Source organism: Chryseobacterium sp. 'Rf worker isolate 10' (genome assembly GCF_050753305.1).
Taxonomy (GTDB): Bacteria; Bacteroidota; Bacteroidia; order Flavobacteriales; family Weeksellaceae; genus Chryseobacterium.
This window is the reverse complement of the sequence record NZ_JBOZOF010000007.1, coordinates 86,718-143,564: the sequence shown is the minus strand read 5'-3', so window position 1 is coordinate 143,564 and position 56,847 is coordinate 86,718. Positions and strand designations below refer to the sequence as shown.

The 56,847-nt window shown below is 37.3% G+C and carries 61 protein-coding genes; 32 read left to right on the top strand and 29 right to left on the bottom strand.

Features of this window, described 5'->3' with window-relative positions:
* The first annotated feature begins 169 nt into the window (after positions 1-169).
* The gene (locus LKL37_RS22400) at positions 170-778 is read left to right on the top strand and encodes a master DNA invertase Mpi family serine-type recombinase (protein WP_098971484.1); all 609 of its coding nucleotides are present in this window, start codon (positions 170-172) and stop codon (positions 776-778) included.
* A gap of 44 nt (positions 779-822) precedes the next feature.
* Here the strand turns inward: LKL37_RS22400 and LKL37_RS22395 are convergent, their stop codons facing one another.
* Positions 823-1,230 carry a helix-turn-helix domain-containing protein gene (locus LKL37_RS22395; RefSeq protein WP_431612363.1) on the bottom strand — a complete coding sequence of 136 codons (408 nt, stop codon included), beginning with the start codon at positions 1,228-1,230 and terminating at the stop codon, positions 823-825.
* A 298-nt stretch (positions 1,231-1,528) separates the two neighbouring features.
* Between LKL37_RS22395 and LKL37_RS22390 the strand changes: the two genes are divergently transcribed.
* From LKL37_RS22390 to LKL37_RS22350, 9 genes are all read left to right on the top strand, one after another.
* Positions 1,529-2,026, top strand: a complete 498-nt coding sequence (locus LKL37_RS22390) for a hypothetical protein (protein ID WP_431612364.1) — start codon at positions 1,529-1,531, stop codon at positions 2,024-2,026.
* Positions 2,027-2,670: 644 nt separating this feature from the next.
* The gene (locus tag LKL37_RS22385; RefSeq protein ID WP_431612365.1) at positions 2,671-3,420 is read left to right on the top strand and encodes a hypothetical protein; all 750 of its coding nucleotides are present in this window, start codon (positions 2,671-2,673) and stop codon (positions 3,418-3,420) included.
* Positions 3,341-4,234: a T9SS type A sorting domain-containing protein gene (locus LKL37_RS22380; protein WP_431612366.1), complete on the top strand. Its 894-nt coding sequence runs from the start codon at positions 3,341-3,343 to the stop codon at positions 4,232-4,234. Before LKL37_RS22385 ends, LKL37_RS22380 begins: the two co-directional genes overlap by 80 nt.
* A gap of 4 nt (positions 4,235-4,238) precedes the next feature.
* Positions 4,239-7,205 carry a hypothetical protein gene (locus LKL37_RS22375; RefSeq protein WP_431612367.1) on the top strand — a complete coding sequence of 989 codons (2,967 nt, stop codon included), beginning with the start codon at positions 4,239-4,241 and terminating at the stop codon, positions 7,203-7,205.
* Between the two features lie 18 nt (positions 7,206-7,223).
* The gene (locus LKL37_RS22370; RefSeq protein ID WP_431612368.1) at positions 7,224-10,883 is read left to right on the top strand and encodes a DUF6443 domain-containing protein; all 3,660 of its coding nucleotides are present in this window, start codon (positions 7,224-7,226) and stop codon (positions 10,881-10,883) included.
* Between the two features lie 2 nt (positions 10,884-10,885).
* On the top strand, positions 10,886-11,218 hold the full coding sequence (locus LKL37_RS22365) for an SMI1/KNR4 family protein (RefSeq protein ID WP_431612369.1): 333 nt from the start codon (positions 10,886-10,888) through the stop codon (positions 11,216-11,218).
* 3 nt (positions 11,219-11,221) lie between these two features.
* Positions 11,222-11,638, top strand: coding sequence for a hypothetical protein (locus LKL37_RS22360; protein ID WP_431612370.1), 417 nt, complete (start codon positions 11,222-11,224; stop codon positions 11,636-11,638).
* A gap of 241 nt (positions 11,639-11,879) precedes the next feature.
* Positions 11,880-12,473, top strand: coding sequence for a suppressor of fused domain protein (locus LKL37_RS22355; RefSeq protein WP_431612371.1), 594 nt, complete (start codon positions 11,880-11,882; stop codon positions 12,471-12,473).
* Between the two features lie 93 nt (positions 12,474-12,566).
* A complete protein-coding gene (locus LKL37_RS22350; RefSeq protein ID WP_431612372.1) occupies positions 12,567-13,214 on the top strand; it encodes an immunity protein Imm33 domain-containing protein in 648 nt (215 codons plus the stop codon).
* A gap of 234 nt (positions 13,215-13,448) precedes the next feature.
* Here the strand turns inward: LKL37_RS22350 and LKL37_RS22345 are convergent, their stop codons facing one another.
* Positions 13,449-15,920 carry a TonB-dependent receptor domain-containing protein gene (locus LKL37_RS22345; RefSeq protein WP_431612373.1) on the bottom strand — a complete coding sequence of 824 codons (2,472 nt, stop codon included), beginning with the start codon at positions 15,918-15,920 and terminating at the stop codon, positions 13,449-13,451.
* 232 nt (positions 15,921-16,152) lie between these two features.
* Between LKL37_RS22345 and LKL37_RS22340 the strand changes: the two genes are divergently transcribed.
* Positions 16,153-17,292: a 1-acyl-sn-glycerol-3-phosphate acyltransferase gene (locus LKL37_RS22340; protein ID WP_431612374.1), complete on the top strand. Its 1,140-nt coding sequence runs from the start codon at positions 16,153-16,155 to the stop codon at positions 17,290-17,292.
* A gap of 69 nt (positions 17,293-17,361) precedes the next feature.
* On the opposite strand, the gene LKL37_RS22335 is transcribed toward LKL37_RS22340, so the two are convergent.
* Together LKL37_RS22335 and LKL37_RS22330 are read right to left on the bottom strand one after the other, a co-directional pair.
* Entirely contained in the window at positions 17,362-17,709 is a 348-nt protein-coding gene (locus LKL37_RS22335) for an NTF2 fold immunity protein (protein ID WP_431612375.1), read from the bottom strand.
* A gap of 110 nt (positions 17,710-17,819) precedes the next feature.
* Positions 17,820-18,869, bottom strand: a complete 1,050-nt coding sequence (locus tag LKL37_RS22330) for an alpha/beta fold hydrolase (protein ID WP_431612376.1) — start codon at positions 18,867-18,869, stop codon at positions 17,820-17,822.
* 215 nt (positions 18,870-19,084) lie between these two features.
* Between LKL37_RS22330 and LKL37_RS22325 the strand changes: the two genes are divergently transcribed.
* Complete coding sequence (locus LKL37_RS22325; RefSeq protein ID WP_431612377.1) at positions 19,085-19,630, top strand: hypothetical protein; 546 nt, start codon at positions 19,085-19,087, stop codon at positions 19,628-19,630.
* A gap of 18 nt (positions 19,631-19,648) precedes the next feature.
* Here LKL37_RS22325 and LKL37_RS22320 read toward each other — a convergent pair whose 3' ends face one another.
* From LKL37_RS22320 to LKL37_RS22310, 3 genes are all read right to left on the bottom strand, one after another.
* Positions 19,649-20,077, bottom strand: a complete 429-nt coding sequence (locus tag LKL37_RS22320; RefSeq protein ID WP_431612378.1) for a DUF3592 domain-containing protein — start codon at positions 20,075-20,077, stop codon at positions 19,649-19,651.
* Positions 20,078-20,189: 112 nt separating this feature from the next.
* Positions 20,190-21,677, bottom strand: coding sequence for a serine hydrolase (locus LKL37_RS22315; protein WP_431612379.1), 1,488 nt, complete (start codon positions 21,675-21,677; stop codon positions 20,190-20,192).
* An 87-nt stretch (positions 21,678-21,764) separates the two neighbouring features.
* Positions 21,765-22,340, bottom strand: coding sequence for a helix-turn-helix domain-containing protein (locus LKL37_RS22310; RefSeq protein WP_431612380.1), 576 nt, complete (start codon positions 22,338-22,340; stop codon positions 21,765-21,767).
* Positions 22,341-22,520: 180 nt separating this feature from the next.
* On the opposite strand from LKL37_RS22310, the gene LKL37_RS22305 reads away from it, so the two are divergent.
* On the top strand, positions 22,521-23,399 hold the full coding sequence (locus LKL37_RS22305; protein WP_431612381.1) for a CPBP family glutamic-type intramembrane protease: 879 nt from the start codon (positions 22,521-22,523) through the stop codon (positions 23,397-23,399).
* An 82-nt stretch (positions 23,400-23,481) separates the two neighbouring features.
* On the opposite strand, the gene LKL37_RS22300 is transcribed toward LKL37_RS22305, so the two are convergent.
* Positions 23,482-24,924, bottom strand: coding sequence for a hypothetical protein (locus tag LKL37_RS22300; protein ID WP_431612382.1), 1,443 nt, complete (start codon positions 24,922-24,924; stop codon positions 23,482-23,484).
* A gap of 424 nt (positions 24,925-25,348) precedes the next feature.
* Here LKL37_RS22300 and LKL37_RS22295 point away from each other — a divergent pair, with 424 nt between their 5' ends.
* From LKL37_RS22295 to LKL37_RS22245, 11 genes are all read left to right on the top strand, one after another.
* A complete protein-coding gene (locus LKL37_RS22295; RefSeq protein WP_047433885.1) occupies positions 25,349-25,564 on the top strand; it encodes a RebB family R body protein in 216 nt (71 codons plus the stop codon).
* Positions 25,565-25,581: 17 nt separating this feature from the next.
* The gene (locus LKL37_RS22290) at positions 25,582-26,097 is read left to right on the top strand and encodes a hypothetical protein (RefSeq protein ID WP_431612383.1); all 516 of its coding nucleotides are present in this window, start codon (positions 25,582-25,584) and stop codon (positions 26,095-26,097) included.
* A gap of 38 nt (positions 26,098-26,135) precedes the next feature.
* Positions 26,136-26,324, top strand: coding sequence for a hypothetical protein (locus LKL37_RS22285; RefSeq protein WP_431612384.1), 189 nt, complete (start codon positions 26,136-26,138; stop codon positions 26,322-26,324).
* On the top strand, positions 26,321-27,151 hold the full coding sequence (locus tag LKL37_RS22280) for a hypothetical protein (protein WP_105703707.1): 831 nt from the start codon (positions 26,321-26,323) through the stop codon (positions 27,149-27,151). The genes LKL37_RS22285 and LKL37_RS22280 overlap by 4 nt, the downstream gene beginning before the upstream one ends.
* 29 nt (positions 27,152-27,180) lie before the next feature.
* Positions 27,181-27,564 carry a hypothetical protein gene (locus LKL37_RS22275; protein ID WP_431612385.1) on the top strand — a complete coding sequence of 128 codons (384 nt, stop codon included), beginning with the start codon at positions 27,181-27,183 and terminating at the stop codon, positions 27,562-27,564.
* Positions 27,565-27,586: 22 nt separating this feature from the next.
* The gene (locus tag LKL37_RS22270) at positions 27,587-27,814 is read left to right on the top strand and encodes a hypothetical protein (protein WP_426479392.1); all 228 of its coding nucleotides are present in this window, start codon (positions 27,587-27,589) and stop codon (positions 27,812-27,814) included.
* A 461-nt stretch (positions 27,815-28,275) separates the two neighbouring features.
* Positions 28,276-28,533, top strand: a complete 258-nt coding sequence (locus LKL37_RS22265; protein WP_047378383.1) for a RebB family R body protein — start codon at positions 28,276-28,278, stop codon at positions 28,531-28,533.
* An 80-nt stretch (positions 28,534-28,613) separates the two neighbouring features.
* Positions 28,614-28,871, top strand: a complete 258-nt coding sequence (locus tag LKL37_RS22260) for a RebB family R body protein (protein WP_164976728.1) — start codon at positions 28,614-28,616, stop codon at positions 28,869-28,871.
* Between the two features lie 80 nt (positions 28,872-28,951).
* Positions 28,952-29,209 (top strand): RebB family R body protein, encoded by a 258-nt coding sequence (locus LKL37_RS22255; protein ID WP_047378385.1) that lies wholly within the window; start codon positions 28,952-28,954, stop codon positions 29,207-29,209.
* Positions 29,210-29,294: 85 nt separating this feature from the next.
* Positions 29,295-29,552, top strand: a complete 258-nt coding sequence (locus LKL37_RS22250; protein WP_105703711.1) for a RebB family R body protein — start codon at positions 29,295-29,297, stop codon at positions 29,550-29,552.
* An 82-nt stretch (positions 29,553-29,634) separates the two neighbouring features.
* Complete coding sequence (locus tag LKL37_RS22245; protein ID WP_047378387.1) at positions 29,635-29,898, top strand: RebB family R body protein; 264 nt, start codon at positions 29,635-29,637, stop codon at positions 29,896-29,898.
* Between the two features lie 67 nt (positions 29,899-29,965).
* Here the strand turns inward: LKL37_RS22245 and LKL37_RS22240 are convergent, their stop codons facing one another.
* From LKL37_RS22240 to LKL37_RS22225, 4 genes are read right to left on the bottom strand one after another with little or no spacing between them, the layout of a single operon-like run.
* Positions 29,966-30,646 (bottom strand): response regulator transcription factor, encoded by a 681-nt coding sequence (locus LKL37_RS22240; RefSeq protein ID WP_431612386.1) that lies wholly within the window; start codon positions 30,644-30,646, stop codon positions 29,966-29,968.
* A gap of 8 nt (positions 30,647-30,654) precedes the next feature.
* Positions 30,655-31,404: a sensor histidine kinase gene (locus LKL37_RS22235; RefSeq protein ID WP_431612387.1), complete on the bottom strand. Its 750-nt coding sequence runs from the start codon at positions 31,402-31,404 to the stop codon at positions 30,655-30,657.
* Positions 31,374-32,018: a hypothetical protein gene (locus tag LKL37_RS22230; protein WP_431612388.1), complete on the bottom strand. Its 645-nt coding sequence runs from the start codon at positions 32,016-32,018 to the stop codon at positions 31,374-31,376. Before LKL37_RS22230 ends, LKL37_RS22235 begins: the two co-directional genes overlap by 31 nt.
* Positions 32,005-32,718: a hypothetical protein gene (locus LKL37_RS22225; RefSeq protein WP_431612389.1), complete on the bottom strand. Its 714-nt coding sequence runs from the start codon at positions 32,716-32,718 to the stop codon at positions 32,005-32,007. Before LKL37_RS22225 ends, LKL37_RS22230 begins: the two co-directional genes overlap by 14 nt.
* A 205-nt stretch (positions 32,719-32,923) precedes the next feature.
* Between LKL37_RS22225 and LKL37_RS22220 the strand changes: the two genes are divergently transcribed.
* The 3 genes from LKL37_RS22220 (at position 32,924) to LKL37_RS22210 (ending at position 35,411) form a co-directional block, all read left to right on the top strand.
* The gene (locus LKL37_RS22220; protein WP_431612390.1) at positions 32,924-33,559 is read left to right on the top strand and encodes a LysE family translocator; all 636 of its coding nucleotides are present in this window, start codon (positions 32,924-32,926) and stop codon (positions 33,557-33,559) included.
* Between the two features lie 176 nt (positions 33,560-33,735).
* Complete coding sequence (locus LKL37_RS22215) at positions 33,736-34,599, top strand: helix-turn-helix domain-containing protein (RefSeq protein WP_431612391.1); 864 nt, start codon at positions 33,736-33,738, stop codon at positions 34,597-34,599.
* 89 nt (positions 34,600-34,688) lie between these two features.
* Entirely contained in the window at positions 34,689-35,411 is a 723-nt protein-coding gene (locus LKL37_RS22210) for a siderophore-interacting protein (protein ID WP_431612392.1), read from the top strand.
* A gap of 112 nt (positions 35,412-35,523) precedes the next feature.
* Here the strand turns inward: LKL37_RS22210 and LKL37_RS22205 are convergent, their stop codons facing one another.
* The 4 genes from LKL37_RS22205 to LKL37_RS22190 form a co-directional block, all read right to left on the bottom strand.
* Positions 35,524-36,102, bottom strand: a complete 579-nt coding sequence (locus tag LKL37_RS22205; RefSeq protein WP_431612393.1) for an NAD(P)H-dependent oxidoreductase — start codon at positions 36,100-36,102, stop codon at positions 35,524-35,526.
* A complete protein-coding gene (locus LKL37_RS22200; RefSeq protein ID WP_431612394.1) occupies positions 36,099-37,121 on the bottom strand; it encodes a saccharopine dehydrogenase in 1,023 nt (340 codons plus the stop codon). Before LKL37_RS22200 ends, LKL37_RS22205 begins: the two co-directional genes overlap by 4 nt.
* 53 nt (positions 37,122-37,174) lie before the next feature.
* Complete coding sequence (locus LKL37_RS22195) at positions 37,175-37,741, bottom strand: Crp/Fnr family transcriptional regulator (protein WP_431612395.1); 567 nt, start codon at positions 37,739-37,741, stop codon at positions 37,175-37,177.
* A gap of 533 nt (positions 37,742-38,274) precedes the next feature.
* The gene (locus tag LKL37_RS22190; protein WP_431612396.1) at positions 38,275-40,044 is read right to left on the bottom strand and encodes an aminopeptidase P family N-terminal domain-containing protein; all 1,770 of its coding nucleotides are present in this window, start codon (positions 40,042-40,044) and stop codon (positions 38,275-38,277) included.
* Positions 40,045-40,259: 215 nt separating this feature from the next.
* Between LKL37_RS22190 and LKL37_RS22185 the strand changes: the two genes are divergently transcribed.
* The 3 genes from LKL37_RS22185 to LKL37_RS22175 are packed head-to-tail and all read left to right on the top strand — an operon-like array spanning position 40,260 to position 42,002.
* Entirely contained in the window at positions 40,260-40,697 is a 438-nt protein-coding gene (locus LKL37_RS22185) for a DUF6526 family protein (protein WP_431612397.1), read from the top strand.
* 22 nt (positions 40,698-40,719) lie between these two features.
* Entirely contained in the window at positions 40,720-40,887 is a 168-nt protein-coding gene (locus LKL37_RS22180; protein ID WP_105703723.1) for a phosphatidate cytidylyltransferase, read from the top strand.
* Between the two features lie 8 nt (positions 40,888-40,895).
* Complete coding sequence (locus LKL37_RS22175; protein WP_431612398.1) at positions 40,896-42,002, top strand: DNA topoisomerase IB; 1,107 nt, start codon at positions 40,896-40,898, stop codon at positions 42,000-42,002.
* 123 nt (positions 42,003-42,125) lie between these two features.
* Here LKL37_RS22175 and LKL37_RS22170 read toward each other — a convergent pair whose 3' ends face one another.
* The 13 genes from LKL37_RS22170 to LKL37_RS22110 all read right to left on the bottom strand — a co-directional run bounded on the left by LKL37_RS22170 (position 42,126) and on the right by LKL37_RS22110 (position 54,000).
* The gene (locus tag LKL37_RS22170) at positions 42,126-43,016 is read right to left on the bottom strand and encodes a helix-turn-helix domain-containing protein (protein WP_431612399.1); all 891 of its coding nucleotides are present in this window, start codon (positions 43,014-43,016) and stop codon (positions 42,126-42,128) included.
* Between the two features lie 158 nt (positions 43,017-43,174).
* On the bottom strand, positions 43,175-45,421 hold the full coding sequence (locus LKL37_RS22165; RefSeq protein WP_431612400.1) for a TonB-dependent receptor: 2,247 nt from the start codon (positions 45,419-45,421) through the stop codon (positions 43,175-43,177).
* Positions 45,422-45,565: 144 nt separating this feature from the next.
* The gene (locus LKL37_RS22160) at positions 45,566-46,453 is read right to left on the bottom strand and encodes an urea transporter (RefSeq protein ID WP_431612401.1); all 888 of its coding nucleotides are present in this window, start codon (positions 46,451-46,453) and stop codon (positions 45,566-45,568) included.
* A 205-nt stretch (positions 46,454-46,658) separates the two neighbouring features.
* Positions 46,659-47,360: a hypothetical protein gene (locus LKL37_RS22155; protein WP_431612402.1), complete on the bottom strand. Its 702-nt coding sequence runs from the start codon at positions 47,358-47,360 to the stop codon at positions 46,659-46,661.
* 135 nt (positions 47,361-47,495) lie between these two features.
* Positions 47,496-48,284 (bottom strand): urease accessory protein UreD, encoded by a 789-nt coding sequence (locus LKL37_RS22150; RefSeq protein WP_431612403.1) that lies wholly within the window; start codon positions 48,282-48,284, stop codon positions 47,496-47,498.
* Positions 48,285-48,923, bottom strand: a complete 639-nt coding sequence (gene ureG / locus LKL37_RS22145) for an urease accessory protein UreG (protein WP_047094673.1) — start codon at positions 48,921-48,923, stop codon at positions 48,285-48,287. It lies immediately after the preceding gene.
* A 202-nt stretch (positions 48,924-49,125) separates the two neighbouring features.
* On the bottom strand, positions 49,126-49,815 hold the full coding sequence (locus tag LKL37_RS22140; protein ID WP_431612404.1) for an urease accessory protein UreF: 690 nt from the start codon (positions 49,813-49,815) through the stop codon (positions 49,126-49,128).
* A gap of 1 nt (position 49,816) precedes the next feature.
* Complete coding sequence (gene ureE, locus LKL37_RS22135; RefSeq protein ID WP_431612405.1) at positions 49,817-50,326, bottom strand: urease accessory protein UreE; 510 nt, start codon at positions 50,324-50,326, stop codon at positions 49,817-49,819.
* Positions 50,316-50,963, bottom strand: a complete 648-nt coding sequence (locus LKL37_RS22130; RefSeq protein WP_431612406.1) for a hypothetical protein — start codon at positions 50,961-50,963, stop codon at positions 50,316-50,318. The genes ureE and LKL37_RS22130 overlap by 11 nt, the downstream gene beginning before the upstream one ends.
* Before the next feature lie 110 nt (positions 50,964-51,073).
* Positions 51,074-52,795, bottom strand: a complete 1,722-nt coding sequence (gene ureC / locus LKL37_RS22125; RefSeq protein ID WP_431612407.1) for an urease subunit alpha — start codon at positions 52,793-52,795, stop codon at positions 51,074-51,076.
* Position 52,796: 1 nt separating this feature from the next.
* Positions 52,797-53,165, bottom strand: a complete 369-nt coding sequence (gene ureB / locus LKL37_RS22120; protein WP_431612408.1) for an urease subunit beta — start codon at positions 53,163-53,165, stop codon at positions 52,797-52,799.
* A gap of 12 nt (positions 53,166-53,177) precedes the next feature.
* Positions 53,178-53,480, bottom strand: coding sequence for an urease subunit gamma (gene ureA / locus LKL37_RS22115; RefSeq protein WP_065398656.1), 303 nt, complete (start codon positions 53,478-53,480; stop codon positions 53,178-53,180).
* Between the two features lie 154 nt (positions 53,481-53,634).
* Positions 53,635-54,000 carry a hypothetical protein gene (locus tag LKL37_RS22110; RefSeq protein WP_431612409.1) on the bottom strand — a complete coding sequence of 122 codons (366 nt, stop codon included), beginning with the start codon at positions 53,998-54,000 and terminating at the stop codon, positions 53,635-53,637.
* Between the two features lie 407 nt (positions 54,001-54,407).
* On the opposite strand from LKL37_RS22110, the gene pruA reads away from it, so the two are divergent.
* Entirely contained in the window at positions 54,408-56,033 is a 1,626-nt protein-coding gene (gene pruA / locus LKL37_RS22105) for an L-glutamate gamma-semialdehyde dehydrogenase (RefSeq protein WP_431612410.1), read from the top strand.
* A gap of 294 nt (positions 56,034-56,327) precedes the next feature.
* Entirely contained in the window at positions 56,328-56,549 is a 222-nt protein-coding gene (locus LKL37_RS22100) for a cytochrome C551 (protein ID WP_431612411.1), read from the top strand.
* Positions 56,550-56,847 lie beyond the last annotated feature (298 nt).

Sequence of the window (56,847 nt, the reverse complement as noted above, 5' to 3'; positions counted from 1 at the left end):
AATAGAGGATAAAACCACCCAGCTTTCTGAGGAACTGAAATCTGTAAGAACAACAAATTGTCTAAAATAATCGCTCATTTCCTTGTTATTATTATTGCATAGAATTATTTTAGACAGTATAGGTATAAATTAAATCAAAATAGCATAATAATTTTTAACAACAAATACAATGATTTACGGATACATCAGAGTAAGTACAGACAAACAAACAGTAGAGAACCAACGTTTTGAAATCAATCAATTTTGCCAACATCAAGAAACGATAGTAGACAAATGGATTGAAGAAACTATCTCTGGTGCAAAGAATGTGGATGACAGAAAACTTGGTAAGCTCTTAAAAAAGATGAAAAAAGGAGATATCCTTATCTGCTCTGAGCTTTCAAGATTAGGAAGGAATTTATTAATGATTATGGGAATCCTTAATGAATGCATGAATCGGGATATCCAAGTTTGGACGATCAAAGATAATTACCGGTTAGGAAGTGATATCAGCTCTAAGGTGCTAGCCTTTGCTTTCGGACTTTCTGCTGAGATCGAAAGAAATTTAATTTCCCAACGAACTAAAGAAGCTTTAGCAAGAAAACGGGCGGAAGGAGTTATTTTAGGAAGGCCTAAAGGAAGTAAATCTTCAAAAACTAAACTTACAGGTCATGAAAAGAAAATTCAGGAGTTACTTGATAAAAAAGTATCCTATTCTGCAATTGGAAGAATCCTAGGGGTACACAGATTGACTGTAAGCAGCTTTGTAAGCAGACAAGAAAGTCTCCATTTAAATTAAAAATGAAAAGGTTCAGCGTGTGCTGAACCTTTTTTTATCTTAAATTATCTCTTCTCAATCAACCTCTCCAGCCTTCCCATCATCTCATCCTTCTCCTTCAGCATTCTCTCATAAAGTTCCATTTTTTCTTCATGTAACTTCTTTATTTCATCAATTGGACTAAAATTGAAAGTTGAATTTGGATTTCCAACACAAGCATTATCACCAAACGTATTAGAAATAATATTCACCGCCTGCTCCTCATCAAAATTCTGAAACGCTTCCACCGGGATTTTCAATACTTCAGAAATTCTTTTCAGTAGAGGGTCTTCAATAATTTCTTTCTGTTCCAGCAGAGAAACTTTCTTCTGGTTCCAGTCTTCTCCAAGGTCAAGAGCTAATGCCTCCTGCTTGATGCCCAGCATTTCTCTGAATCGTTTTACATTGCGTCCCTGATGTATTGTATGTTCCATGATAAATCAACATTTATGAAGTTTTAAATATAGAAAAATATTTATAAAAACTGTCCTTTAGAAACAGTATAATTACAATGTATATTCATTCTGTTTTTCTTTAGAAACAGAGAATCTACTCTCTTTCACAATTTTCTTTTTTTCACCCTCTTTTTTTCTTCAAAAACCAAGAAAAAATAAACCCCATTATGCCGTTTTCATTTTCTGATGAACACGCCTTAAAAATCTTATAACACCCTATTTTTCTATGATTTACACTCCTTATATTTGATCATACAAACCCAAAAAGCACAATATTATGGCACTAGACAATTTAATCAGTATCAGCTTTACTGCTGAAGAACTTACTCAACTGGATCAGGCATTGCAAACTATTGAAACAGTGTTATCAGGAAAAACCATCAACCTTACTCCGGAAGAAAGACAACAATACGGAAGTATTGCAGAACAGAACAAACTCTTCGTCAACAAAGCTAAAATCTACATGGAGCAATATCCCCAGTATGTTCCAAACTTTTTAGATAAGGTAGAATTCGATAAGGATTATCTGGGAAGAGAACAGGTAGAACAGCGCCTGCAAATCATGGGCTCATTAACAGAACAGCTGTCTGATACTAAAGTTTTACTGGATCACGATAACTATCACAACGCCATCACCTTCTATAGAAACATGAAATTCCTTTCAGGAGAAAATGTTCCGGGAACGAATGTTATTTATGAAGATCTGAAACAGTTTTTCGTAACTACAGCCCCTTCTACCCCTCCGATAACTCCCCCTGATGATGTAAAGAACTAACAACAATTGGTTACACAAGTATCAACAGGTGGTTATAAAGTTCAAACACCTATTTCCATAAGTATCAATACCCCCTTCCCTAAGGGGGTATTATTATTTAAAAACTGCCTGTAGGTATTAAGTGAAATGCCTCCGGCTTATTCTGAAATACCTACCGACACTTAACCAACTTGTTGCAGTTATTTCAAGACCGGTTTTTGATATATTGATAACCTGTTTCAGGGGCTTATCTATCCGGCTGTTGATACTTAAGAAATACTGACTACCACTTTTATACATGTTTAGAGTAATTGTACAAAATTGTGGATTTATCATATCCCAGGTTTTATATATAGCTCAATTTTGGAAGCTTTGTGTTGTATTTTACGGAGTTTCTTTATGTCTCTATGCATGTGATAAATTTTACATGCCTCAAAAAAATAAAATACCTTTTGATTATAATGTGACATGTTCTGTCGCTGTTCTGAGATAGTTTTGCAATATGATAGATTAAGATAATTTAATATAAAAACAAAACATATGAAAAAGGATATTCTATTGAGATAAAATAATATATCATAAAAATCATAGTTGAAATATGGGGTTTTTACGGAGTATATATTTCCCATATTAATAATATTTTTACACGTCAACAACACAAGCCTATGAAGAAAAATTATTTCTGTGCATTTACTTTATGCACAATCTTGAGTTTATCTGCTCAGGAAACGGATGTAATATGGCAAAAAGACATCAAATCCTCTACTCAGGATTTTTTAAGCCAGGTTACCACTACAATAGATCAGCAGTATCTGATCACGGGAAGCTCAATTCAGAGCGACCCTTCGACAGGCTCAGGATTAGCAGGCCAAAAACAAAACAATGGTTATGATTTTCACCTTGTAAAACTCAATCAGCAGGGAGAAGAAGTCTGGGAAAAATATTTCTCGGGGCAAAATCATGATTATTTATCTGCAACAGTTACCACACAGGATGGTGGATTTTTGTTAGCTGGAACCTCTTATTCAGGAAAAGGTCTGGATAAAAGGGATAATTCTAATGGCGGCTCAGACATTTGGTTAATCCGTATCAATGAATTTGGGGATGAATTATGGCAAAAAACGTTGGGAAGTTCTTCAGATGAAGAAGCAAGAGCCGTGATTCAAACAACAGATTTTGGGTTCTTTGTTTCAGGTAATGTACAAAATGCTGCAAAAGGTCACGGCTCAAAAGATATCTTCATTACCAAATTAGATAAAGACGGAAAAGAATCGTCGCAATTGATTTTAGGTGGAAAAGGTTTGGATGAGGTGGAAAAGATGATTCCAACCCGTGATGGAGGTGCACTACTTGGAGCATATTCCCGAAGCAATTGCAGGAGGTACAAAGAATACAGAAAATTATGGAGAAGGTGATTTTTGGGTAGTAAAGCTTTCCAAGGAAAACAAAGTGGAATGGGAAAAGAACTTTGGAGGAAAAGCAGATGATCATATCAGAACCCTGGCTTTGACTTCAAACGGATTCATCATCGGAGGAGAATCCAGATCAGAAAGATCAGGAAATAAAACAGTAGGCATTGAAGAAGGAACAGATCTTTGGCTGATTTCTTTAAATGAAAGAGGGGAAGAGCAATGGCAGAAGTCCTACAATTTTGGGAATCGTGATGTACTTATGGGTATGAATATTCTTCATTCAGCAGATGACAAATCTACAAAAGGAATTCTACTAGGTGGTTATACACAAGCTGAGGGAAGAATAGAACAGGATGATGAAACGTTTTGGCTGCTTTACACTGACCAGCAAGGGAATGAATCCTGGAGAAAATATATCAAGGGAGAATCCAGACAAAAAGAAGAAAGACTTTCAGATTTGAAACTGAACAGAGATGGTTCAATTGTACTAGCCGGAACCAGTGCTACGGAATTAGGAAAAGAAAACTGGAAGATTGTGAAACTGGGTGACAAGCAAGTTGATCAGTTAATTGAAAAATATGACATCAAAATCTACCCCAACCCTGTTTCTGATCATGCCTACGTAGAAATAGGATTCAACGACTTCAAAGAGGCAGATATTGTTTTGTATGATATGAGCGGAAGACAGCTTCAGAATCTGAAAACCAAAAACAAAGTCACAAAAATTAATACTCAGGCTTTAGTGCAAGGAGCTTATCTGGTGGCGATAAAAACTGATACTAATATAACAGCAAATGCTAAGCTTATCAAAAAATAATGTCATGAAAAAAAATATAAAATACAAGCTGTTACACTTTACAGGAATATTGATCGGAATTATAATCTCCAATATGGTAAGAGCTCAAACCCCAGAAATTAATTTTGGGGACTTTGCCCATCCTGTGGCATCTGTATCCAACTTGGCAGCTTATAATAATACCCCAGCTTCAATAGCCAGTGGTACATCAAATATATCTATTCCTTTGCTTGAGATTCCTAGCCGTTCCAAGAATATTTCATTGCCACTGGCACTGGCTTATAATTCTAAGAATGTAAAACCGCTGGAACCTGCCGGAGAAGTTGGTACAGGATGGTCTCTCTTAGCAGGAGGAGTTATTTCGAGAGAAATTATAGGCTCATTAAATGAAGTCCAATACAGTAATAATCCTTCGAGTAATTCCCCGGAAATTTTTAATGATATTTATTATTATAATTTACCGGGAGTTTCAGGAAAATTCAAATTTAACAAAAATGCAACGACTGGTAACATTGATATTCAAAGCCTTTCGCCAAATAAAGTAAAAATAACATATATCAAGGATACTGTAGAAACGCTTTATTTTACAGTATCAAGTTTTACCATTACAAATGAAAGCGGGTATCAGTATATTTTTAAAGATTATAGTGAGAGTAGTAATTCTGATGCTATTACAACTTACAGATCAGCCTTCTTTTTAAGCCAGATCAAATTGCCGGATAATACAATTATTGCAAGTTTTGAGTATAGAAAGGACAGCAAGCATGCTACCGAGGAGTGGACTTCTCCCATTGCATATCGGAGTTGTAAACTTTCAAAGATAAATACTGATGGCTTAGGCTCGGTGAGTATAGATTATCAGTATGATACAACGAAGGAAAAGACAATGAATGATCCCTACAGTATTTCACAAATTCTTTTGAAAGATGTCTGGGGAAGCTTGATTTCTGGATATAAATTCGTTTACAGCTGGACTCAGCTTTATCCATCTACTCCTTCAGATAATACCGAGGAGAAAGGAAAAAGACTGCTTACAAAACTGATAAAGATTGACAAAGACCAAATAGAGTCTGAAAAAACAAGTTTTGTATACAACCCTTATCAGGATGCTCTTAATGAGAAGTTTATTTATCCTTGTTATCCTGAGCCTGTTTCCACACCGGGTAATTTCGAATATTACCAGATGCCTGGACTATTAAAAAAAATTGTTTATCCTATGGGTGGAGTCGTGGAATATGCTTATGAAGCTCATGATTACTTTTTCAATAGAAATACGCCACAATATCTGGAAAATGTATTGGGTTCAGGAATAATAGGTGATCCATATGTCCAGGATTGGGAGCCGGTAGTTCCTGTACTCAATGTAGATACTAATCAAAGCTTAACATATACTTTAACAGTGACAGGAACTCCAGGAGTAACAAAATCAGTAGCATTACAATTTCTTGTCAGTGAATATTATCCGCCGGGAATCTGGGTTCCAGACACCCCTGATCCTAATGATCAGCCTGACCCGGGAGGTGATCCTCAACCCGGAGGACATTATCATTTTGACTTGACCTATACACTGAAAAAAAATAATGAAGTGATGAGTACATTTTGTATTTCCAATCAAGCGTCTATTTATCAATTATTACCAGGTACTTATACGATAAGTGTTTCCGGAACAGGAGGTAAAGCGCAGCTTCTAATGTCTCAGATAAAACTGAAAAACGGTCCTTATCCTAATAAGATCAGTACTTATAAGTATGGTCCGAGACTCAAAAATATCAAATATTACAGCAGCAGTACCGAAACTGTTCCATCGAAAATAGAGCAGTATAATTACGCCTCATTCAGTGACCCTATTAGCTCTAGCGGTTATATTTTCAGAAATGAAGCCGAAAGCACTAATAATTTTTTCCCTGGCTATGTATTGTATAAAAATGTATCGGTAAGTGATGGAGAGAATGGTTTTATACGTTATTATTTCAAAAATCCTGATGATTATTCAAAGACTTCATATACAGTGGAGGGAAACCCTACCAGCTTTTGGCAATACTATCCTATTACAAAATCCGGTGTATTAGAAAAGAAGGAGATATACAATGCCCAAAACCTTTTATTATCCTCTTTAGAATATGAGACAGAATATGAGACCCTTCAAAATCTTCCTGATCTGAAAATAAATGCATATGATGGGAATGCAGAAATCTATACTAAGCCTGCTTACATCAAGAATACAAAAATTATTACAAAAAATTTTTCAGGGAATGTCTTTGCAAAGACTACAAGTGAAACAAGTTTTAATCCTGACAACTTTAAAGCAGGATTTATGAAAGGAATATCTTCTGACGGCATCACAACAGAAAGCTGGATCAGGTATGCAGCAGATAAAAACAAAACACAGATGATGGATGCAAATATTTTTTCTGTACCACTGGAAACAGAGACCAAGATAGATGGAAAAATTTCAGCTAAAACAGAAAATTTCTATACTGACTCGGGAAGATTTGATCCAATATCATTAAAGGTCAGCACTACAGATAACGGAAGTAGTAAAACAGCTATAAAATATGAGGTATATGATACCTATGGGAATTTACGTCAATACATGGTAAATGTTGAGGAGAATTCAGGAAATGGATTTCCTATTGTCTTAATCTGGGGATATAACCAAACCATGCCTATTGCAAAAATAGAAGGTGCCAGACTCACAGATATAGGAACCTTAGCAGATGATATTGTTTTAAAATCCAATGCTGACAAAGATGCCCCATCTGAAACAGAACTTGTTAAAGCATTAGACCTGTTTAGGAGTAATGCTGTTTTGAAAAATTTTCAGATTACAACCTATACCTATGATCCTTTAGTAGGTGTTACCACTACCACTCCTCCTAATGGTATTCGTGAGATCTATCAATATGACAGAAGCGGAAGATTGAAAACAGTGGCCGATGTAAATGGAAATATTCTAAAGGAATATAAATACAATAACAAGCCACAACCTTAACACTTTAAATCTAATAGTATGAAAAATATTATATTGTTTCTCTCTCTGTTTCTTTCTGTTCTGGGAAAAGCACAGAGTTTAACGCAGAGTGAGAACTACGTCTACAGCAGAAACTATATGGAAGCTGTTACCACAGAACAGGCTGGTGCTGCCCAGATCCAGACTGTACAGTATATGGACGGATTGGGAAGACCCATTCAGAATATTGCAATAAAAGGATCCCCATCATCAAAAGACATTGTAGTTCCTATTACTTATGATTCTTCAGGAAGACAGACTAAAACTTATCTCCCACTACCCGCAGATTCACAAAATGGAGCTTATTTACCAGCAACGAATGGAAATACAGTAAACACCTATTATGGTGTTCCCAATGCCTATTCGGAAGCAGCTTATGAAAAATCTCCATTGGGAAGACTGGAGAAACAGGCAATGCCTGGAACAGAATGGCAGATAAACGGAACACACGTTCAAAAAATGGAATATGCCCTTAATACAGATGGGCAGGTAAAAAGATTTCGGGCTGTAACAGTGTGGAATCCGACAACAGGTATCTATGATGTTTCTCTACTATCGGGAACAGATGATGCTTATACTTCCGGAGCCTATTATAAGGCAGGTACATTGTTTAAAACCGTTTCAAAAGATGAGGATGGAAATGAAAGCCAAATATTTACCAATTCACGAGGAGCGAAAATATTGCTCCGCCAGATTAATACTAAAATAGATGGTTCTTCTGAGAATCTTGATACCTACTATGTATATAATGACACTGGAAATATAGCATTTATAATTCCACCCAAGGCAGCCGTATCCAGTACTATAACTCAAGTTCAGGCAGTGTTGAATATATTATGTTACCAATACAAATACGATCAATACAATAGGCTTGCTGAGAAAAAAGTTCCAGGGAAGGACTGGGAATATTTTGTATTTGATAAACAGAATAGGCAGGTACTGGGACAGGATGGAAATTTAAGAACCACTACGAACAATTTCGGACAAAAGGGATGGATGTTTACAAAGTATGATGCATTTGGAAGGTCTTTATACTATGGTTTCTTTCCCTCCACTGCTTCAAGAGCGGATATTCAGACGACATTGAATAATACTTCAGTTAATGTACTTAACAATGAAAAGCCCAGCAGTTCATCATTTACCCAAAATAATCTTAACATATACTACACTCAGGAAGCCTTTCCTGTTGGAAGTGTGACTGTTTTAGGAGTCAACTATTATGATGAATATCCTGTAGGGGTACCAGATAGACCTCAACAAATACAAGGGAACAGTACCCTTGCTCCTACCCCATCCTCTATTACCGTCAATGGTTTATCATCTGTAAGAAGTACTAAAATGCTTCCTACGGCATCCATTACAAGAAATATCGAAAATGAAAAATGGACTTCATCGGTATTGTGGTATGATACTTTGGGAAGGGTAATCGGGACCTATGAAGGTAATCATCTAGGTGGTTTTACCCGTACAGAAGCTTTACTGGATTTTTCAGGGAAAACAAAAGAATCCTATACTTTCCATTCAAAAAACACATCAAATACTGAAATTACAGTAAAAGACAGGTTTGTATATAATTCTCAAAATTTCCTGCTGAAACATTACCAGCAGATTGGATCCAATCCAGAAGAACTTCTTTCTGACTATACTTATAATGATTTGGGACAGATCACCAACAAGAAAACAGGAAGTACACTTCAGAGCATCGATTATTCTTATAACATCCATGGATGGCTTACCGGGATTAATGGTTCCGATATAAACAGCATGGGAACTAAGTTATTTGCCTACAGGGTAAAATATAATACTGTAGAGGGAGCAGAAGTACCAAACAACTCTTTTGACCGCCACAAAGTGAAACAGAAATACAATGGAAGTATTTCAGAAACAGACTGGAAAACAGCTTCCGGTGCTAATGAGCCATTAAGAAGATATGGTTATGTATATGATGGGGCATCAAGATTATTGGCGGGATTCTTCCAAGCTGCAACCAGTCCTTATTCTAAAGAATATAGTGAGGTGATAGGTTATGATACTGGGGGAAATATCATTTCACTGAATAGAACGGGAAGTGCTGTCAATGGAACAGCGGAAGTGATGGATGACCTTACCTATAATTATCTTAGTGGCGGAAACCAACTGGAATATGTGTCAGAGTCAGGAAAAGGAAATGCTTTGAGTGGGTATCCACTTGCCCGTGGAAAAGGAGCTTTAATGAAATATGATGCCAATGGAAATCTCACACAGCATCTGGATAAGAAACTGGAAAAAATTTCTTATAATTTTCTGAATCTTCCTTCCATAATTCCTTCTACATCTCAGACAGAAACGCTGAAATATGTTTATTCTTCTGATGGTACCAAAGTACAGATGACAAGGAATGTGGAGGTTACAGATTATCTTGGAGCTTTTCAGTACACTGCCAACATCTCTACAGGAGCACAGACTTCCTTTGTGCTGGCTAATGAGGAAGGATACTATGACTTTGTGAACAGCAGGTATGTATACCAATATAAAGATCATCTTGGAAATATAAGATTATCTTATACAAAAGGAAACATTGGACAGCCTGTAATTCTGGAGGAAAATAATTATTATCCATTTGGATTAAAACATGCTGGTTACAATACAGGAGATACAAATAATAATAAATTTAAATATCTTTACAATGGTAAAGAGTTGCAGGGTACCGGAAATCTGGATTATGGTTGGAGACAGTACATGCCAGATCTGGGAAGATGGAATGGTATAGATCAGCTGGCAGAAACTTATCACTCCACTAATCCATATGCATATGTAATAAATAATCCTGTATCTTTCACAGATCCTGACGGCCGAGAAATAGAAAGAACTACAGACGGATGGTCTTTTTCGGGAGATGATATTGGATGGGCAATGAGCTATTTCCAGAATGGAGGCAGTGTAAAAGGATTGGACAATGCTCTAGATTCATGGCATACAGGAGGAGGAACTTTTGGTAGCAATAATGATAATTTTTGGGCCAAATTTGAGGGTTTAAGTATAGCATTACCACCAGTAGCGCTTACTGGAAAATTGGGAGTAGTTTGGGCATTACAGCTCCACAATCATGTAAATACATACATGGAGCAATGGAATGAGCAAAATAACTTTTACGGTAGTAGAATTGGTAATAAGGTATTGGATGCCAAAGAATCTATTTTAGGGAAAATATGGTCTTTTATAAATCCTCGTATATGGAAAGGAGGTAATGGACTCTCATATCAGGTAAATGCCGACGGAATAGCAACCAATGTTGCGCCATTGATGGGTGATCTTCCCATAGGGGGGCCAGGAATGAAAGGGCTTATACAAGCAGAATTGGCTACGGAAAAAGGAGCGTTCTCAGTTGCTGACTGGACAAATTATCCATCTGCCATACCGAAACCTACAGGTCCTTTTAGAATACTTGAGGGAGCCGAGTATGAAGCTGCTAGAAAAGCAGCAAATAAAGCTAACCAGGCAATGAGAAAAGCAGATCCTGAGGCATATAAAGGATTGGAGATTCATGAGATTCATCCTGTTAAATATGGAGGAAGTGCTACAGATCCAATGAATAAAATAGCTATACCAAGGGATTATCATAGAAAAATAGTTACACCTTGGTGGAATGATAATATGAGATCAATTAAAAAAATACCTTAATTATGAATAGTAAATTTGAATTTCCAGAAGACTATATTTCTTTTATGAGTAATTTAAATGACAATGAAATTAACTCTGAAAATGGATATATTGAATTGTTTCCAATTGATGAATTAGAAATAATCAATAATGAATATGAAACAAATGAATTAGTTCCAAATTTTATAGCTATTGGAACTAATGGAGGAGGAGTTGGTATATTCATTAATAAAAATAATAATAGTATATATTCAATTCCATTTGTAGGAATGGAGGAAAAAGATGCTGTTTTATTAGCTAATTCATTTTCAGAATTTCTATATCTGTTTGAAAATGACGAATTAGAAATATATTAATTTATGTATAAACTTATAGAACCAGAAGTGGCAGGCAGCTTAGGAGATCAAACACAGTTAGATAATTCTTTTTTCCCTCCCCTTATTAAAAATCTTCATTATGAATTTGAGGGTTGGTTAGGAGATGATATTTTAGAATCTTTTCCATGTTATATAGTAACAGAGAGATTGAGAAAAGGTATAGAATCTGAACAGCTTTCAGGTATTAGTTTTGATCAGGTTTTAGTTTCTAAATCTGAAACTTTTTTAGAACTTTATCCTGATAGAGAACTTCCAAACTTCTTTTGGGCTAAAATAAATGGAGAATCAAATAGAGATGACTTTTTTATTACTGAAAAGAATGGTTTGGCAATATCTGAAAGAGCTTACTCGTTATTGAAGAATTATAATATAAGCCAAGCTGATGTTGACGATTTATAATAAATACTTTTTATAATCGACTCAACAAAAACTTTCTTTATAAAAAATATATGAAGTTTTATATAAAAAGGTTAAGGTAACAATGAAACAGAGCATTAAATTTAATGCTCTGTTTTAAATAAATCACAAAATAGAATTACCAAAGGATATGAAAAAAATGTTAATATGATTGGTTTCTTTTCAATTCTAATGATTTTCAGCGTGGATTAATACAAAATATAAGAATATTTTTTAAAAAAACATGTCTCAACAAGCTTCTGAAGAAAATAAAAAACTTTCTAACTATATAACAAATATTGTTGGTATTAATAAAATGATTGATCGTCATTATGACAAAGACGAAAAGATTTTTTTCGATATTTTCACCTGTGATGACCCTCTCTATCCTAGAATAAAAATTTGTGGTACGATAGGAGTGTCTGATCACCCCAATAAAATTGAAATGAATGATAATAGCTTTAAAAACATTCCAATAGAACTTTTAATTGGTGGTTACAGAGAATTCAGAATGTTGGCTAATATTCTTTCCACATCTGGGTTTTATATTGCTAATAATGGGTGGGAATGTCAACCAGGCTCAGTATTTATGAGAATCGTTGAAATGTACTTTGAAACTTCTGAAATGAAACATATTATGTTTATATCACCATTTTTGTGGGAGGATAAATTACAACCACTAAAACTTGAAACAAAAACTGTACATTGGCTTTTATGCATTCCTATTTCTGATAAAGAACTCGAATATAAAATGGAAAATGGTACATCAGCATTAGAAGACATATTTCAAAAAAAAGATATTGACATCTTTGATTTTAATAGAAAATCGGCTATTTAAGGACTTTATTTTAATAGCAAAATCCCAGCTGCCACACGAATATTTTTGTGTGGCATTTTCCTGAGCTTAGTGACTAAATAATTAACTAAAAATATGATACTATATAAAGAAATTGAAGTAAATGTAAATGATAATATTTATGTGGAAACCAAAGGGTTAAATTCTTATATATCTAAAGAAATTAGAGTTATTATTGGTAATAATCAACCTGAAAATTATATAGAGGTTATTAAGTACATTATAGATTATATTATAGATTATATTGTAGATAGTAAACCAATTATTTCTGAAAACCAAAATATTGGCTATTATTCATGGCTTTTACAATTTAGATTGGATGAAGAGAACTACTATGAGGTATATGAAGCAAACTCTGACGGTAGTGACTTTAATAAAGGTTGTGATACGGCAATTTCAGTTGTTAGAGAGCAAAGTGAAATATGTTGGCAACAAAATCTTATTCCTCTTTTTCCAAACTTCAATCAGTCCGTTGTTATTTCAGATGGCGTTTACGAAGGAAAAGATATCGAAGGAATTAGATATGACTCACCTCATGATGAGAGCGGATGGTACCTTATCACAGATGATTATGATGACAATATTAAGTCATTAAAAATGGTACATTTTTATCATGTTGCCTTTGCTCGGCCTGATATTTTAAAATATTTAGCAATACCTTTTGGCTATAGATTTATTATGAAAGAAGGAAATATTGAAATACATCAGGATGAAGAAGAATAGCCCAGTCATATTTCAGGCATGTTGTTTTCTGAATTTTAAAGCTAAAAATAGAATTTCAACCTCTTCAATCATTTAAACTTTAATCAGTCTGGGAAATCCAATTGAGGCTAAAGACGTCATTGGAAAGTTAGATGGTGTTTAATATTTTACCTGTCTAACAAAATAAAAAACACCTCTTTCATTTTATAAAGAGGTGTTTTTATATCTAATCCAACAGGCAATTATTGCTTTAATCTAACTCCCAGTGCCCGGCCCGTTCAAATATTCATTGCTGATATCTTTCTCCTTTTTAAAATCCATCTTCCCGAATTTATAGCTAAAGCTGATTCCGAAAGAGCGGTATGGCAGATCTCTTACAGAATAGGACTGATAATCTCCCGTATCTACGGTAGTAACCTGTCGGATATACTTATTGAACGGATTCGTAATGGTAAAGCCTATGCTTGCTTTTTTGTTCCAGAACTCTTTTCTGCCTGCTAAGGTGTAGGTAATGGATTGTGGATTTTTACCCTGTATATTTTTAGCCGCTGAGTTGTAATTTCCGAATACTTCCAGTACAAAATTCTTTGGAAACTGGTAATTAAGATTCAGATTGGCACGGTAACGCATTCCCATATCCAGATTACCCACATACGTATGGCTTACAATATACCGGTGAAATACCATGATATTACTTCTCAGGTTCATGGCATTATGAAAAAACGGCAAAGAAAGAGAGATGATTCCTCCGGAATTGTATTCCTTACCGATATTATCCCTTGCAGTAACCGATACATTGGTGTATTCTGTTCCATTAGCTGTGAATGTGGGATAAAATGTAGTAATCTGTTTTAAATCCTGACTGTTGATCCGCTCAACCAATGATAGGGAAATATTCCCACCATTCATAAAATTCTTTGTGTAGCCCAGTTCCATATTATCTCCTATTTCCGGCTTCAATACGGGATTTCCTGTGGTAATATTATGAGGATCATTAAAGTTCAGGAAAGGATTAAGCTCTGTATATTCAGGACGCTCTACCCTTCTTGTATAGGAGAGTTTCAGCGTTTCTCCGCTATCAAATTTATGGGATAAAATGAATGACGGAACCAATAAACCGTATGACGGGATATTGGTATTGGGAAAATCTATTTTAAGAGAGGTATATTCATATCTCAGCCCTGCTCTTACATCCAGCCAGTTTAATAATTTAAGCTTCGAAGAGAAGTAAGCAGCATAGATTCCCATATCATAATTCAAATGGTAAGACTGCAGCGGATCTGTTTCATACTGACCCGATAAAGCGTTCAGAACATGTACATCTGTGGCATTGGTAATATGCTGCTGCACGGTTTTAGCACCCATTTCAAAGGTAACATTGTCATTCAGAGGATGCACATAGTCAATTGACAGGTTATGACTGTTATCTGTTCCGGGGTTGTTCCCTGAAATTCCATTATAAGGAGAAGCGGCTCCGGACAAACTCTGTGTCTGGAAATAGCTGGTGGTAGGAGAACCATAACTGAACACATAGTCTGCTGTAAGCTCCTGCCCTTCTTTTTTAAAGGTTTTTCTGAAGCTCAGACTTCCATCGATGGAACTAACAGAAGACTGATTATCAGATGTTCTGGACCCTATGATGGATTGTACATTGGAAGTGTTATAATCCGTTATATATTGCTGCTGGCCGATCAGCCCGGTACTTTTATTGGAAAAGCTGTTAAAGGATAAAGAGCCACTTAAAGCAGATGATGTACTCATCGACCAGTCAAATCCCAATCCAGTTCTGTATCCATGTCTCTCAAAATCAGTATACCCATCCTGTAATAGATGAGTCCCTGTATTGGAGGCTGCATCTTTGGAAGTTCTGTCCTGAGAAAATGGAGTTTTTGCTTTCAATTGGGCATTTCCGCTGAAAAAGGCATTCATGCTGAAATTGTTGTTTTTATAACTCAGATTCAATGATCCGGTTTCGAATAAAGTTCCGCCAGTTGCGTTCACTATTCCATTAATTCCCTTTATTTTATTATCCTTTAAAACAATATTAATAATTCCTCCCGTACCCTGTGCATCATATTTTGCTCCCGGGCTGGAAACCACTTCAATACTTTTAATCTGACTCGCAGGAATAGATGCCAGGGCATCTGCCAGACTGTTTCCAAATATACCTGAAGGTTTCCCGTTGATCAAAAACCGGATATTTGAATTCCCCTGAAGTTCCACATTTCCATCCGCATCTACGGTTACCTGGGGAACTTTTCTCAAGACATCAATGGCTGCTCCATTCTGAGAAGTCACATCATTGGCAGCATTAAATACAATTTTATCAACTTTATTTTCAATCACTGCTTTTTTACCCACAATTGTTACTCCCTCCAGTGCTGTTTCCCCGTTGATCAATTGAATATCACCCAATGAAACAGTCATATTACCGTTACCGATCTGAATATCAGAGGTTGTTTTGTTTTTGTACCCCGCATAAAAAACAGCTATTTTGTAGGTTCCCAAAGCAATATGATCTATGGAGAATTCTCCTTTTTCATTAGAGGTAGCTCCGTTCACTTCTTTGTTATCCTGATTCAGCAGGCCAATACTGGCATGATCTATTGTATTTCCTGTTTTGGAATCTACAATTCTTCCGCTTATTTTCCCCTGATCATCCGCTTGTTGTGCATTGGCCATTCCTACAGAAAAAAATAGAGCCAATAAAATTGATACTTGTTTCACTATGATTATAGAATTATTACGGTGCAATAATGGGGATCAATTTAGTATAAATTCTGAATTTTCAATTAAAAGGGTTTAAATAAAATATAAGAGATTCCTACAACTGGCTAAGATAAAAGAGAGCTATTAAGCCTGAACTCCTACGCCCTTCATAATACTTTAACACCCATTATGCCCATTCCCCAGATAAATTTTCGTTCTTTTGCAAAAAGTTTTAATTTTAAATAATTGCATGTCGAAGTTTGATGAAATCCGGTATTTCTATGATCAGGAAGTGAATGAAAAATTAGAGAGCATTGCCCGCGATCCTATGATGAAAGCGCTGATGAGCTTTACTTTTCCTGATACTGATGAGCAGGTATGGCTGGAACAGTTTAAAGATGTTCACTCCATCAGTGATTTTCAGCATCAGTTTGTAGCTTATGCTGTACGTCAGATTCTTGCAAAAAGTTCTGAAGGATTAACGACTTCAGGCTTCGATAAATTGGATAAAAATACCTCTTACCTTTTCATATCGAACCACAGGGATATCGTTTTAGATACTTCCCTGCTTAATCTGGTATTGCTGGAAAGTGGTCTTATCATGACCGCTTCTGCCATTGGTGATAATCTGGTGCGCAAAAACTTTCTAAATGTTCTGGCTAAACTAAACCGTAATTTTCTGGTACAAAGAGGTTTGTCTCTGCGTGATCAGCTTACCAGTTCACAGAGCATGTCCGAATACATCAAAGAACAATTACTTCAGGATAACCGTTCTGTCTGGATTGCCCAGCGTGAAGGCCGTACCAAAAACGGAAATGATGCTACCCAGCAGGGTGTTTTGAAAATGCTTGCTATGGCTGCCGGAGACCACCAGTCTCTGACCGATTATTTTAAAGCATTAAAGATTGTTCCTATTTCTATATCATACGAATACGATCCTACCGATTCTTTAAAAATGCCTCAACTGCTTGCCCAGCATAGAGATGAGGAATATATTAAAGGAAAAAATGAAGATTTTACCACAATGCTCAGCGGAATACTGGGACAAAAGAAACGTATTCATCTGCATGCCGGTGACGTTATTGATGCGGAACTGGATGATATCGCAGCCACTATTGACAATAAAAATAAACAGCTGCAGGCGATTGCACAGGTGATTGACCGCTCAATCATCAGCAACTACAAGCTTTGGCCTACTAAGTATATCGCTTACGATCTCCTTCACAATACCGATACCTACGCCTCCGAATATACGGAACAGGAAAAACAGTTATTCATCCGCAGACTTGAAATGCGTATTGATCCGTCTGATCCTGTTTCCAAAGAGTATTTCTTAGCCATGTATGCCAATCCTTTGGTGAATAAGCTGAAGCTGGAAGAAGGTTTATAAGAAGAATTGACTACCAAATAATAAAAAACCACTGCTGCTGAGTAGTGGTTTTTTATTATTTAAAGGGTTTTATTCTCCATGGGTATACTCAATCACTTTTTCTGTTTTTACATTTACTTCGGCATAAGCAACACCTCCAATTGCCGGTGGTGTTGGAGAGTTTCCATGCACAAGCCAAATACTATCATTTTTCTTTTCTGCAACGAATGGCTTTTGCTTATTTATTGTTGATTTACCATACACTTCGTTCCATTTTTTTTCAGCTATGGAAATTGCAATTTCTTTATCGGTTTTACTCTTTTCACAACTTAAAAGTGAAGCTAATAATATGAAGATAAAATATTTCATTTTAAATAAATTATGAGTGATGTCTAAAGCTTCTTCATCATTTTTTATAAAACTTACTCTAGTACTCAAATATAATTATTTTAAGAATACAACCGAAACGATTACGCTGGCAGGGAAATGGAAAAATACTTAAATTTTACTTTTCAACATCCAGATCATCTATTTGATTTGGAAGATTTTTATTTGGTTTGTGACATAGAATCTACCTCTATAATCGCATCTGCAAAAGCTTTGGGAGCTTCCTGTGGTAAATTGTGTCCAATTCCGCCTGTAATCGTATGGTGTACATATTTGCCTGTATATTTGGACGCATAATTTTCAGGGGCAGGAAATGCCGCTCCGTTGGCATCACCTTCCAGGGTAACTGTAGGAACTGTAATAGCAGGAGATTTTGCCAATTTGGCTTCAAGCACATCGTATTGTTTTTCTCCTTTAGCTAATCCTAAACGCCAACGGTAATTGTGAATCACGATATCAACATGATCAGGATTATCAAATGATTGGGCAGAGCGTTCGTAAGTCTGGTCATCAAAAGCCCATTTGGGTGAAGCATTTTTCCATATTAATTTATTAAATGCTGCGGTGTTGGCTTGATACCCCTTATACCCTCTTTCCGTGGAAAAATAATACTGATACCACCATAAAAACTCAGCAGTGGGTGACAGAGGTTTTTCATTGGCCTTCGGACTTCCTATTAAATATCCGCTTACCGCAACCAGGCCAGTGCAACGCTCAGGCCACAGTGCTGCCATAATATCTGCTGTTCTTGCACCCCAGTCGAAACCGCCAATAATGGCTTTATTAATTTTCAAGGCATCCATAAATGCAATAATATCCAACGCCACAACACTCTGCTGACCATTACGTTTTGTATTGGGCGACACGAAAGTAGTTGTTCCATACCCTCTTAAATAAGGGACTAAAATGCGGTAACCTTTTTCTGCAAGTATAGCAGAGGACTGTTCAAAACTATGGATATCATAAGGCCATCCATGAAGAAGAATGACAGGTTTTCCGTTTTCAGGTCCTATTTCTGCGTAACCTACCTCCAACAATCCGGCTTTGATTTTCTTTGTATTCTGGAAAGCTGATCTTACAGCTGCGTTTTCCAGCTCTTTTTCGCCAGTGGCATAAGTCTGTGCTTTTAGAGACCATAATCCCATTCCCATAAAAATGATGAAGAATATAATGGATGATAATTTTTTACTGAAATTCAATGGAATATTCATAATGATGATGTTTTGTTAGGGTAAAATTATTTCAAAACAGAAACCCAGGTAAGGGGAAATAGTTCGAACAGGTCATATTGAACGGCGAAAGCTTATTTTCGGACGTTAAACCAGACAGAAGAATACAATAAAATGACTCAAATTATGCAAAACAGCATTCATTATCTATCAGTTTTTCCAAAAGCATTATCTTCGTAATTGAAAAAATTGACAAAATGAAAAAAATAGTATTGCTGGCTTCGGTTGTTCTCGTTCTCAACTCATGTGTGGTAAGAACTGCTACAAAAGTAGTATCAGGAGCAGTAAGCTTAAGTTATAAAGCGGTAAAAGGAACCGTAAACGGTATCAGCTGGGCTGTAAGCAAAGCCAAAGGGAAGATAGACGAAGACCGTCTGGACGGAACCTGGAAGGTGGTAGGTGTTTATCGTGGTTCTTTCGAGGATTTTTCAAAAGATCAGAATCCGGATGGCACTTTTACCTCAGAATGTACGGAAGGTTTTGATCAGATCGTTTTCAAAGCTAAAAAATCTAAATTCAAGCCGGTACACTGCAGTTCTCAGGATGAAGACTGGGTGAAATATTCTATGGAGTTCGGAAAGAATCCTTCAACAAAAGAAAAAGAGAATTATATAGAGTACAATTCCAACAATTATATTTCTGTGGTTGATGTGAATAATAAGACGATGGTTCTGGAAGGAAATCTGATGCCTAAGCTGGCATTTTCCGGTGCTAAATTATATCTTCTTGAAAAGGTAAAATAGAAATATAGCGGGAGCAGGTTATTTTAAAAACTTGTTGGCAATAAAATAACCTCCTCCTATCACCAGCAATGGCAAAGCTATAGAAATCAGGATTAAAGGCCATGCAAAGATCCTGAAATAAGTATACAACGTTACAGAAGACGGGTCTGCAGGGTCATAAATAACCGTTTCAGTTTCACCTACAGACCGGGCTGAAGGATTGGTGCCTTCCGGCAGTTCATAAGTATATTCAATATTATTCCGGGTACGGAAGGTAAAGAGAGGACTAAATACTTCTCCGTCCGATTCAAACACCCGTAGAGAGGTAACGGTAGCTGTTGTTTTTTCTGCATTTTTTAAGAAAAAAAGAGTGTTTTTAAGGCTCAGCAATGCTGCTACAAACAGAATTACTCCTGCTCCAAGGATGATATAATATTGCCACATCGTTTTGTTTTTATTTCCGTTCATAACCTTTCATCCTGAAAACAGATCTTTCGACTATCTCACTTATTTCCAGATTGATACCCTAAATATACAAAGATTTATCATTTCATCATTAAAGCCTGAAAAAGTCTTCTTTCTATTTGCTTTCTATATCAACTATTTTCTGCCCCTCTTTGCCCAGATAATGGAGAACCAGTTTTTCATATACCTTGTAACCATCATCAATATTGGTAAAAATTATAATTCCTTTGCCGGATTCCGGCACTACTAAAGCAATACATCTTGTTCCCTGATCTGCCCCACCATGAGATAATACATATTCACCATTTCCCAGGTCGTAGATTTCAAAACCCAGCCCGAAATACTTATTCTCTTTAACCTTCACCTGCTTTTTTATCATTTCCCGGAATACTTCAGGCTTCAGATTTTTTCCTTTCATGACACTGACCATAAAATTTCCGTAATCTTCTACCGTAGTATGCAGATCATCGGCAGCATTAGCTGTTTTAATTTTCTCTATTGGATAAGCAACTCCTTTTTCATTGTAACCTGTTACAAATCTTGATTCATCCACGTTCTGATCCCAGATATAATTTGTATTGTTCATTTTGAAAGGTTTAAAAATCAATTCTGTGGCAAGTTCATCAAGCGTTTTTTCAAACTTTTTTTCCAGTGCTTTTCGTAAGTATTCAAACCCTTCTCCTGAATATTGATATTTTGTACCGGGATCAAACTGAAAGTTCAGCTTTTTATCCGTATTCATCCATCTCCAGTTGGGAAAACCGCTCTGATGGCTCAGAATAATCCTTGTCGTCAGTTTTTGATGTCTTGGATCATTGATGATATCAGGATCTGTCCAGTAAGCATCTAAAGGCTCATCCAGCTTCCATTTTCCAAGACTCACCAAACGCAGGGCTACCATTGCTGTCACAGGTTTGGTGAGAGATGCTACATTAAAACAGGCATTAAGTGGGGCTGAAACTCCTTTCTTAACCTCTCCAAAAACTTTTACCTGCTGTAGCTTTCCTCCTTCGATAATTCCTAATCCAAGGGTAGGAATGTTATTTTCTTTCAGCCAGCTTTGCATTGACTGATCGTTATCAAACATTGTTTCACTATCGGTGGTTTGCTTCGGATAGTGGTTAAAACTCAATGAATTCTTAAGTTTCCACTCCGCATTGTCCAGTATCCAAAGGTGGGTAAACTTTGCTTCCCCGACTAATTTCTCAGCCTGATCTCCTGCTTTTTCATAAAAAAGATGGTCACCATTCTGAATGGCAGCATATATTTTTCCATCTTTATACATGGGATAAATCTCAGTACTTTTCTTCACCAGAACTCTTTTTAACTGATAGGTTTCCGGAGATTTACACAATCCGTTTTTAAAATCAATGATGAATTTTTCTTTATTCTCAAAACCGCCTTTATCGTGATAAAATTCAAATGTATCACTTAACATGCTTTCCATCTTTCCGATGTTGCAGGTATTATAGCCTGCAGAAAAAAACAGACTGTCTTTGGACATAATTGTTTTGTAAAGCGGATCTGTATTTTTGACTTGTGCCTGTGTTATGCTAAAGAATAAGGAGCAAAAAGAAAGGAGAAGCTGTGAAGATTTTGTCATTGTTATTTTTTTGACAAAGATTATCATTCCATCAGATTTTTTATTAAAAATGAACCCGACAAAAACCCGACAAAGCTGTGACAGGTTTTATATCATACTGAATTTCAGCCTGAAATACAACTTTTTATTACGGTCTATTTCAGAGGCATTTCGAAGGATGATAAAGATATTGGAGAGGACAATAATGATCATAAGGATCAGGGTAAACTGTTTTCCAAGCTTTAAAAAGATCCCGAGCATGAATATAACAGGTGCCATCACCGTCCACATGATCTGAACTGAAATAATTTGTTTTACGAGACTATTTCGCTGTTTCATCGTAAACATCAACAACAATGGAACGAGAATATTCAATGGAGGTAAAAGGGTAAATAATAATGATGAAAGATTAATGATTTTAATATAAGAATAATTGACCGGAATTGGAATTGGTTCTTCTACTCTTGTTTCCACCTCATCTGCTTCTGGAATTTCCTGAGGGGTGTCCTGCAACAATGCAGATTCTTCTATTTCCAAAGCCTGCGCAAGAGTTCTGAGGGTATATCCTTTAGGTTCTGTTCCAGCTTCTATCCTTTGAATGGTTCTTACAGAAATCTTTGATTTTTCTGATAATTCTTCCTGAGTCAGATTTTTTTGTTCTCTTATGGCTTTTAGCTTGGACATGTTGTAGGATTCGAAAAGTATGTTTTGCTTGGGCTAATTTACATTTTTCCATCATTAAAAAACAAAAGAGCACTTTTTAAAATTCAGGATGAGATCAAAATAATTCTTTGTATAAAAAATAAGTGTATTTTTAATATTCTATTTTTCAACAGTTTATAAACTTCAACACCAGATCAGTTTATGGAAAATACCATCTCTAAATCCGAAATCAGGAAGAATATTGCCACTTACCTGAGTCTTACCTTACTTTTTTGCCTTCCGGTTTATTATATGTGCATTGTTACCGGGAAGCTCGGTGGCGGCATTATATCATATGCCACGATTGTCATGTGGTGTCCCGCTATTGCTGCTCTTCTTACCTGCCGTATTCGGAAAATTCCTATTTATTCCCTCGGCTGGAAATGGGGACTTACGAAATACCAGATCATGGCTTACTGTATTCCTATTCTTTACAGTTTGGTTCCTTATCTCATCATTTGGATCAGTGGAGCCGGTGGTTTCTATAATCATGAGTTTGTAGCAGAAGCAGGCAAAGGAATGGGATGGAATCTTCCTGATGGTCTAACCATTATTCTGTATATTATTCTGATGAGCAGTTTTGGGATGGTACGCTCAGTAGGATCTGCATTGGGTGAGGAAATAGGCTGGCGCGGTCTTCTTACTCCGCAATTGGCTAAAATCAATTCTTACACGGGCACTTCTCTGTGGATGGGCGTCATATGGTCTATCTATCATTATCCTCTTTTACTTTTTTCCAATTACAATACCGGAGGTCCCAAATGGCTGGCTCTTCTATGCTTTACGATGATGATATTTGCATCTTGTTTCATCTTTACATGGCTAAGGTTAAAATCCGGGAGTTTATGGACAGGGGCCATCTTACATGCCAGTCATAATCTATTTATCCAGTCTATTTTCACACCGCTTACTGTAGATACGGGGAATACGAATTATTATATTGATGAGTTTGGGATCGCTTTACCTATCGCGACAGCTGTTGTTGCTTATTTCTTCTGGAGAAAAAGAAAAGAACTGCCGGAAGATGAAAGTAAGGTTTAAAACTTTTTATATTTGAATGAAACAAAAACAGCATTCTGAATCATGTCAGAATGCTGTTTTTTTGGAGTATCATATGTTTATTTTAACCTGTTTTTTCAGAGCTCTCCAATAGTCTTTCATAACTTTTATTTCGTTGCCCGATAATCCGTTGATATCCTGTTTCTCTTTCTACCCAGTCTGAAGGTTGTAAATAGCTGAGAATAGTATCCATATCACGTTCGCTAAATCCTTCTGAAAAACTTTCTTTGCCTTTTCTCGGGATGGGAGTCGGAGAAATTTGATCTTTACGGGAAGGAGCCATTTCGGGACCTGCAAATATTTTCTTTCTGACCTCACCCTCATCCTCTATTGCTTTTATCTCTTTTTCAATTTTTTTTACATCCAGATTCCCTGAACTCTCATAACTCTCTTTCAATCTTTTAATGCTGTCCTGGGTTTCTCTGTTTATTTCCTGAATCCGATACTGAATAAACTTACCGGATCTTGTAGGTGGTTCTGCCAATATAAGCCTTTCATATCCAGTTGCTCTCCCCCCTAGCGCTGTTTCACCACTTCCCGTTTCAAACCATGTGGTCATTCTGCCTCCACTTTCACTTCCTTTTTCTTCCATATACCGAACCTTATATCCCAGCATAGCCATCACTTCCAGATTACCGCTTCTGAAGCCAAGGTGTTTTACATTCTTAAAGTGTGTATCAAAATACTCGTAGAGCTTAAACTGTCCCATACGGGTGTTTCCTCCCCATGCTTTCAGTGCGGGAGAGTTTCCTTTCCAGAATTCTGTAATATTGAATACTTTTTTGGATTGATAGTGTACATTAATCTCATTGGCTGTTTCATCATATTTCTTTGCTCTTTCTTTCACATATCCTTTATCTCCGGTAATGATGACGGCATCATACATATCCGCCACTCTGTGTACAATCTGTTTGATTCCCCAATAACTGGTATCATGTTCTATATGAATATCTCCGCCTTTTCCGCTGAAACGGGACCATAAAATCAGTAGATTATTTCCACTTGTGGGTATGCCTTGTTCTTCCAGCCATATTTTTATCGCATCATTCTGGCTTCCATTGATTTCCCATGCAACTTTTAATTGATTCCTCATTTCCTCAGAAAAATTTTTGGCGATGTATTGGGTTCCCTCTCCTACAGGCTTGTAGTATTTATTTTCAAATGCTCTTTTTGATAAATCATTTTTATATTGCTCTCTTATGATATTGAATGCTTCCATTTTCAGCTGACTTGCCAACCCGGGAGCTCTCACTTCATTCACATTATGAGTATGTATCCTGTATTCTTCTATTCCTGAGCTTCTGTAGAACTCTCTAATTGATTTACTGTTGTCATATGGATCTCTCACATTTTCATGTTCATCCATCGTTGTAGATATTAATACATGATATTGTTGATTGTTGATCAATGTTGCAGCAATAGCAAACATGTCTCCTGTGGCGTACCCAGGCTGCACTATTATAAAGGGAATTACCTCCTCCGAATTTGTGTTGTTCTGATTATTCATATTATGATTTTAAAGGTTAGAATAGGTTATCAGACAAATTTCAAGGTAAAGCAGTGGCTGGTATGGAGGGGATTTACCCATTTTCAGAAACTAGGGGTTTACCCGTATTCACTGATAAGATATTGGTGTATTCATGTATTTGATTCAATAAGCTTATGAATTATTTTCTGACTTTTATTATTCTAAAACAGAACTCATGCTTTCAAAATTTCACTCATGAGAGAATTCCCTTATTTTTTAAAATTCAGTTTTTTCCCTTAATAAAGATTTATTCCGTTTGATGAAATTTGTATCAGACAAAAGAGATCAACAATCTCACAGTGAAGACTTAATCAAAAAATAATAGTAAGGTTGAGTTGAAAGAAAAGTCTTTGAAAAAAGAGGCTTGAAAATAAAAATAATAGTAACCCATTAAAACCAGAATATGGCAGATACAGTAAACACCCAGACTACAGATGCAGTAACGCAGACCAATGTTACCGTACTTGGTGAGTCTCCCGCACAGGCTATGAGTATGCTTTACCAGATGGCCACGCATGCCAGTGGAATTTCCATTCAGAATTCTGTGACAAACCAGCAGAACTTGAACCAGCTCAACCCTGCGATTGTTGCAGATGCCATTAAAATTTTAAAAGGATAATCTAAAACCTTCCCATCATGAGTGAAAACAACAGTGAAACCCAACAATCCCAGGCAGCCAATGCTACCACTCCGGCGGAGAAAGCTGTAGTATTTGTGAACAGTGAGGTATTGGCTCCGCCTAAGGCTTCTCCAATGACCGGAGTAACGAAAGTAATGATAGAACAGTCTACAGGAATGATGGTTCAGGATTTACAGTCTTTTTTAAAAGGATTCGAGCAGGTAGGTCTTATTGCATTAAGCAGATTAGCCAATAATTTATTGACGTATGGAACCACTTTCGGACCCGCTCCGGGAAGTAAAGAAACCTCTGTTCAGATGGCCGAGAACCTTCAGGGTCAGGATGCAGGAAAAGGAAATGAAATGATGAAAGACTTATTCAAAATGGTAAGTGAATATGCTGAAGTAAAGGCGAAGATTTCCAATACTATTTATAATGTCAACACGCTTCCTGTCTCAGAAGCACCTCCTTCTCCCCCATCTTATACGGAAGTAATTCCTGAGACTGAAGATCCTGAAAAAAAAAACGAGTAGATCCGGTTCCGGAAGAAGTCTCATCAGAAAACGAAGGTATGAGAAAGAGCTTTATCACGGCTGATCATGGGGGAAAATTAGTATTAAAGTCAGTAAAACTGGCACAGCCACTCGTAAAACCAGAGATTAAAGAAGCAGTAATCCCTTCAGAAGAATCTGAAGTATATCCAAAGAGAAAAACAATAATCGCCCAACTCATTGAAAAAATTAAAATAAATAAGAGATGAATTATTCCTCAGTAACCAAACCCGCCAAAATTTTAAATCTGGAAAGTTTAAATGATTTAAATGAACGACTTTATCTGATCAAAAACAGTGAAATCAATTATCTGGACACCAAAAGTGCAGAACCTAAAAAGACGGAACACAATTCGGAACGTTTTGTATTTAATCTTCAGACCTCTGATATTAATATTCAGCCGTCGATAAGACTGGTGAACTGCCTCAACAGAGGAGGTAAAAGATACAATCACTTCCAGTCTTTTGTAGTGGAACCTAAAGATAAATCCACAGGAATTGCCGTGATCATGGTCAAGCTGGATGATCCAAAAGTTTTTTACTGTAATGTAAGAATCCTGCCTCTTACCACTCTGAACGAAATTGCCGTCCCGGATTATGATTCAAAGCTTCTTACAATCAATCTTGAAAAATCGAAATGGACGCTGAAGACAGATATTACGATTACTCCGTCAGACACCGGGGAAGCCCAATATTCTGTACATGATGTGGATGTAAGTGCTATTTCAGAACTGGTCACTCAGGATGAAGTCGTCGCATTAAAAAGAGAACTGGAGTTTCAGGCCTCAAAGCTGATTGCCCATTATTTTCAGGAAATCCTGAGTATTGTCGTGAATGAAACTCCACCATCCGGCACCAAGTCGCTTATTATTCCGGATGATTATATCCTTACTCTTCCTCCGCATCAGTTAAAAGAAATGTTGTCTGCCAGTGCGATTTCAGCATGTATCGCTTTGGAGATTACGGGATATAATGTGGTTAAAGATCTCAACCGGGACTGGAAATCTGCGTCTGCATTTATCAATTATCTGCTGTAATCGTTGTATAATATTCTAAAACAAGATGTATGCGCAGAAGAATCCGCAAGAAAGCTCCCGTTCCTAAAACTCCGGTACCCGTAACGGAACCAGAAATGGTAGAAAAAGAAATCATGCCTTTTGTGTTAAGACATGAAGATGAAATCGTGAACTATATCAAAGAAAAAGCTGTTAAAGAGACGATGAAGTCGCTTGCTCCTCTCCTTGAAAAACTGGAAGAAGCCGTAAAGCAGCAGGAATCTGCCCAGATTCAGGTTGCTGCACCAGCTCCTCCTGATACTCCTGTAATGAACTATGAAGAACAGCTGAAAAAGCTTCAGGAAGCCTCATCAGCAAAGGTAAAAGAGAAGGAGCTCAAGATCATGGACCGAATGAATAAGCTGAATGCCAGGTTCGGCAATATCCGACCTTAGAACCATAAAAACAAAAATTAATATGAACGAAATTGATGTAATCATTACAGGAATGTCTACGGCTGTACCTCAGGCTATTTCCACACAGGTAAGTGCCCATTCTACCGGACAAATGCAGATCAATTCTGCACTGAATCAACAACGGAATACGATGACCGGCATCAGCAACTATGTCATGGGCTTAAAAAAGATGAGTCCAAAAAATATAAAGCTCAGGCAACTCGAGACATTTAAAAAAGAACGTTTTTAACCCAAGTCTCTAAAAACTACGGATGCGGTTTTAGTTCTCTGCAAAGATGAAATCCGGAGCCCTCAACATATACAATCAGGTCAACATTTATTTTGCACCGCTTTTCAGATGCTGCCAATGTACAAAAGCAATTATTCAGAATCCATATTTAGCCCAAAGGAATCCGACATTGCCAGCATACCTGCAGGAATTTATTTTTAAGACAGATATTAAAAATAGAAACCGCATCCTTTTACAAAAAAAAATATGCTTTAAACTCGCGCAGATTTTACAGATAGGGTTTCAACCATTGTATTCAGAGCCACCCTTCAAGTCTAATTTATTCATAACCTGTCAATACCAATGTCTTTGAAATTTTTTCATCTGGAGGATCTGTGGTGAGTTTAAAAAATACAACATAAAACTAGTTTACCTTAAATAATTATTAACCGAGATCAAATCTCAAAAAAACAATTACAATTATGCCAGTTAATGAACAAATCACAGATGCAGTAACGCAATCTAACGTGAAAGTAGTAGGAGAATCTCCTGCAATGGCTCTAGCCAACGTGTACCAGTCTGCTGCACATTCTACAGGAATTATGTTTGAAAATGCAGTGAATGCACAAAACCAACAGAACATTTTAGGTCAGGCAGCTACCACTCAGGGTATTCTGCAGATCTACAGCCTGGATACGGTAGCAGATGCGGTTTCTATCGCTAAGATTCTTAAGCCGTAATTTTTTAATTTCTTTGAGAAAAAGTCATTTCTCCGCCGGAAAATCCGGTCGTTTTTTAACCTTAATAAACAATAATCATTATGCCAGTTAACGAACAAATCACAGATGCAGTAACGCAGTCGAATGTAAAGGTAGTAGCAGAATCTCCAGCAATGGCGATAGCTAACGTTTACCAATCTGCTGCACATTCTACGGGAATCATGTTTGAAAATGCGATGAACAATCAAAATCAGCACAACATCGTGACACAAGCAGCAACCACGCAGGGTATCACTCAAATTTACAGTAAAGATACCATTGCTGATGCCATCTCAATTGCTAAAATTCTTAAACCTTAATCCATTTTGCATAACGCAGAATATAACCAATTTTAGAGCCGGAACCCCGGTTATTTTAACCCCAATAAACAATAATCATTATGCCAGTAAACGAAAAAATCACAGACGCAGTAACACAATCCAACGTAAAAGTAGTAGCAGAATCGCCTGCAATGGCTTTAGCTAACGTGTATCAATCTGCTGCACATTCTACAGGAATCATGTTTGAAAATGCAGTGAATACACAAAACCAACAGAATATTGTCTCTCAGGCAGCTACTACACAGGGTATCACTCAGATCTACAGTCTGGATACCATTGCTGATGCTGTTTCTATGGCGAAAATCCTTAATCCGTAATTCATTTTTGCGAACAGCTTAAATTCCTTATCCAAACAACCGGAAAATCCGGTTGTTTTTTAAACCTAAATAAACAATAATCATTATGCCAGTAAACGAACAAATCACAGACGCGGTAACACAGTCGAACGTAAAAGTAGTTGCAGAATCTCCTGCAATGGCTATAGCCAACGTATATCAGACAGCAGCCCATTCTACAGGAATCATGTTTGAAAACGCAGTGAGCGCACAAAACCAACAGAACGTTGTCACTCAGGCAGCTACTACACAGGGTATCGCACAGATCTACAGTCTGGATACCATTGCAGATGCTGTTTCTATGGCTAAAATCCTTAATCCATAATCCATTTGCGGACCTCTTTAAAACTATTATCCAAACCGCCGGAAAATCCGGTTAACCTTTAACCCAATAAACAATAATCATTATGCCAGTAAACGAACAAATCACAGACGCAGTAACGCAATCGAACGTAAAAGTAGTAGCAGAATCTCCTGCAATGGCTTTAAGTAACGTATATCAATCTGCTGCACATTCTACAGGAATCATGTTTGAAAATGCAGTGAATGCACAAAACCAGCAAAACATTCTGGGTCAGGCAGCAACTACTCAGGGTATTCTGCAGATCTATAGCCTGGACACTGTAGCAGATGCAGTTTCTATTGCTAAAGTATTGAATCCTAAATTATAGTGTGTTTTTAAATTTCTTGTTATCAGGGAGTACAGTCATGTGCTCCCTGATTCTTTTTGGATAGAAACTATTTATCAAATAATACAATTTCGTTGGGATCTATCACCTTGTTTTGTACGGCGTAAATAACAAGCCCGGCCATATTTTTCACCCCGGTTTTAATCATAAGATTGGTCTTATGGGTTTCTACTGTTTTAGGTGAGATAAAAAGAGAATCTGCAATTTCCTTAGTACTCAGCTGCTGGCACACCAGTCTTAAAACATCTATTTCTCTCTCGGTGAGCTCATTTCTTGAAAAAGCATGAAATTCCGGAAGTTTATTGGAAAGCTGGGTTCTCATGACATCAATCTGATCATTGGAAAAATAATGTCCGGTATGGTGAACGGTTTTGATGACCGCCAGAAGTTCCTCCAGTTCAATTTCTTTGGACAAAAAAGCATGGGCTCCCATTTTCAGCATTTGCCCCATGAATGAACGGCGGTAGAAGCTGGAAAGAACAATAATTTTCGTTTCTGTTTCTTTTTTACCGAGTTCGGCCATTACTTCAAGGCCGTCACCATCCGTCATTCTCAGATCCAGAATCAGAACATCTAAAGCCACGGAATCCTGCTCCGTGAGAAACTGATGTCCGCCTGTAGTAGTAAGGACAACCTGATAGTCGCCACTATTTTCGATATAATTTTTCAAAAGCTGCACAAACAGCAGATCATCATCTACAATTCCGATTTTAATTTTTGAGTGTTCCATGTTTATTTTTATTGTATTGCCATACAGGCAATGAATTTGGTGCCTTTTTCAGGCTGGGTTTTAAGTTTATAAATTGCTTTAATTTTTTGTGCTCTTGACTGAATATTCCTCAGACCAATACCTCCGGAATGAGTTTCTACGATAAAACCCCGCCCGTTATCTTCTATCGTCAGCATCAGATAGTTCAGGGATATCCTTAGGGATACATCCACTCTCGTAGCTTCAGCATGTTTCAGAATATTGGTGATCAGTTCCTGTACAATTCTGAAGAGATTTAGTTTCACAGGGCTGCTGATGGGTATTTGTATAGTGATATGCCGGAAAATTACCTCTACATTTTTATTAACCTGTTCAAGATAATCTGCAATTAAATCTGCCAGTTCAATCTCATCAAGATCAGGTGGTGTAAGATTATGGGATAATTCCCGTATCAGCTGCATCGATTTTTTTAAATCACGATTAAGCTCTTCGGGATTTTTATCATTAAGATTCAGACGGATGAGATTCAGCTGTGAGATGATATTATCATGAAGTTCTTCTGCCAGGCGTTCCCTATCCTGTTCCTGTAAAAGCAGCATATTCTCCCAATGTTCATTTTTTGAATTCCGGACCAGCCGGGAGACTTTCTGTTTGTTTTTTCTGATGTTTTTTAAATAACTAATAACCAATAACGTAATGAATAAAGTTGTTAAAGAAAATAGCCCAATACCGATCCATATCCATACAACTATCTGATCCTGATTTTCCCAACGCCACATCCCAGATTAATAAAAGAAATATAAAAAGACAAGAGCAGGATGCCTCTGAAAAGCCAGATAGGGGCTACCCAATTCAGGTGGTTGCTGATTAAAAAATTAAAGGTAGTGGATATGAGACATTCAATAGAAAAAAACAGGAAAACAATGATGTTCACAATAAACATATCTCTATCTGCCCTGCCTTCCCTAATGATTTTCATAAAATAGGAAGCCGCATAACTACAAATAATAATGCTGGTAATAATATTGGAATAAAAGGTAACCTGCATATCATTTTGTACATACAGCACGTTCGTAATCAGGGTTAATATTGCATAGCAATAGATCATCCATTTTACCTCACGGGAAAGCTGGATATAGTAATTGCTATAGATCACCGTAAGAATCATCAAACCAAAAAACTGGCTCAATGTATAATTGTAGATATTGAATGTATTTAATTTCATCAGCCGTCCGGCCAAATCAGACAACTCCAGCATGAATTCTCCTGAAAGAAGCACAACCACAGGAAGTTTTGATTTTATCCCTTCTTTTACCAATATAATCAGCCCTGTACATAAAACGAGATTAATAATAATCTGCAGATACAGGGATAAACTGTTATACGAAAACACTGGTGCTTTGCTTCAGAAGTTGATAATCATTAAGAGTATCAATAATGGTAAAAGGAGGTCTTGGGGTAGAATAATTTTCTGCGGTCTCACTCATATGATTAATGGCAAGGCTTTTCACCGTAATAATTTCAATATGATAAGGGAAATCCGGATCTTTTTTTTCCAGATCATCTGTAAGTCCGAAGAAACTGGTACAAGTCTGCGCTCCTGTAATCTCCATATTTTTATAATCTGAAAACGGTATGGAAATCAACTGAAAGATATCTTCTGTTTTCTGAGACTGCAGCCATGAAGTCCCAAACATATTCCATCTGAAATTGCGGTTAATGGCAGATTCTGCAGTAATGGGAGGAACATCTATCACAATATCATTGCTGCTTTCTATTTTTGATTCACTAAAATCACGTAAAAAATCTTTGATAAGGATGGTATTGAAGTTGGCATCTTTATCACTTTTAGAATCAATCAGGAAAAATTTCAGCTGCCCTTCATGAATACCTACATAAGCATGAATCATTTTGGGTTCTGCGGTTTCAAGATTTTTTTTCCATTGTTCAATTTCTTCACCTGAAACGCTGAAGTGAGTTCCCTGATTCAAATAATTCAAAATTTCTGCTCCATTCCTGTCAATTCCGTTTTTGTAAGAATCAATAAGATTTTTCCATTTTCTGATAGCTTCAAAGATGTTTTCAGTAGTCATGATAATATTTATTTGTGAATGATAATTATTTTATGTGTTGAAATTTACAAAAAAAACAGACTGGTATTTATTTTTAAATCACATTCAGGTGGAAAATAAAATTTAATTGAATAAAAATGAATTTTTCTTCTGTTTCTGATAAAATTAAACCAGAAACACCCCGTATCTTTGCACCGGAAACCTTCTCATTTAAATAAGTACTGTCATGATTCCATTCCACGAGCTTATATTTTTCATTCTGGCTGCACTCATTTTAGTCATCAGCCCTGGCCCCAATATGATTTATCTGATTTCAAAATCCATTACACAGGGGAAAAAGTCTGGATTTATCTCATTAGCCGGAGTCGTATGCGGATTTTTATTCCATATCATCATGGTTTCCTTTGGTCTTACAGCCGTCTTACTGGCTGTTCCACTCGCCTATACTGTTCTTAAAACATTGGGAACTGTTTATCTCTTATATCTGGCGTATCAGGCTATAAAACCGAAAAGCAGAAATATTTTTGACGTTGACAAAAATGCGGCTCACGACAGTCCCAAAAAGCTTTTCACCATTGGTTTTTTAACAAATGTATTGAATCCGAAAGTAGCAGTCTTCTACTTGTCTTTCTTTCCTCAGTTCATCAAACCTGAGTACGGTTCCGTATTCACCCAAAGCCTGGAACTTGGGGTCATTCAGGTTCTGATCAGCTTCAGCATCAACTTTATCATTGTATTAACAGCTGCAAGAGTTGCCTTATTCTTTTCTAATAATCCGGTCTGGATAAAAGTTCAGAAATGGTTTATGGCCAGCGTGTTAACCTATTTAGCAATAAAAATGGCATTTTCAAAAGCAAAATAAAATCCGGAACAGGTTTCTTTCTGTTCCGAATTCCGGTGTATATTCATATAAAATCTGACTTGAAGAAAGCATCATGGTTATGCACCGCGAATTTGAGATTAATATTCCGGATGTAAAACCGTGAAAATACGTAATTTTACCGTTGCGTATTATCCTCATCACAACAGGCTTAAAAGATGAAACAGACAATTCCCACGTATGATTTAAATGGTATTACCCATCATCAGTTCCATATCAAAAGAATGGATAAGCGGACTGAAGGTGCAGAGGATATCCTTTTGGACAAAGGAATACACCGGGACAGTCATTATATTTTCACCTGTATGGAAAGCGGTCATGTAAGAATGATGGTCGATTTTAAAACAATTGAAGCCAAAGATTCCACTATTTTCTGTGTATTGCCGGGGCAGGTACATCAGGGACTTTTAATGAAAGAGGTGTGCGGATGGTTTGTTGCTGTGAAAGCAGAACTTGTTCCTGATTCGGTACGTTCTTTTTTTGATGAATCTTTGGGTGAGATACAGCCACTTCCGATGGATAAAAGCCTTGTCAAAAAACTCAATACAACAGCAAGTATCCTTCACGCTTCCTATACTAACGAAATGCTTTCCACTAAAGAAGGATTTCTGGTTGTACAGTCACTGCTTAATGCCTTCCTCGGAATGTTTGCCCTGACGTATTCTCAGAAAAACATTTCTCCACCTTCGGGTGAAAGCCGTGCTCTACAACTGTCAAGAGCATTCAGAATCTTGGTTCGAAAAGATTTTAAAACCATGAAAAGTCCATCTGAATATGCAGAAGTTTTAAATATCACCAGAGGATATCTGACTGAAGCCGTTCGTGAAATAACTGGAAAGCCTGCACAGCATTGGATTCATCAGGAAATTTTAATTGAAGCCAAAAGATTACTGGTTTTTACCAATTTGAGTGTAAAAGAAGTGGCTTATGAACTGGGATACAGTGACCACACCTATTTCAGTCGTTTATTTTCAAAACTGGAAGATCAATCTCCCTCGGAATTCAGGAATCAACACCAATAGACACCCAACCACGAATAGTCCAATTAATTCCCCGAAACCGCTATCGGTATTTTCTGATTTTGCAACGTCCTTTGCAATAAAAATGATTTATGCCAAGCCTGCCAAAATGGATCAATGACACTGTAGAAAATGTTTGGTCCTCAAAATTTAAAGAATGTACCGTTAGCCATATAGAAAAAATCACAGATGATCTTTGCCGCATACGTTTCGAAACGGATTTACAGGATGTTCAGTATGAACCTGCCTACGCCATAGGAATAAGAATCAATGACCGGGATTTCAGGAATTATTCTCCTTTCAATTTCAACAGGGATGCCGGAACTTTTGATGTTTTATTTCATCTTCATGACGCGTCTGCTGCCGGAAGTCATTTTGTAACTCAACTGACTAAGGGAGATTCCATCAAACTTTTAATGCCCAGAGGAAAACAATTCTTTACTCCTGATGCCAGAATTCATTTTTCTGTGGGAGATGAAACTTCTTTAGGAAGTTCTATTTCGATTAAAGAAGCAGTAGAGGAATCCGGCTCCTCATTCATCTGTCTTCATGAATTAGAGGAATGTTCTGCGTTAGAAAAGCTGAATTTATATGGTTACTACAGCCCTAAAAACAATACCATGAGAATGATTGAAGCTTTGAATGATTTTCTGAAAGAAGAAAAAGAGACCATCTCTGATGATGAAGTGGTTTTTTATCTTACCGGAAACGGGGAACGGATGTCATTGATCAGAAAATTCCTTAAAGCCAGAGGGGTTTCGCCAAAGCGTATAAAATCACAAGCGTATTGGATTGAGGGTAAAAAAGGACTGTAAAAATGGAGAAAAAAAAGTTTTTCCCTTGAATAATGAAACTTTATCAGGTAATAGAAACCCATTATTACCGGATAAAGTTATCATTATTCTGTATCCTAAAATGCCATACAGATTATTTCAGTTTCTTTCCTAATTCCCTTACTTTTCTCAGCCATTGAGTCCGCTGTTCATCCTTAGAATTCCGGATAATACCTATGTAAGTAACCTTAACGGGCTTTACACCACAATATTCCAATATGGATTTTCTAAGCTGATTCACACTGGGCCTGCCAAAAAAAAGACGGTAATACCATCCCGGCTGATCTAAAGTCGTAATGATATGGGCTGTTTTCCCTTTTAAAAGTTTATCCCACCATACAGAATTTTCACGGTATTTATAAGCCATTCCGGGTAAAAAAAGCCGGTCTATGAATCCTTTCATCAGGGCTGGAAACCCTCCCCACCAAACAGGATGCACCCACACCAAATGATCTGCCCACTGAATAATTTCCCAAGCTTTCATCAAATCCGGCCCAAGTTCCATTCTTTTCTGGTATCCAAACTGTAAGTTGGGATTGAAATTTAAATCCCTTATCACAATTTCTTTTACTTCTGTTCCTGCTTCCACTGCACCCAGTCTGTAAGCTTCTACTATCCCAAAATTGAAGGAATCTTTATTGGGATGTCCGTTGATAATGGCTATTTTTTTCATTGTGTGATATTGATGTTTATGGAATCATAAGCATTAAGCTGCGCCATTAATGATAAAGGCTCATGCAGCTGATGACTGAAATACACCTGATTTTCGTGAGGAGTTCTCAGGAGTTCTTCGGTGTGCAGAACGGCAGATAAAGCGGTGAGTTCTGCCTGTCCTTTTAAACTCTGCAGACTCAGTTTCTTTTGCCCGGACTGATCATCAACTACTATTTCAAAGACAGCCTGATCACCGTTTCCACTGGATCCAAAAATCATTTTTCTTTCTTTTAAAGATAAAATATTGTAGATTCTCAGATATTGAAATGATCCGAGCAGCCAGGTAATGAATTTTGAATTGTAGGTCATTTTCACACTCACATCAGAAATTCTTTCTACTTTGTTGAGAATATACAGATCGGGCACATCAAAATTATAAGCACTTCTCTTCCCGATTCCATAAGAAAAATTAAAGGTTTCGGTATCCAGGAAATGCCTGATAGAAACAGGTTTGTCATTCTTATAATGCACAAAAGGAACCGCCACGTTTTCTGCCATAAAATGGGCAGAGCTCTCTCCTGCCTGATCTTTCACAGAATAATAGACAAAGAGTTTTGCTTCATTAATATCCCCTGAATCAGACAAGGTATTAACTAAGCCGGGGACGATTCCGCCCATCCAACCTGAACTGAAGACAATTCTGCTGTTTACTTCTAATTTTCCGGCAATATCATAGGCTTTAACCAAAGCGGGGGTAGGTTTTGTAATATCCAGATAATCTATCTGATGATCAATAGCAAAGCGAAGTACATGGTCTTCTTTATCATTCACAGAAAGAATGATAAGATGTATTTTTTTGTCTGAGATAATTTTAAAAGAAGAAGGATCTGTAACATCAATCTTCAGGTCTTTATCCGTTTTCCCTCCTTTTCTTCCTCCGATAAAAACAGTAAGATGAGGATTTCTTGATTTCAGGATGCGGGAAATTGTTTTTCCAACTAATCCGTTTCCTCCAATAATTAAAATATTTTGCTCCATAACTTTTTTTGACAAAAGTAGAGCCCTCTTATTTCAATGAGCAGGACAAATGTCTAAAAAGAAATTTCCTTTCTGATACGGCTTAAGTGACGTTGTGTGATTCCCAGATAAGATGATAAATACTGCAGTGGAATTTTCTGAATATAATCCGGATAATTTTTAATAAGTGCAGCATATCGTTGAGTGGCTGTGTCCCTTTGAAGCTGAAAAAACCTATTTTCAAGTTCAAGATATTCCTGTTCTGCAATGATTTTTAAAAATTGAGTCCAGTTCAAAGCATCCTGAACAAGAATATCCATTTTTTCTTTTTTGAGGATCAGCAGTTCTACATCGGTGATCGCCTGAATGCTTTCTTTACTGAGACATCCTGAAATAAATGATGAATAAGCAGCAATCATAGTGTTCGGAAACTTAAAACAATAGGTCATATCTTTCCCATCATCCGAGGTATAGAAAGACCGGAAAATCCCGGAGTTGATAAACGCTACTTCTCTGCAGCGTTCACCTTCCTGTACGAAATAGTCGTTTTTATTCAGCTTTCGGATTTCAAAAAGCTGTAGAAAATCTTCAATTTCATCTTCTGAAAACAGATTAAAGCTTCGAAAATAGTCACGTTCCATGATATCAAATAAGTTTCAGCGAAAATAAATAAAATACTTCTTTGTAAACACAGAGTTTTCATTTTTATAGAATTCTAACTTGGTTTTTGTCATTCTGACGAAGGAAGAATCTCATAAATAACCAGAATTATAAGATTCTTCACTACATTATGAACTACGTTCGCAGACTTTTAGTCTGTGTTCAGAATGACACTTTTGGGGCAACCACTTTTTAAGTAGGAGCATATTGATAAATTTCAATTGAAAACAAAAAAAATCATCTCAGGACGAGATGATCTACCGTTTTGAATTTACTTGAGTTATTTATGAAGATATGAATGATGTTTTGTTGTAACAAAGATAGGTCAACCCTGTTTTTTATGCATCAGTGGAATCCCTAGAATTATATCCGTAAAAATACGGTTGTATAAAAAGAAAAGCCCTGAAGGAAATTACCTTACAGGACTTTGGTTTATCTAACAATATTCAGTTTACTATTTAAAGTTCAAGGTTTAAAGTTATGATTATCATTTACTTTTACCTTTGAATTTTTATTAAAGAGGGCTTACCAATTGCAGGAACCATTCTTTAACTTCTCCGTCCAAATGAGGAGCAAGTTTTTCTTCACAGGTTTTGTGGTAACCGTTCAGCCATGCGATTTCGCTTTCTGAAAGGATTTCTTTTACCACAGTATCTTTAAAGAACGGGCAGAATGTCAATGTTTCAAATTCATAGAATGTTCCATGAATTGTTTTTTCTGATTCTTTTACAGCAATCAGGTTTTCATGACGAATTCCATAATGCCCTTCAAGATAGTATCCAGGTTCGTTGGAACATACCATTCCCGGAAGAAGTTCCTGAGGGTTCAGATCTTTCCTGATGTTTTGCGGCCCTTCATGTACATTCATGAAACTTCCTACACCATGTCCTGTTCCGTGATTGAAATCTTTACCTTCCATCCATAGCGGAAGTCTTGCAATAGCGTCAAGGTGTACACCTTTTGTTCCTTTCGGGAATTTCACCATTGATAAACGGATCAATCCCTGTAATACCAATGTTGAGTTTCTTTTAAACTCTTCCGAAGGTGTTCCTAGAGCAAAAGTTCTTGTAATATCTGTAGTTCCTTCAAGGTACTGACCTCCTGAATCTACCAGGATTGTTTCCTCATTGGTCACTTCTTTGCTTCCTTCTTTTTTGGCAGAATAGTGCATAATAGCACCGTTATCTTTATATCCTACGATGGATCCGAAACTTTCCCCCACAAAATTTTCACCCTCTGCACGGAATCCTTTCAGTTTTTGTCCGATAGAATATTCATTCATGGCTTCTTTTCCTGCATTGTGCGTTAACCAATAAAGGAATTTTACCATCGCAACTCCGTCTCTTACCATTACGGTTCTGAAACCTTCCAGCTCAGCTCCATTTTTCTGGGCTTTCATCAGGTTACCCGGCACCGGAGCTTTGATAAACTCGTTGTCTGCTTTTAAGGTTTCAAAAATCTGTTGGTTGCTGTTTGGAGAAACGAGTACTTTTTCGTTTTTGAAGGTCTTCAGGTAGTTGTAGAATTCTTCGTAAGGCATCATTTTTACAAAGGAATCATCCATTTGTTTTCTTGCTCCTACTTCCATTTTTTCTAATCCCGTGAATAGGACAGCATCATTTTTAGTAATTACAATATATCCTAAAAATACAGGATTACTTTCTACATCACTTCCTCTCAGGTTCAGTGTCCATGCCACATCATCCAGACTTGATATAATGTGTACGGTAGCTTCCTGCTCTTCCATTTTCTGACGGATCGCAGCAATTTTATCAGATACAGATTTACCTGCTCTTTCTACAGGGTGTACGAAAATAGGATTAGCAGATGGAGTTCCTCTGTCTTTCCAGACTTCTTTTAAAAGCGGAACATCTGCCAGCGTAATATTTTTTGAATTAAATTTTTGAGAAAGCAGTTCCCAATTGGCATTAGATGCGGCAACAGCATTCACTGCCACTTTACCGCCTGAAGGAATTTCTGAAATAATCCAGTCGATATAATTAGGAGTTCCTTCCATTCCATCCTTGAAAAGGTCGATTCCGGAACCATCCAGTTCGATAGCAGCTTGTGTAAAGTATCTTCCGTCTGTCCAAAGTCCGGCTTTGCCTTTGGTTACTACCACAAAACCGGCAGAACCTAAGAAACCTGACAGCCAGGCTCTCTCCTGCCATTCTTCAGGAAGGTATTCGCTCATATGCGGGTCTGCAGAATATACTATAAATGCATCAACATTATTTTTCTGCATTTCTTCACGAAGCGCAGCCACTTTTTCCTTTGAAGTCATTCTTTTTATTTTTAACCACCGAAAGTTACAAAAAATTTGATGTCTGAAGCCTAAATTTACCTGCAATTTTGCTCAATATTCCGTTATTTTTAAAGGAACCTTAAAAAATCAAACCTTTAAACATATTTCACAAAACAAACCATTTTATAGTATAAAAAACTACCACATTATCAAAATAATAAATTTTTGGAAAGATTATTGCTACATTTTACTTCATGAAACAGCAAAACTACAATAACCACAGAAAATTTTATCCGCCACATCATTTTGTCTATCTTCCTTTGCTCATCATCTTGGAGATTTTAGGAGTTTATAAAATCTGGGGTGACCCGGAAAATCAGTTGGCCTGGATCCTGTTTTCTATTGTTATTTTCTTGCTTTTTTATCTGGCATTTATGACAAGGCAGCATTATGCTCTGGGACTTCAAAACCGGATGGTTGTCCTGGAATTTAAACAGCGTTATTTCGAGATTTTCAATAAAAGATCTGATGAAGTTGCTGAAAAACTGAAATTCGATCAGATTGCTGCATTGAGATTTACCTATGATGATGAGTTCAAAGAGCTTTTATACAGAGCACTTCATGAAAACATCTCAGGAGATGAAATTAAAAGGTCTATCAAAAAATGGAGAGCTGACCGTCTCAGAATCTAACACACCAACAAAATACATACCTATGAAAAAGTGGACCTTTTACAGTATTGCAATATTCAGTTTATTGACACTAACAAGTTGTGAAGCAGTAGAAACGATTTTTAAAGCAGGGATGTGGTGGGGAATTATCTTAGTCTGTGTAATAGTAGGGATTCTTTTACTGATATTTTCGAAGGGTAAAAACTCTTAACCATGCTTATGGAGAAGAATACAGATTTGGAAATCATTTCTCACCTTAAGCCTTCAAAAATTGTTAAAATAATGAAGGATCCGGAAGCTTCTGCAAAGGCGGTACATCTCGTATATACCACCGATGCAGAAACCAACGGAATTACCCGTAAAAAAACAGGAAAGAACTATTCCTATTATAAAGACGGTGAAAAAATAAAAGATAAGGAAGAAATTACAAGAATCAACAGCCTGGTACTTCCGCCTGCCTGGGAAAATGTATGGATCTGTGCTCTTGACAACGGGCATCTTCAGGCTACGGGTTTTGATGTAAAACAAAGAAAGCAGTATCGTTATCACCCTCTCTGGACTGCTTTAAGAAATCACACAAAATTTTACAGAATGCTTCAGTTCGGGTACGCGTTACCGGAAATGCGGCTGCATATAGAACAGGATCTTGCATTAAGAAATTTCGAGAAGCGAAAAATTCTGGCCTTAATTGTAAGCCTCATGCAAAGAACCAACATCCGTATTGGTAATTCTATTTACGAAAAACTGTACGGTTCTTTTGGCTTAACGACTTTGAAGGATAAACATGTAAAAGTAAAAGGACAAAAAATAACGTTCTCTTTTAAAGGTAAAAAAGGGGTTATGCATCATGTTGATCTTAGAAGCCAAAGGCTGGCCAGGCTGGTTCAGAAATGTAAGGATATTCCGGGAAAAGAGCTTTTTCAGTATCTTGATGATGAAGGCAACCGACATTCTATAGATTCGGGGATGGTAAATGATTATATTAAAGAAATAAGCGGTGAAGATTTTACGGCCAAGGATTTCAGAACATGGTCCGGAACTGTGGGTGCCCTGATTGCTTTTAAAGAAATCGGGTATGCCGAAAATGATACTCAGAGTAAAAAGAAAATAAAAGAGGCTCTTGACATCGTTGCCGAAAACCTGGGAAATACTACGGCTGTATGTAGAAAGTATTACGTTCATCCTTTAGTTATTAATCTTTATGAAAACAATACCATCAAAAAATACCTTGACGAACTGGAAGTCATAGAAGAAAATGACGGAAAAGCTGATCTTACAAAAGAAGAAAAGCTGGTGCTGAATATTCTGGAAAATGAGAGGATGTAAGAGAATGGAAGCTGGGAGATGGAAGTTCTGAAACTCTTAAAAACAACTTCTGAACTTTCAACTCATTTTGTTTAACCTGTTTCAAGACCTCCAGCATCTGACATCCCGCCTCCAGCCTTATTACTACACAGATATTCTACTATTATTCAAAAACTGCGTTCTGTATTCCTTTGGGGTAATTCCTGCAATTTTTTTGAAAAGCTGGGTAAAATGGGAGGCCGTATGAAAATTCAGTTCGTAAGCAATCTCTGCAATATCTTTACTGGAATGAAGTAATGCTTTGCTGTAATTGATATCAATTTCATTGATCCACTGTTTTGGCGACTTCTGAGTTACACCTTTTACACATTTATTCAGATAGCTTTCTGTTACGGACAGTTTATCCGCATAAAAAGCCACCCTTTTTTCCACCACATGGTATTTAAACAAAAGATCCCGAAACTGAAGAGACAGTTCCATAGGCCGTGTCGCAGACTTGTGATGGGCATCCGAGTCTGTGCTCAGCATTTTGATTAAAATAAGATGAAGCATCGTAACTACTATATCATTGATATTCAAATTATTCAACCACAATTCCTGCTCCATTATCGGGAGAAGCTGTGTAATGGTTCCGTAGGTCAGGCTGTCAAGATTCAGGAATGGAGTCATGAAAAAGATACTGCTTTTATGTTTTGGCAGTTCTTGTTCAGACAGGATATTATTCTCATAAGCGAGGAAGAAGCCTTCAATATCATCTGATAACTCAACGGTTGCAGTGATTGTGCCTTGTTTTATAAAGATTACGCCTCCTTTTTCAGCATGATATTCTTTATTTTCAAGATACTGTCTGATATGGCCGTTGGTAACGAAAATAATAAAATTGAACGTTGTACGATATGGAATCACCGGCATCAGAATGCCTTTAAGATAATTTTCTATCCGATACAGCTGTATATCAGCATTGTTGGCTAATGTCTTATCCGTAATATTCGGAAGAAAAAGCTTTTTATATTGAAAATTGGATAGTACTTCCATATCCTTGTTATGATTATTTAAAGTTATACAAAATATTTTTAAAGCAAAAAGTAAGGAAGGAAAAAGGTGAAAGACTAGTCACGAAACCAGAATCTCGTTTATCCTCCAACCCTTATACTCTCCCACTCTCTCACCCTTTTACTCTCTTACTCTCCTACTTAGAACTTATAATACACACCTACTCTCACTCCAAAAGGACTTCCCGGTGTATACGTAAGATCTGTAATAGGTTCTGCTTCTCCTTTTAACTGCGTTTCTGTTGCAAACTGGGCTTCATTCCATTTTACATTGAAAAGGTTATTCAGCTGAACATTTGCTCCCCATTTCTGACGGTTATAGGAAAGCATAAGATCATTTACAAAATAGGCTTTGGTTCTGATGCTGTTATCTTCTACAGCAGGTCTTGCTCCCAGATATCTGTACTGAAGGCCTAAAGAAAAGCCATTCAGGAAATCCCAGTTTACAGATCCTGTGCTGGTGACTACCGGAGCCAGCGGAACATAGTCCTGTCCTTTTTCTTCTCCGGTAAATCTTGCATGGGAATAATTGATATCTGCATTCAGATAAAAGTTTTCCAATGGCTGGAAGCGAACTCCAAGATCCGCCCCGAAACGTCTTGATTTCCCGGAAGGCTCTACCACTGCATCATCTCCTACATACACAAATTCCTGCTGAAGATCCATATACCATAATGCCGGAGTAATAATCAAGGATTTGAATGGATGTAATCGTACCCCGAAATCCGCGCCAATAGAGTATGGAAGCGTATTTTCATTTTTATTGGGAACTACTACTCTCAGGTCATTGGAATGGAAGCCCATCCCTGTTTTCAGGAACCACATTACATTGTCATTCTGAGCGTAGGAGAAATTCAATTTTGGACTCAGTCTTGTTGCTTCTTTTGACTGTCCGGATGGCAGTTGTTCCACATCCAGCAGATTGTGCATATTAAAAATAAAATGATCCACCCTCAAAGCAGGATTGATGGTCCATTTTCCTATTTTCCATATCAGGCCTGAATAGGCATGAAGATTCGTTTCCGTTCCCGTAACATCTGATAATCTGTCAAGCAGAAGGTCTCTGTGATAAACGTGATTAAGCTGTAAAGTATTGATGTCATCATTTCTTAATCCAATTCCTGAAGTCCAGTTTAAGGAACTGTTAGCAAAGGAAAAAGTCTTTGCATATTTCACTTCGGCTCCATAGATATTTCTTCCGTCAGTCTGCTGAATTTCATCACCATGATCCTTATCTTTTAAATTAAAGGTAAAATCAGAATACAGGTTGAAATTGTATCTTGAATAGAAAGCCATGGCATCAATCTGCTCGGAAGGAGAAATAATATGCTTGAAGTTCATCTGCAGATTTGTTCTGGAAGTTTTTCCGCCTTCTGTAGGATCTATGCTTCCCCATCTGCCAATGATTCCTTCGTCTACGGCACGTTCCGGAATCTGTCCGGAAGCATTCCATGAAGAATTGAATGTTGAAAACTGGATGTTGAAATAATCTTTATCAGTAAGCCATTGATTGTATTTTCCAAAGATATTGACTCTGTTAAAATTCTGTTTTACATCGAAAGGTCCGTCTGTATAGTTGTATTCTGCGGCTATATAGGCATTTTTCCGCCCCAGATCATCATGCAGAATATTGAACATTCCCAAGACTCTTTTTGAATTGAATGAACCTCCTTCCAGCTTAATCATACTGTTTTTTAAACCATTATACGTCTGAAAATCTACATATCCTGCGGTGTTAAAGTCTCCACGATCCATATAATAGACCCCTTTTCCAAAATCTATATTATTAACAGTTTCAGGAATTACAAAGTGTAGATCAGAATATCCCTGACCATGGGCGTGAGAAACGATGTTCACTGGCATTCCGTCTACATTTACGCTTACATCAGTACCGTGATCGGCATCAAATCCTCTTAAAAAAAGCTGTTCTGCTTTTCCTCCTCCCGCATGCTGTGCAATAAATAATCCCGGAACTTTTCTCAACAGATCCTGCGCTGAGCTGACCGGAAATTTATTCAGATCAACCTTTGTAATGGCTGATAAAAACGAGCTGTGATTGATGGCTACTTCAGAAATCTGAAAGGGCTTATGCTGTAAAAAAATAACTTTATTTTTATCTTCATCATTGGTCACCACCCATTTTACCTCATCATATCCCTGACGGCTGATCACAAGGGTATCAGGAAGGGATTTTACAGGAATGGCAAATGTACCGTCTGTTCCTGTATGGGTATGGCTGTTTCCGTGGTCGTATTTCACCAAAACATCTGCAATGGGGAATTTGTCATCTGCATCTTTTATCAGCAACTGTTTTTCTGCTTCCTGTGCCATTGTTTTTCCACTGAATGTCATGACCAGAAATACAGCCGCTATTCTTGTTATTTTCATTTTTTGTTTAGTTATATTTTAATTTAATATGTATTTTCGAGGTTAGAAGCGAGAAGTTAGTTAAGGGAATTATCAATCATTTGTGGAAAAACTTTAAGATTCAAATCTTAAACATTGGACTATTCTATCTTCTCACTTAAAACGCTATACTTTTGCTTTAAGAAATGCTTTCTGAATTAAAAGGGTAATCCACGTTCCGGCTACAAATGGGAAAGTAAATACTCCACCCACAATATCCAGGCAATGATTGTCTATTAAAAAATCATCAATAGCAATAGTGATAAGAACTGCGATCAGTACCCATAAACCGTCTGTTTTTTTGACACCGGAAAAAACGATAGCTGAAAGCACCGCATTAAAGCCAAATAACCCCATGTGGATTTCTTTGATGGGTTCTCCGTTCAATTGTGATAATCCTGCACCCAAAATAGAGGCTGCTAATCCATATAAAGCGGCTACCGGAGAGCTGATGAAAACAGCCAGGAAGAAAATAATTCCTGAAACTATCCCTCCCTGAAATATTACTTCCCCAAAACCATTGGTACAGGTAAGAAAGTCATCATATTCTGAAGGAACCACTTCACTGCTCAACATCACAGAAGGCGGAATATGGGTAAAATGATGCAGTGTAAATACTAATACCCATGTAATAATGATGAAAGGAAAAGTAAACACCGGAATTTTCTTCTGGATAAAGAAATGCTGAATAACAGCTGCCAATGCTCCGCCTAATAGTATTAAAATCCAGATCAATGCCGTAGTTTCGAAAAGAAATGCCAATGCTACTCCTACAAGAGCTGCACTGAAACCGTAAAGCCCGGCATTGATTTCAGATTTGTCATAATTAAGCTTCATTGCAGTAAAAGTTCCGGCTGCTGTTGAAAGCAGTACAGCAACTCCACACTGCCAGCTTCCCATAAAGATTCCTATAAGAAACAAAAGCCCGGTCCATCTGTTTTCCTGAAGCATGATCTGCCCGATTCCTTTTAAAACATTGTCTATAAAGGGTAGCTTTTTGAAAAATTCGTCCATAGTTTTTTTAATTTATTAATGATGTAAGGTGAAATATTGTACTAGATGCAAAATGCGGGTTTCGGGTTTCGAGATGCAAGTTTCGGAGTGCGAGGTACAAGGATTAGATACGAGATGGAAAATTCATCATTTTTCAGCTTCAATTCTTTCTTCAACCTTCAAACTCTCAAACTCTCCCTCTCGAATCTCGAAACCGGAAACTCGTTTACCAGCCAAGAAAGACCATTCCGACACCGCAAACAGTTACCACTGCTCCGCTTACCACACCCATATATCTTTCCAGTTTTTCTGTATTGAATAATGTTGAATATCCGTAACGTCCCAGAAGTACCATTCCGAGCATTGTCAGCACTGTAGTTATAGTGAACGAAGTTACCAGTACTGCAATTTCAGACATGGAATGTTTCACTCCTGAATAAAATAGTAAAGGTATCAAAGGTTCACTCGGCCCCATTACGAAAATCATGAAAAGTACAAGCGGCGTTACTTTTATTCTTTTTTGAGGCATTACCACTTCACTGTGATTATGTTCATATACATACACATCATCACCCATTACATCAAAATGCTTATGCGGTTTGTTTCTGATTGCCTGAATAAGACCATATATCAGGTAAACTCCTCCAAAGATCAGCAGAGCCCATCCTGAAAAATTTCCTCTGATATCCTGAAACCAGGAGATTTTATTCAGCTGCCATCCGAGAAAAACCCCGATAAAACCTAAGATCAGGGAACTGAACACATGTCCAAATCCGCAGACAACCGTTAATATAGCTGTTTTCATTCCGCTCCATTTTTTGGATTTTGAGATCACAATAAATGGCAGATAATGATCTGGCCCTGAAGCGGTATGTATAAAACTTATTGAAACGGCACTCAAAAGAAGCGCCCAAACTGTACTGTCCATTTTCTATTTATCTATTGTTGTTCTCTATTAAGTTTTGGCTAAAGCCAATGGAAGCGTATCTTTTAGTATTGCGGGCTAAAGCCCGCCTCTATTGAATATTTTCTCTGTAACTTAAATAAAGAATCATTTTAATTTTTATTCTAAAGACCAAAGGATTTCCTGAATATGCAGGAAGAAATTGTACATCATTTCTCCTCCATGCCCCAAAGCTCTTACTACAAAACCATTGTCTTCCATGGCAGAAACTCCTACTTCTATTTCTTCATGATGTTGCGTTGCAGCCTCAACGATCTCTTCTATCAATCCGTTTTTGTCTACATTTTCCTTTGTACTGTAGAAAATCAGGGTTCCCTGATGGGTATACTGCTCCAGGTTTCCAATGCTGCTGATCGGAATCATGTCAGGCTGAATCAGAACGTTATCTTTCACAACTAGTTTGTTGTTATGATAGATTTCCATCACATTCTGAAAACGTTTTAATTTAAAAACCTCGCCATAATGTTTTCGCCCGCAGGTAATGATCTCACTGATGATGATCTGACTGTTTTTCCCGATATGAATATTCGCTTTGCTCTTAAAATTGGAATCTTCATGGGGAACTATAGGATGAGGAACATAGGCGAAAGAAGTTTCGTCTTCCATAGAGACATTCAGCTCCTGAAGCGCTTTATCTTTCATATTGAAAAGCCTCTGATAAGATTGTGACTGCAGCTGAAGGGCAGATCCTTTTTCGAGGGTAACATCCAAATGGTAATGGTCTCCATCCAGAATTCCCGGAGAGGAGCTCATCACCATCTGATAGAGCTTTTTGTCACTTTTCCGCTGTCCTACAGAAACTACTCTGAAAGGAAGCGAGACATAAAGGTCTTTCACATAGGATTCTCCTCCCTTGAATCCTGCAATTATATTTAAACGACTATCCATTTATCTTACTAAGTTCGGTTCTTCAATCTCTTCCAGAAGGGCATATTTTTTAATCCAACCTATTACTTTATCCAGTCCTTCATCTGTTTTAAGGTTTGTGAACACGAAAGGATTTCCTTTTCTCATTCTTCTGGCATCATTTTCCATTACTTCAAGGCTGGCTCCAACGTAAGGAGCAAGGTCAATTTTATTGATGATCAATAAATCTGACCTTGTAATACCGGGACCTCCTTTTCTAGGAATTTTTTCTCCTTCTGCTACGTCGATGATGAAAATGGTAACATCTGCAAGGTCCGGACTGAATGTCGCAGAAAGATTATCTCCTCCACTTTCGATAAGAACCAGTTCGATCTCCGGGAAACGGGCTGCCAGCTCATCTACTGCTTCAAGGTTCATACTTGCATCTTCACGAATAGCGGTGTGAGGGCATCCTCCTGTTTCTACCCCGATAATTCTGTCGTGGGGAAGAAGGCTGTTTTTTGCCATAAATTCAGCATCTTCTTTGGTATAAATATCATTAGTAATTACTCCAAGATCATAGGTTCCAAATAATTTTCTGCTTAACCGTTCCAGTAATGCCGTTTTCCCGGAACCTACAGGTCCTGCTACTCCTACTTTTATATACTTTCTATTTTCCATTTTTTTAAATTTTAATTGATTTTTTAAACGCGATGGGCGTTGTTTTTTTATTAACTGAGAATAATGTAAGGGATGCAAAGGCATTTCATTCGGCTAATAAGCATTCATATTCATTGAGTCTTACGCTTCTTTACTTCCTTAGCTTTTCCAATCTTCTTTTATCATTTTGCCTTTCCTCCCTTTTGTCTTTTATTTTTATTTTTTATGACATATAAAGTCTTGAATAGAGTCTTTCATGCTGCATACATCTAATATCAAAGGCAGTATTACAAAGCCCCACCATATCTCTGTCCAGTTCCATGGTTTCCCATACTGTTTTTTCCATTACGGGATAGAGTGAGAATAGAATATCCTGTCCATCCAGCTGCCCAAGAGGAACCAGCTTTACTGCATTCGTGATCATTCCGGCAACCGAAGTATAATAGAACCCTAAAAGAGCTTCATACAAAGGAATTTTCATTAGATAAGCATACACTCCGAATACGATACAGTAATGAGAATTGGCTTCTTTATTCTGAACTGCCTTTTCAAAAGCTTCCATAAAAGGGAAACTGTCTCTTCTTTTGAAGATTTTGATCAGTCTGAGCCCCAGTTTCTGGCTGGCCTGGCGGATTTCTTTCGGACATTTTATCGCATTACATTCATTATCAAGAAGTATCAATGCCTCTAAGTCTCCTTTTTCGGCTGCTTTATAAGCCAGTTTTACAAAAGCACCATCATTGAATTTAAGATTGTACTGAAGCATATTCTGCACAAATTCTTTTGCAGTTGCCAGATTATGTACAATTCTTTCCTGAACATATGTTTCAAGTCCGTTGGAATGGGTATATCCTCCGATAGGAAGTGTAGGATCTGCAAGATGAAGCAGTCCCGACAGGAAGTTAATGTTCATATTATTCATCTTTTGGGGCGGCCATTTTTAAGATTTTTGTAAAGATTGTTGATCCCAGACTTCCATGTCCGTGAGGCTCTACATTAGATTTAAGAAGATTCAGCAGTTTCACAGATTGTTTTTCCGGTTTGAAACCGCTTGCTTCCAGCCATCTGAACATCGGCATTTCGAAAGGGAGCAATACTTTATCATTCTGAATGAAAAGCGGAATATGTTTGTTTCCGATCTCATAACATACAGTACCCATTTCCAACAGTGAAGCGGGTGACATCACGATAGCTTCTGTTTCCAGAACATTTACCGCAATTATTTTTTCTGCATCCTCAAAAAGAATATCTCCTTCACGCAAACGCTGCCCTTCTCTGAGAAATTTGATGGCAACATCAGTTCCCTGTCTGGTCTTTTTACGCTGGATTCTTTTGGTGGTTTCAAACCATTCCAGATCAAGATAGTCTATGGTTTTCTCCGAAGGATTTTCAGCGAGATTGCCTATGATTTGATTAATTATCATTTTTAGATTTTTTTCTGAAGTCTAAGTTTTTGGAGATACCTACCCCGAAAGTGGAACCACTGATTCCTGCTACATAGCTTTTTGTCCAGCCTTCTTCTTTTGTTTTGGTCTGAAGCATGGATAGCTCTGCAAATTTGAATTTCAGCGCCCAGCCTCCTCCTAGTAATATCCCGATCAAAGGATAGGCACGAAGACGGAATCCGTTAAAATTCTGCATGGCATCTGCTGCTGTTGAAAGCTGCTGCCCCCAAACATAGTGAGCATCCACCTGGCCAATCAATACAAAGTATTTCCCAAGCATTACTGAAGGGCTGTACCAGATACCGGCTTCATTTTGTTTATAAACCACGTTATGGTCAACCGTATTCTGCGAATAAGCATAATTGACTCCGACAAGATCATTATTATTAATGAAATACCCTACTCCAAGCGGTGCGCTGGAAACGGTACTGCTGCTGCTTGACGGTGTTGTAATTTTAGAATAATCTAATGAACCATACACCATAAACTGCCCTTTTGGCCCATCTTCATCACTTTTCAGCCTGTGCCCGCCCAGAAATTGAGCACTCAGATTTCCTGAAAGCATTGAGATACCGGCCATGACAAGAGAAAAAACTGCTTTATTTAAATATTTCATTCTATACTTAGTTCTATAATTGTTTTAAATTGTATTGAATAAGCTTTGATTAAACCTTATAGGTTTCAAAAACCTATAAGGTTTGTATTCATTATTGCTTAAGTTTATCCTTAGAACAAGTAATAAAGCTGTGTTAAAGGAAGGGTTTCCGCTGGTTCACAAGTGATGTATTCACCATCTACCGTTACTTTGTAATTTTCAGGATTCACTTCAATTAAAGGAGTCTTATCATTATGGATAAGGTCTTTTTTACCAATATTTCTGCAGTTTTTCACCGGAAGAATCATTTTTTCCAGTTTGTAAGAAGCAATTGTTCCGTTGTCTATAGAGATCTGAGAAACAAAATTCGCACAAGTACCAAACTTCGCTTTTCCGTGAGCTCCGAACATATTTCTGTAAATAACAGGCTGAGGCGTTGGGATAGATGCATTAGGATCTCCCATTTTAGCAGCAATTACAAATCCTCCTTTTACAATCATTTCCGGTTTTACTCCGAATAATGCAGGTTTCCAAATCACCAAATCCGCTAATTTTCCTTCTTCAATAGATCCTACATATTCTGAAATACCGTGTGCAATAGCTGGATTGATGGTATATTTAGCCACATATCTTTTTGCACGGTAGTTATCGTTTCCAGTATCTTTATCTTCAGTGAGATCACCTCTCTGCTCCTTCATTTTACTTGCTGTCTGCCATGTTCTGGTGATCACTTCTCCTGGTCTTCCCATCGCCTGAGAATCTGAACTCATGATACTGAAAACTCCCATATCATGAAGGATATCTTCTGCTGCAATGGTTTCAGGACGGATACGCGAATCTGCGAACGCTACATCTTCAGGGATGTTTTTGCTCAGGTGGTGGCAAACCATCAGCATATCTAAATGCTCATCGATTGTATTGACCGTGTAAGGGCGTGTAGGGTTGGTAGATGCTGGCAACACGTTTGGATACATTGCTGCTTTAATAATATCTGGTGCGTGGCCTCCGCCTGCTCCTTCTGTGTGGAAGGTGTGAATTACTCTTCCGTTGATCGCTCTCATTGTATCTTCCAGGAATCCTCCTTCATTCAGAGTATCGGTGTGGATGGCCACCTGAACATCATATTTATCAGCTACTTTCAGCGCAGCATCAATCGTTGCGGGAGTTGCTCCCCAGTCTTCATGAATTTTTACTCCCAAAGCACCTGCTTCCACCTGTTCTTCGATAGGTTCTTCTGCCGAGCAGTTTCCTTTTCCAAAGAAACCAAGGTTCATAGGATATTCTTCTGCAGCTTCAAGCATTTTCTGCATGTTGAATCTCCCCGGCGTAACCGTTGTAGCATTGGTCCCGTCATTAGGACCTGTACCTCCTCCGATCATTGTTGTAATTCCACTGTAAAGCGATGTTTCAATCTGCTGAGGACAGATATAGTGAATGTGGGTATCAATTCCTCCGGCAGTTACGATATAGCCTTTTCCTCCGTGAACCTCCGTTGAAGCACCAATGATCATATTAGGCGTTACCCCATCCATTGTATCAGGATTCCCTGCTTTTCCGATTCCTACAATCTTGCCGTCTTTGATTCCTATATCTCCTTTTACAATTCCCCAGTGATCAATGATTACGGCTCCTGTGATACAAAGATCCAGAACACCTTCGTCTCTTTTAGCGGTAACATTCTGTCCCATACCATCACGTACGGTTTTTCCTCCTCCGAAAACGGCTTCGTCTCCGTAATGAGTGAAATCTTTTTCAATTTCAATAATAATTTCGGTGTCTCCCAGTCTGATTTTATCTCCGGCTGTAGGCCCCAATATATTGGCGTATTGTTTTCTGTCTACGTGTAAGCTCATCTTAGTGATTTTTAAAGTTTAATTCTTCAACTTTTGCAAGGCTTGCTTTTTTCTGTTCTTCAGAATCTACCTGTCCGTCAACAAGGTTGTTGAAGCCCATTGCTTTTTTGGCTCCTCCTATTTCTACCAGTTCCACTTCTTTTTCTTCTCCCGGTTCGAAACGTACTGCAGTACTTGCTACAATATTCAGTCTCTTTCCGAAAGCTTTTTCGCGGTCAAAGCTCATTGCTTTATTAACTTCAAAAAAATGGAAGTGTGAACCTACCTGAATAGGGCGGTCTCCGGTGTTTGTTACTTTTATTTTTACAGTTTCTCTGCCTTCATTGCAGATAATTGTACCTTCTTTTACAAAAATTTCTCCTGGTATCATAATCAGTAGGTATTAACGGATTGGGTTGTGTACGGTTACCAACTTCGTCCCATCCGGGAAAGTTGCTTCTATTTGAACATCGTGGATCATGTCTGCCACGCCAGGCATTACATCCTCTTTAGTAAGAAGATTAGCACCTTCCTGCATCAGTTCAGCTACCTTTTTCCCGTCTCTTGCGCCTTCAAGCAAAAAATGACTGATGAGTGCTATTGATTCAGGATAGTTTAATTTTAGGCCTCTTGCTTTTCTTTTCAGAGCGAGTTCGCCTGCCAGAAACAGCATAAGCTTTTCCGTTTCTCTCGGTGTTAAATGCATAATATTTTTATTTAAAATTGGACAAACATTATCTGGTCCACCTCTCCATAAAGGCAAATAGACATGTTCAAAAATGTAAAATGGGAATGATTCTTACGGATCTGTATTAACGAGAATACAAACCATGACAGATCATTAAAATGTTAAAAAGAGATTAGCAGCCAGCTATCTGCAAGCAATGATACAGAATGTATCTTGGCGCGGTAATATAAGTACGGCTTTGAATGGCCGCAACCTGTGTATTGTAAGTATAGCCTGCAAAGAAATAGTATAACCACTGCTGTGCAAGTATTGAGTAATCAAATTTCACTTTCTCCCAGTCATTGGAATCCTGTACATCCTGTACATCTGAAAAGCTGTACATTTCAGGTTGAGTCTGCTGATCAGATTTCTGCTGAAGAAGATGAATTTTTGAAAGGATATCAGAGTATGGTTGAGTTTTCCCTTTATGTGCAAAAAGACCTGCACACAACGCTGAGAAAAATATCACAAAAGAGAAAAATAAGACTCTTTTTTTCATACCTGTTAATAATGGTGTAAAATTAGAACAATCCTCAGTCCCCGGCTATCAAAAAAATTATTTAAAATGTTCAAAATCGCAACAAATGTGAATTTATACAATTTTAACATTACACTACAAATCCCTTATTTACAGTGGTTAATAGCTATTTTTAAAGTATGACAAATATTTTATTGTCCCATTTCCTATAATTATAGCAAATCAGCGTATTTTTTTCTCAAACCTAAAAAAAAGACCAAATATGTTAACATTTCACAAAGTTTACAGTCAAAATAAGTTGATATATTATTAGCTGGTCTATTTTAGAGTTTATCTGTCAAAAACGGGCGGTATTTTTTCTTTCTTTATAATTATTGTAAATTTGTATACGCATCTTATTTAAATTTAATAAAATAATAAAACGTAATATGTCAAAAGCAATTTCGCAAGTACCATTAGCGGTAAACGAGCCGGTAAATTCATACGAACCGGGATCTCCGGAAGTTAAAAGCCTTATCGACACTTATAAGAAAATGTGGGCTGAAAAGGTAGAAATCCCAATGATCATCAACGGAAAAGAAGTAAAAACTGATACAAAAGTACAGCTTCAGTCTCCACAGGATCATGCACATGATTTCGGATTTTACTATCAAGGTGGTATGCAGCATGTGGATGACGCTATCAATGCGGCATTGGCAGCTAAAAATGAATGGAATGAACTAGGCTGGGAACAGCGTGCAGCAATTTTCTTAAAGGCAGCTGATCTTTTGGCTGGTCCTTACAGAGATGTAATCAACGCTGCAACAATGATCGGGCAGTCTAAAAATGTACACCAGGCTGAAATTGACGCAGCGTGTGAGTTCATCGACTTCTTAAGATTCAATGTAGAGTTCATGACAGAAATGTATTCTGAACAGCCAGTTTCTGACAACGGAATCTGGAACCGTGTTGAGTACAGACCATTAGAAGGATTCTGCTTTGCGGTAACTCCATTCAACTTTACTGCTATTTCCGGTAACCTTCCAACTTGTATGGCGATGCTAGGAAACGTAGTGGTTTGGAAGCCTTCTGACAAGCAGGTATATTCTGCAAAAGTAATCATGGATGTATTGACAGAAGCGGGTCTTCCTGCAGGGGTTATCAACATGATCTTTACAGATGGAAAAGAAACAGCTGAAAAAGTATTGGCTCACCGTGATTTTGCAGGTCTTCACTTTACAGGGTCTACAAAAGTATTCCAGGGAATGTGGAAAATGGTCGGTGATAATATCCATAACTACAGAACATATCCAAGAATTGTTGGAGAAACAGGTGGTAAAGACTTTGTAATCGCTCACCCGTCTGCTAACGTAGAAGCTGTAGCGACTGCATTGGTAAGAGGTGCTTTCGAATATCAGGGACAGAAATGTTCTGCGGCTTCAAGAGCTTATGTACCAAAGTCTCTTTGGGCTGATGTGAAAAAAGTAATGGAAGCTCAGATGAGCACCATTAAAGTAGGTTCTCCTGAAGATACTTCTAATTTCGTAAATGCTGTAATCGACAAAAATTCTTTCGAGAAATGTAAAGGATATATCGACAGAGCAAATGCTTCCGGTGAAGCTACTGTAGCAATCGGAGGAAAAGTGGATGATTCTAAAGGATGGTTTGTACACCCAACAGTAATTGAAACTACGAATCCTCAATACGAAAGTATGGTAGAAGAAATCTTTGGCCCAATCCTTTCTGTATTTGTGTATGAAGATCAAGACTGGAAAGAGACCCTTAAATTAGTAGATTCATCTTCTCCATATTCATTGACTGGTTCTGTATTCTCACAAGACCGTTATGCTATCAATGAAGCTTACAAAGCTTTGGAAAATGCATCTGGTAACTTCTACATCAATGATAAGCCAACTGGTGCCGTAGTAGGTCAACAGCCTTTCGGTGGTGGTAGAGCTTCAGGAACCAACGATAAAGCAGGTTCTAAAATGAATCTTCTAAGATGGACGTCCGTAAGAAGCGTAAAAGAAACGTTTGTTTCTCCAAAAAACTACAAATATCCATACCTAGGATAATAAAAGATAAATGATCATTGATAAATGATTTAACAGCCTCGGAATTTCGGTTTCGGGGCTTTTTTGTGGGATGAATTTCGGGTACGAGACGCGGATATGAGGTTTAAAATATAAGGCTACGGATAATTAGAAAGGCTATTTTATCCACTCTAACTCCCAAACTCTCCCACCCTAATCCCTGCTACCTGCCACCTAACATCTTTTAACAAATTTTACCTATACTTTACGACTTCCTTTACCCTGTTAGGAATAATTGTTGATTTTTTATACATAACACCCCAAAATAAAAATAGTATGAAAAAGTTATTGCTAGCAGTCGTTGGAATAGGAATATTTGCAGTGAGCTGTGGAACCAAAGAATCGACCATGTCAACAAGCAGCAGGGATTCAGCAAAGGTAGACAATGCGCGAAAAAGCGTAACGCCTACAACTACTGATACCATGGCTACCAAGATGACGAATCCTGACAGTATCAAGATCAAAAAGGATTCTGTGGTGAAACCTCCTGCCAAATAGTAATTATAAACATTCAATCTAAAAATGGAAATCTGCAGATGAAAGCTCTGCAGATTTTTTATTAGATAGCCACAAATGTTGGATCTATAATGAAGTTTTGGCTTGAAAAGACTCTTATCTTAGGTTTTGGCTAAAGCCGATGATTATATATTATTTTAAAGGCGGGCTAAAGCCCAGCCCTATTGAATTATTGAATCCAGACATTTAAAGCAACATCTTTTATCTTTTATCTTTTATCTTTTATCTTTTATCTTTTATCTTTTATCTTTTATCTTTTATCTTTTATCTTTTATCTTTT

Bases quoted from the DNA above. Each gene is read 5' to 3' on its own strand.
- LKL37_RS22155 (WP_431612402.1), bottom strand. From the start codon at position 47,360: ATGGACAGTACAGTTTGGGCGCTTCTTTTGAGTGCCGTTTCAATAAGT.
- ureA (WP_065398656.1), bottom strand. From the start codon at position 53,480: ATGCATTTAACACCGAGAGAAACGGAAAAGCTTATGCTGTTTCTGGCA.
- LKL37_RS22215 (WP_431612391.1), top strand. From the start codon at position 33,736: ATGAAACAGACAATTCCCACGTATGATTTAAATGGTATTACCCATCAT.
- LKL37_RS22330 (WP_431612376.1), bottom strand. From the start codon at position 18,869: ATGAATATTCCATTGAATTTCAGTAAAAAATTATCATCCATTATATTC.
- LKL37_RS22150 (WP_431612403.1), bottom strand. From the start codon at position 48,284: ATGGATAGTCGTTTAAATATAATTGCAGGATTCAAGGGAGGAGAATCC.
- LKL37_RS22340 (WP_431612374.1), top strand. From the start codon at position 16,153: ATGTCGAAGTTTGATGAAATCCGGTATTTCTATGATCAGGAAGTGAAT.
- LKL37_RS22205 (WP_431612393.1), bottom strand. From the start codon at position 36,102: ATGAAAAAAATAGCCATTATCAACGGACATCCCAATAAAGATTCCTTC.
- LKL37_RS22355 (WP_431612371.1), top strand. From the start codon at position 11,880: ATGTCTCAACAAGCTTCTGAAGAAAATAAAAAACTTTCTAACTATATA.
- ureB (WP_431612408.1), bottom strand. From the start codon at position 53,165: ATGATACCAGGAGAAATTTTTGTAAAAGAAGGTACAATTATCTGCAAT.
- LKL37_RS22370 (WP_431612368.1), top strand. From the start codon at position 7,224: ATGAAAAATATTATATTGTTTCTCTCTCTGTTTCTTTCTGTTCTGGGA.
- LKL37_RS22395 (WP_431612363.1), bottom strand. From the start codon at position 1,230: ATGGAACATACAATACATCAGGGACGCAATGTAAAACGATTCAGAGAA.
- LKL37_RS22275 (WP_431612385.1), top strand. From the start codon at position 27,181: ATGCGCAGAAGAATCCGCAAGAAAGCTCCCGTTCCTAAAACTCCGGTA.
- LKL37_RS22315 (WP_431612379.1), bottom strand. From the start codon at position 21,677: ATGACAAAATCTTCACAGCTTCTCCTTTCTTTTTGCTCCTTATTCTTT.
- LKL37_RS22285 (WP_431612384.1), top strand. From the start codon at position 26,136: ATGAGAAAGAGCTTTATCACGGCTGATCATGGGGGAAAATTAGTATTA.
- LKL37_RS22245 (WP_047378387.1), top strand. From the start codon at position 29,635: ATGCCAGTAAACGAACAAATCACAGACGCAGTAACGCAATCGAACGTA.
- LKL37_RS22390 (WP_431612364.1), top strand. From the start codon at position 1,529: ATGGCACTAGACAATTTAATCAGTATCAGCTTTACTGCTGAAGAACTT.
- LKL37_RS22225 (WP_431612389.1), bottom strand. From the start codon at position 32,718: ATGACTACTGAAAACATCTTTGAAGCTATCAGAAAATGGAAAAATCTT.
- LKL37_RS22365 (WP_431612369.1), top strand. From the start codon at position 10,886: ATGAATAGTAAATTTGAATTTCCAGAAGACTATATTTCTTTTATGAGT.
- LKL37_RS22295 (WP_047433885.1), top strand. From the start codon at position 25,349: ATGGCAGATACAGTAAACACCCAGACTACAGATGCAGTAACGCAGACC.
- LKL37_RS22100 (WP_431612411.1), top strand. From the start codon at position 56,328: ATGAAAAAGTTATTGCTAGCAGTCGTTGGAATAGGAATATTTGCAGTG.
- LKL37_RS22240 (WP_431612386.1), bottom strand. From the start codon at position 30,646: ATGGAACACTCAAAAATTAAAATCGGAATTGTAGATGATGATCTGCTG.
- LKL37_RS22130 (WP_431612406.1), bottom strand. From the start codon at position 50,963: ATGAAATATTTAAATAAAGCAGTTTTTTCTCTTGTCATGGCCGGTATC.
- LKL37_RS22255 (WP_047378385.1), top strand. From the start codon at position 28,952: ATGCCAGTAAACGAAAAAATCACAGACGCAGTAACACAATCCAACGTA.
- LKL37_RS22180 (WP_105703723.1), top strand. From the start codon at position 40,720: ATGAAAAAGTGGACCTTTTACAGTATTGCAATATTCAGTTTATTGACA.
- LKL37_RS22175 (WP_431612398.1), top strand. From the start codon at position 40,896: ATGGAGAAGAATACAGATTTGGAAATCATTTCTCACCTTAAGCCTTCA.
- LKL37_RS22300 (WP_431612382.1), bottom strand. From the start codon at position 24,924: ATGAATAATCAGAACAACACAAATTCGGAGGAGGTAATTCCCTTTATA.
- LKL37_RS22250 (WP_105703711.1), top strand. From the start codon at position 29,295: ATGCCAGTAAACGAACAAATCACAGACGCGGTAACACAGTCGAACGTA.
- LKL37_RS22400 (WP_098971484.1), top strand. From the start codon at position 170: ATGATTTACGGATACATCAGAGTAAGTACAGACAAACAAACAGTAGAG.
- LKL37_RS22195 (WP_431612395.1), bottom strand. From the start codon at position 37,741: ATGGAACGTGACTATTTTCGAAGCTTTAATCTGTTTTCAGAAGATGAA.
- LKL37_RS22200 (WP_431612394.1), bottom strand. From the start codon at position 37,121: ATGGAGCAAAATATTTTAATTATTGGAGGAAACGGATTAGTTGGAAAA.
- LKL37_RS22190 (WP_431612396.1), bottom strand. From the start codon at position 40,044: ATGACTTCAAAGGAAAAAGTGGCTGCGCTTCGTGAAGAAATGCAGAAA.
- ureG (WP_047094673.1), bottom strand. From the start codon at position 48,923: ATGGAAAATAGAAAGTATATAAAAGTAGGAGTAGCAGGACCTGTAGGT.
- pruA (WP_431612410.1), top strand. From the start codon at position 54,408: ATGTCAAAAGCAATTTCGCAAGTACCATTAGCGGTAAACGAGCCGGTA.
- LKL37_RS22305 (WP_431612381.1), top strand. From the start codon at position 22,521: ATGGAAAATACCATCTCTAAATCCGAAATCAGGAAGAATATTGCCACT.
- LKL37_RS22185 (WP_431612397.1), top strand. From the start codon at position 40,260: ATGAAACAGCAAAACTACAATAACCACAGAAAATTTTATCCGCCACAT.
- LKL37_RS22220 (WP_431612390.1), top strand. From the start codon at position 32,924: ATGATTCCATTCCACGAGCTTATATTTTTCATTCTGGCTGCACTCATT.
- ureE (WP_431612405.1), bottom strand. From the start codon at position 50,326: ATGATAATTAATCAAATCATAGGCAATCTCGCTGAAAATCCTTCGGAG.
- LKL37_RS22165 (WP_431612400.1), bottom strand. From the start codon at position 45,421: ATGAAAATAACAAGAATAGCGGCTGTATTTCTGGTCATGACATTCAGT.
- LKL37_RS22360 (WP_431612370.1), top strand. From the start codon at position 11,222: ATGTATAAACTTATAGAACCAGAAGTGGCAGGCAGCTTAGGAGATCAA.
- LKL37_RS22325 (WP_431612377.1), top strand. From the start codon at position 19,085: ATGAAAAAAATAGTATTGCTGGCTTCGGTTGTTCTCGTTCTCAACTCA.
- LKL37_RS22210 (WP_431612392.1), top strand. From the start codon at position 34,689: ATGCCAAGCCTGCCAAAATGGATCAATGACACTGTAGAAAATGTTTGG.
- LKL37_RS22310 (WP_431612380.1), bottom strand. From the start codon at position 22,340: ATGTCCAAGCTAAAAGCCATAAGAGAACAAAAAAATCTGACTCAGGAA.
- LKL37_RS22350 (WP_431612372.1), top strand. From the start codon at position 12,567: ATGATACTATATAAAGAAATTGAAGTAAATGTAAATGATAATATTTAT.
- LKL37_RS22380 (WP_431612366.1), top strand. From the start codon at position 3,341: ATGGAGGTGCACTACTTGGAGCATATTCCCGAAGCAATTGCAGGAGGT.
- ureC (WP_431612407.1), bottom strand. From the start codon at position 52,795: ATGAGCTTACACGTAGACAGAAAACAATACGCCAATATATTGGGGCCT.
- LKL37_RS22140 (WP_431612404.1), bottom strand. From the start codon at position 49,815: ATGAACATTAACTTCCTGTCGGGACTGCTTCATCTTGCAGATCCTACA.
- LKL37_RS22260 (WP_164976728.1), top strand. From the start codon at position 28,614: ATGCCAGTTAACGAACAAATCACAGATGCAGTAACGCAGTCGAATGTA.
- LKL37_RS22235 (WP_431612387.1), bottom strand. From the start codon at position 31,404: ATGTGGCGTTGGGAAAATCAGGATCAGATAGTTGTATGGATATGGATC.
- LKL37_RS22160 (WP_431612401.1), bottom strand. From the start codon at position 46,453: ATGGACGAATTTTTCAAAAAGCTACCCTTTATAGACAATGTTTTAAAA.
- LKL37_RS22110 (WP_431612409.1), bottom strand. From the start codon at position 54,000: ATGAAAAAAAGAGTCTTATTTTTCTCTTTTGTGATATTTTTCTCAGCG.
- LKL37_RS22375 (WP_431612367.1), top strand. From the start codon at position 4,239: ATGAAAAAAAATATAAAATACAAGCTGTTACACTTTACAGGAATATTG.
- LKL37_RS22270 (WP_426479392.1), top strand. From the start codon at position 27,587: ATGAACGAAATTGATGTAATCATTACAGGAATGTCTACGGCTGTACCT.
- LKL37_RS22170 (WP_431612399.1), bottom strand. From the start codon at position 43,016: ATGGAAGTACTATCCAATTTTCAATATAAAAAGCTTTTTCTTCCGAAT.
- LKL37_RS22280 (WP_105703707.1), top strand. From the start codon at position 26,321: ATGAATTATTCCTCAGTAACCAAACCCGCCAAAATTTTAAATCTGGAA.
- LKL37_RS22265 (WP_047378383.1), top strand. From the start codon at position 28,276: ATGCCAGTTAATGAACAAATCACAGATGCAGTAACGCAATCTAACGTG.
- LKL37_RS22320 (WP_431612378.1), bottom strand. From the start codon at position 20,077: ATGAACGGAAATAAAAACAAAACGATGTGGCAATATTATATCATCCTT.
- LKL37_RS22385 (WP_431612365.1), top strand. From the start codon at position 2,671: ATGAAGAAAAATTATTTCTGTGCATTTACTTTATGCACAATCTTGAGT.
- LKL37_RS22290 (WP_431612383.1), top strand. From the start codon at position 25,582: ATGAGTGAAAACAACAGTGAAACCCAACAATCCCAGGCAGCCAATGCT.